50 protein-coding genes (2 of these 50 cut by a window edge) are annotated in these 56,425 nt (G+C 68.0%); 21 read left to right on the top strand and 29 right to left on the bottom strand.

The window, feature by feature from the left end; genetic code table 11:
- From secB to LMF57_RS00690, 4 genes are all read right to left on the bottom strand, one after another.
- Positions 1-94 carry the 5' portion of a protein-export chaperone SecB gene (secB, locus tag LMF57_RS00705; protein ID WP_025875931.1) on the bottom strand. Its footprint begins 425 nt before the window's first position, so 94 of the gene's 519 nt are visible here — the first part of the coding sequence; it begins with the start codon at positions 92-94; the stop codon falls past the left edge of the window.
- A 99-nt stretch (positions 95-193) separates the two neighbouring features.
- On the bottom strand, positions 194-631 hold the full coding sequence (locus tag LMF57_RS00700) for a rhodanese-like domain-containing protein (protein ID WP_025875933.1): 438 nt from the start codon (positions 629-631) through the stop codon (positions 194-196).
- A 57-nt stretch (positions 632-688) separates the two neighbouring features.
- Positions 689-1,120 (bottom strand): hypothetical protein, encoded by a 432-nt coding sequence (locus LMF57_RS00695; protein WP_117309200.1) that lies wholly within the window; start codon positions 1,118-1,120, stop codon positions 689-691.
- A gap of 32 nt (positions 1,121-1,152) precedes the next feature.
- A complete protein-coding gene (locus tag LMF57_RS00690; RefSeq protein WP_032951885.1) occupies positions 1,153-1,620 on the bottom strand; it encodes a YiiD C-terminal domain-containing protein in 468 nt (155 codons plus the stop codon).
- Between the two features lie 33 nt (positions 1,621-1,653).
- Here LMF57_RS00690 and LMF57_RS00685 point away from each other — a divergent pair, with 33 nt between their 5' ends.
- The 3 genes from LMF57_RS00685 to LMF57_RS00675 all read left to right on the top strand — a co-directional run bounded on the left by LMF57_RS00685 (position 1,654) and on the right by LMF57_RS00675 (position 4,841).
- Positions 1,654-2,442 carry a uroporphyrinogen-III synthase gene (locus tag LMF57_RS00685; protein WP_208081943.1) on the top strand — a complete coding sequence of 263 codons (789 nt, stop codon included), beginning with the start codon at positions 1,654-1,656 and terminating at the stop codon, positions 2,440-2,442.
- A 104-nt stretch (positions 2,443-2,546) separates the two neighbouring features.
- Positions 2,547-3,527, top strand: a complete 981-nt coding sequence (locus LMF57_RS00680; RefSeq protein ID WP_229290516.1) for a uroporphyrinogen-III C-methyltransferase — start codon at positions 2,547-2,549, stop codon at positions 3,525-3,527.
- 6 nt (positions 3,528-3,533) lie between these two features.
- On the top strand, positions 3,534-4,841 hold the full coding sequence (locus tag LMF57_RS00675; RefSeq protein WP_032978029.1) for a heme biosynthesis HemY N-terminal domain-containing protein: 1,308 nt from the start codon (positions 3,534-3,536) through the stop codon (positions 4,839-4,841).
- 123 nt (positions 4,842-4,964) lie between these two features.
- On the opposite strand, the gene LMF57_RS00670 is transcribed toward LMF57_RS00675, so the two are convergent.
- On the bottom strand, positions 4,965-6,260 hold the full coding sequence (locus LMF57_RS00670; RefSeq protein ID WP_088100805.1) for an acetyl-CoA C-acetyltransferase: 1,296 nt from the start codon (positions 6,258-6,260) through the stop codon (positions 4,965-4,967).
- Between the two features lie 93 nt (positions 6,261-6,353).
- Between LMF57_RS00670 and LMF57_RS00665 the strand changes: the two genes are divergently transcribed.
- Entirely contained in the window at positions 6,354-7,241 is an 888-nt protein-coding gene (locus LMF57_RS00665) for a hypothetical protein (RefSeq protein ID WP_229290515.1), read from the top strand.
- 115 nt (positions 7,242-7,356) lie between these two features.
- Here the strand turns inward: LMF57_RS00665 and LMF57_RS00660 are convergent, their stop codons facing one another.
- The 4 genes from LMF57_RS00660 to LMF57_RS00645 all read right to left on the bottom strand — a co-directional run bounded on the left by LMF57_RS00660 (position 7,357) and on the right by LMF57_RS00645 (position 11,197).
- Positions 7,357-7,998: a superoxide dismutase family protein gene (locus LMF57_RS00660; protein ID WP_229290514.1), complete on the bottom strand. Its 642-nt coding sequence runs from the start codon at positions 7,996-7,998 to the stop codon at positions 7,357-7,359.
- A gap of 33 nt (positions 7,999-8,031) precedes the next feature.
- Positions 8,032-8,601 carry a superoxide dismutase family protein gene (locus LMF57_RS00655; protein ID WP_117309196.1) on the bottom strand — a complete coding sequence of 190 codons (570 nt, stop codon included), beginning with the start codon at positions 8,599-8,601 and terminating at the stop codon, positions 8,032-8,034.
- 93 nt (positions 8,602-8,694) lie between these two features.
- A complete protein-coding gene (gene ntrC, locus LMF57_RS00650) occupies positions 8,695-10,143 on the bottom strand; it encodes a nitrogen regulation protein NR(I) (protein WP_117309195.1) in 1,449 nt (482 codons plus the stop codon).
- Positions 10,136-11,197, bottom strand: coding sequence for an ATP-binding protein (locus LMF57_RS00645; RefSeq protein WP_117309194.1), 1,062 nt, complete (start codon positions 11,195-11,197; stop codon positions 10,136-10,138). The genes ntrC and LMF57_RS00645 overlap by 8 nt, the downstream gene beginning before the upstream one ends.
- Positions 11,198-11,337: 140 nt before the next feature.
- Between LMF57_RS00645 and LMF57_RS00640 the strand changes: the two genes are divergently transcribed.
- Both LMF57_RS00640 and LMF57_RS00635 read left to right on the top strand, forming a co-directional pair.
- Entirely contained in the window at positions 11,338-11,619 is a 282-nt protein-coding gene (locus LMF57_RS00640) for a type II toxin-antitoxin system RelE/ParE family toxin (RefSeq protein ID WP_208081704.1), read from the top strand.
- Positions 11,620-11,632: 13 nt separating this feature from the next.
- Complete coding sequence (locus LMF57_RS00635) at positions 11,633-11,929, top strand: HigA family addiction module antitoxin (RefSeq protein WP_117309192.1); 297 nt, start codon at positions 11,633-11,635, stop codon at positions 11,927-11,929.
- A 42-nt stretch (positions 11,930-11,971) separates the two neighbouring features.
- Here LMF57_RS00635 and LMF57_RS00630 read toward each other — a convergent pair whose 3' ends face one another.
- From LMF57_RS00630 to glnA, 7 genes are all read right to left on the bottom strand, one after another.
- Positions 11,972-14,017, bottom strand: coding sequence for a TonB-dependent receptor (locus tag LMF57_RS00630; RefSeq protein ID WP_208081705.1), 2,046 nt, complete (start codon positions 14,015-14,017; stop codon positions 11,972-11,974).
- An 83-nt stretch (positions 14,018-14,100) separates the two neighbouring features.
- The gene (locus LMF57_RS00625; RefSeq protein WP_117309190.1) at positions 14,101-14,403 is read right to left on the bottom strand and encodes a hypothetical protein; all 303 of its coding nucleotides are present in this window, start codon (positions 14,401-14,403) and stop codon (positions 14,101-14,103) included.
- A gap of 109 nt (positions 14,404-14,512) precedes the next feature.
- Positions 14,513-15,664, bottom strand: a complete 1,152-nt coding sequence (locus LMF57_RS00620; RefSeq protein ID WP_229290513.1) for an MltA domain-containing protein — start codon at positions 15,662-15,664, stop codon at positions 14,513-14,515.
- A gap of 116 nt (positions 15,665-15,780) precedes the next feature.
- Positions 15,781-16,527 (bottom strand): N-acetylmuramoyl-L-alanine amidase, encoded by a 747-nt coding sequence (locus LMF57_RS00615; protein WP_208081706.1) that lies wholly within the window; start codon positions 16,525-16,527, stop codon positions 15,781-15,783.
- 136 nt (positions 16,528-16,663) lie between these two features.
- Positions 16,664-18,094, bottom strand: coding sequence for an ammonium transporter (gene amt, locus LMF57_RS00610; protein WP_117309187.1), 1,431 nt, complete (start codon positions 18,092-18,094; stop codon positions 16,664-16,666).
- Between the two features lie 22 nt (positions 18,095-18,116).
- A complete protein-coding gene (locus LMF57_RS00605) occupies positions 18,117-18,455 on the bottom strand; it encodes a P-II family nitrogen regulator (protein ID WP_004134334.1) in 339 nt (112 codons plus the stop codon).
- Between the two features lie 346 nt (positions 18,456-18,801).
- On the bottom strand, positions 18,802-20,211 hold the full coding sequence (gene glnA / locus LMF57_RS00600) for a type I glutamate--ammonia ligase (RefSeq protein WP_010487206.1): 1,410 nt from the start codon (positions 20,209-20,211) through the stop codon (positions 18,802-18,804).
- 219 nt (positions 20,212-20,430) lie between these two features.
- Here glnA and LMF57_RS00595 point away from each other — a divergent pair, with 219 nt between their 5' ends.
- Positions 20,431-21,225 carry an undecaprenyl-diphosphate phosphatase gene (locus LMF57_RS00595; RefSeq protein WP_032978010.1) on the top strand — a complete coding sequence of 265 codons (795 nt, stop codon included), beginning with the start codon at positions 20,431-20,433 and terminating at the stop codon, positions 21,223-21,225.
- A 73-nt stretch (positions 21,226-21,298) separates the two neighbouring features.
- Positions 21,299-22,126, top strand: a complete 828-nt coding sequence (locus tag LMF57_RS00590) for an META and DUF4377 domain-containing protein (RefSeq protein WP_208083184.1) — start codon at positions 21,299-21,301, stop codon at positions 22,124-22,126.
- 117 nt (positions 22,127-22,243) lie between these two features.
- Here the strand turns inward: LMF57_RS00590 and LMF57_RS00585 are convergent, their stop codons facing one another.
- From LMF57_RS00585 to LMF57_RS00545, 9 genes are all read right to left on the bottom strand, one after another.
- Positions 22,244-22,855 (bottom strand): YbhB/YbcL family Raf kinase inhibitor-like protein, encoded by a 612-nt coding sequence (locus tag LMF57_RS00585; protein ID WP_117309186.1) that lies wholly within the window; start codon positions 22,853-22,855, stop codon positions 22,244-22,246.
- A 10-nt stretch (positions 22,856-22,865) separates the two neighbouring features.
- Entirely contained in the window at positions 22,866-24,944 is a 2,079-nt protein-coding gene (locus tag LMF57_RS00580) for a tetratricopeptide repeat protein (RefSeq protein ID WP_208083185.1), read from the bottom strand.
- 56 nt (positions 24,945-25,000) lie between these two features.
- Complete coding sequence (locus tag LMF57_RS00575) at positions 25,001-26,035, bottom strand: alpha/beta fold hydrolase (protein WP_208083190.1); 1,035 nt, start codon at positions 26,033-26,035, stop codon at positions 25,001-25,003.
- Between the two features lie 7 nt (positions 26,036-26,042).
- Complete coding sequence (locus tag LMF57_RS00570) at positions 26,043-26,834, bottom strand: lysophospholipid acyltransferase family protein (RefSeq protein WP_208083186.1); 792 nt, start codon at positions 26,832-26,834, stop codon at positions 26,043-26,045.
- 119 nt (positions 26,835-26,953) lie between these two features.
- Complete coding sequence (locus LMF57_RS00565; RefSeq protein ID WP_117309184.1) at positions 26,954-27,388, bottom strand: hotdog fold thioesterase; 435 nt, start codon at positions 27,386-27,388, stop codon at positions 26,954-26,956.
- A 10-nt stretch (positions 27,389-27,398) separates the two neighbouring features.
- Positions 27,399-29,456, bottom strand: a complete 2,058-nt coding sequence (locus LMF57_RS00560) for a phospholipase D family protein (RefSeq protein WP_208083187.1) — start codon at positions 29,454-29,456, stop codon at positions 27,399-27,401.
- Positions 29,453-30,070 carry a YceI family protein gene (locus LMF57_RS00555; RefSeq protein WP_117309182.1) on the bottom strand — a complete coding sequence of 206 codons (618 nt, stop codon included), beginning with the start codon at positions 30,068-30,070 and terminating at the stop codon, positions 29,453-29,455. Before LMF57_RS00555 ends, LMF57_RS00560 begins: the two co-directional genes overlap by 4 nt.
- 4 nt (positions 30,071-30,074) lie before the next feature.
- Positions 30,075-30,551, bottom strand: a complete 477-nt coding sequence (locus tag LMF57_RS00550) for a histidine phosphatase family protein (protein ID WP_032977995.1) — start codon at positions 30,549-30,551, stop codon at positions 30,075-30,077.
- Positions 30,552-30,588: 37 nt separating this feature from the next.
- On the bottom strand, positions 30,589-31,218 hold the full coding sequence (locus tag LMF57_RS00545) for a ParA family protein (RefSeq protein ID WP_208083188.1): 630 nt from the start codon (positions 31,216-31,218) through the stop codon (positions 30,589-30,591).
- Between the two features lie 122 nt (positions 31,219-31,340).
- On the opposite strand from LMF57_RS00545, the gene LMF57_RS00540 reads away from it, so the two are divergent.
- The gene (locus tag LMF57_RS00540) at positions 31,341-32,825 is read left to right on the top strand and encodes an AAA family ATPase (protein WP_208083189.1); all 1,485 of its coding nucleotides are present in this window, start codon (positions 31,341-31,343) and stop codon (positions 32,823-32,825) included.
- A gap of 585 nt (positions 32,826-33,410) precedes the next feature.
- Here LMF57_RS00540 and LMF57_RS00535 read toward each other — a convergent pair.
- Entirely contained in the window at positions 33,411-34,046 is a 636-nt protein-coding gene (locus LMF57_RS00535) for a tetratricopeptide repeat protein (protein ID WP_208081917.1), read from the bottom strand.
- Positions 34,047-34,217: 171 nt separating this feature from the next.
- Here LMF57_RS00535 and LMF57_RS00530 point away from each other — a divergent pair, with 171 nt between their 5' ends.
- A complete protein-coding gene (locus LMF57_RS00530; protein ID WP_117309179.1) occupies positions 34,218-37,904 on the top strand; it encodes an indolepyruvate ferredoxin oxidoreductase family protein in 3,687 nt (1,228 codons plus the stop codon).
- A 79-nt stretch (positions 37,905-37,983) separates the two neighbouring features.
- On the opposite strand, the gene LMF57_RS00525 is transcribed toward LMF57_RS00530, so the two are convergent.
- Positions 37,984-38,598, bottom strand: a complete 615-nt coding sequence (locus LMF57_RS00525) for a DUF938 domain-containing protein (protein ID WP_117309178.1) — start codon at positions 38,596-38,598, stop codon at positions 37,984-37,986.
- A 684-nt stretch (positions 38,599-39,282) separates the two neighbouring features.
- Between LMF57_RS00525 and LMF57_RS00520 the strand changes: the two genes are divergently transcribed.
- The 9 genes from LMF57_RS00520 to LMF57_RS00480 are packed head-to-tail and all read left to right on the top strand — an operon-like array spanning position 39,283 to position 51,622.
- Complete coding sequence (locus LMF57_RS00520; protein ID WP_162887583.1) at positions 39,283-40,914, top strand: TldD/PmbA family protein; 1,632 nt, start codon at positions 39,283-39,285, stop codon at positions 40,912-40,914.
- Between the two features lie 27 nt (positions 40,915-40,941).
- On the top strand, positions 40,942-42,576 hold the full coding sequence (locus LMF57_RS00515; protein WP_025876010.1) for a TldD/PmbA family protein: 1,635 nt from the start codon (positions 40,942-40,944) through the stop codon (positions 42,574-42,576).
- A 21-nt stretch (positions 42,577-42,597) separates the two neighbouring features.
- Complete coding sequence (locus LMF57_RS00510; RefSeq protein WP_033832693.1) at positions 42,598-43,932, top strand: TldD/PmbA family protein; 1,335 nt, start codon at positions 42,598-42,600, stop codon at positions 43,930-43,932.
- Positions 43,932-44,639 (top strand): DUF4159 domain-containing protein, encoded by a 708-nt coding sequence (locus LMF57_RS00505; protein WP_025876014.1) that lies wholly within the window; start codon positions 43,932-43,934, stop codon positions 44,637-44,639. Before LMF57_RS00510 ends, LMF57_RS00505 begins: the two co-directional genes overlap by 1 nt.
- Positions 44,640-44,652: 13 nt before the next feature.
- Entirely contained in the window at positions 44,653-45,636 is a 984-nt protein-coding gene (locus LMF57_RS00500) for a MoxR family ATPase (RefSeq protein ID WP_025876016.1), read from the top strand.
- A 7-nt stretch (positions 45,637-45,643) separates the two neighbouring features.
- Entirely contained in the window at positions 45,644-46,540 is an 897-nt protein-coding gene (locus tag LMF57_RS00495) for a DUF58 domain-containing protein (RefSeq protein ID WP_117309177.1), read from the top strand.
- Positions 46,537-47,658 carry a BatA domain-containing protein gene (locus LMF57_RS00490; protein ID WP_117309176.1) on the top strand — a complete coding sequence of 374 codons (1,122 nt, stop codon included), beginning with the start codon at positions 46,537-46,539 and terminating at the stop codon, positions 47,656-47,658. The genes LMF57_RS00495 and LMF57_RS00490 overlap by 4 nt, the downstream gene beginning before the upstream one ends.
- The gene (locus tag LMF57_RS00485; RefSeq protein WP_229290512.1) at positions 47,655-49,820 is read left to right on the top strand and encodes a hypothetical protein; all 2,166 of its coding nucleotides are present in this window, start codon (positions 47,655-47,657) and stop codon (positions 49,818-49,820) included. Before LMF57_RS00490 ends, LMF57_RS00485 begins: the two co-directional genes overlap by 4 nt.
- Positions 49,817-51,622, top strand: coding sequence for a hypothetical protein (locus tag LMF57_RS00480; RefSeq protein ID WP_229290511.1), 1,806 nt, complete (start codon positions 49,817-49,819; stop codon positions 51,620-51,622). The genes LMF57_RS00485 and LMF57_RS00480 overlap by 4 nt, the downstream gene beginning before the upstream one ends.
- Before the next feature lie 163 nt (positions 51,623-51,785).
- Here the strand turns inward: LMF57_RS00480 and LMF57_RS00475 are convergent, their stop codons facing one another.
- Positions 51,786-52,451: a hypothetical protein gene (locus LMF57_RS00475; RefSeq protein WP_208083073.1), complete on the bottom strand. Its 666-nt coding sequence runs from the start codon at positions 52,449-52,451 to the stop codon at positions 51,786-51,788.
- 37 nt (positions 52,452-52,488) lie between these two features.
- Entirely contained in the window at positions 52,489-53,013 is a 525-nt protein-coding gene (locus LMF57_RS00470) for a hypothetical protein (protein WP_117309172.1), read from the bottom strand.
- Positions 53,014-53,079: 66 nt separating this feature from the next.
- On the opposite strand from LMF57_RS00470, the gene LMF57_RS00465 reads away from it, so the two are divergent.
- Positions 53,080-54,396, top strand: coding sequence for an intracellular growth attenuator family protein (locus LMF57_RS00465; RefSeq protein ID WP_229290510.1), 1,317 nt, complete (start codon positions 53,080-53,082; stop codon positions 54,394-54,396).
- Between the two features lie 79 nt (positions 54,397-54,475).
- Positions 54,476-56,425, top strand: partial view of a DEAD/DEAH box helicase gene (locus LMF57_RS00460; protein ID WP_229290509.1) — the 5' portion only. It continues 540 nt past the right edge of the window; the window shows 1,950 of its 2,490 coding nt (coding positions 1-1,950); the start codon lies at positions 54,476-54,478; the stop codon falls past the right edge of the window.

The raw sequence follows: 56,425 nt of genomic DNA, 5'->3' as shown, positions 1-56,425 counted from the left end.
AAACGTCCTTGACGTAGATCTTCTCGACGGTGAACGCGGGGCCGGTGGCGGCATCGACCGGCGCGACAGCGCCGTTGGTGGTCTCTTCGGACATTTCCAGTAACTCCAGTGAATGCAATGAAAACGATGGTCGAATTACTGCGATGGGGGCGGCGGAGGGCGCAAACAAGGCCACATCCGTCACCGCCTGCTATCAGTTGCGGCCCTTGACCAGCGGCAGTTCTGCCTGCTGCCACGCGGGGATGCCGCCGTCGAGCACGAAGACCTTCTCGAAGCCGGCCTTCTTCAGCGCCTTGGCGGCGGTCTCGGACGCGTTGCCGCTGCGGCACACCAGCACCACCGGGGCCTGCTTGGCGTTGGCCACCAGCTTGTGCTCGGGGCCGAACGCGCTGGCCTGGGCACTGCGGCTGCCGGCGATGTGGCCCTTTTCGAAATCAGCGCTGGGCGACAGATCAACCACCACCGTGCCGCCCGCGTTGATCAGCTGGGTCAGTTCGGCGGGCTTGATGCCCTTGAAGCCCCGGAACAGGCGGCGGATTTCGGTGACGATGAGGGCCACGGTCAGGCCGACCAGGGCCGCGGACAGCATCGGGTTTCGGCCTGCGAAGGCCAGCAACTCTTCGTAATTCACTCAGGTCACGGGTCGATTAAGCGGGCGCCGATTGTCGCACAAGCCGGACGCGACCCGTCACTGCCCCTGCCAGAGGTCCGGCAGGCCCGCGCTTTGCCACCAGCGCTTGGCTTCCGGATCCCAGCGCCAGCGCTCGGTCACCACCACGGTGCGCTCGGCCTGGGTGTTCTGGTTGATCACCCCGATTTCGACCCGGCGCTCGACCAGGCCGCCTTCGAGCGATGCGCTGCTGCGCTCGCGGTAGGACGACACGCGCAGCTGCGCATAGCGGTTGAGCTCGAACTCGGTCGGCGGCTTGGTCTTGCGCAGCTGCGGGTCCAGATAGCCGATGGCGTCGTCCATGCTGCCCCAGCGGATGGTGGCGCCGTAGGCGATCTGGGTCTCTTCCAGCAGCTTGCGCTGCTTGCGGCTGAGGTCGTCGGCGGCAGCGCCTGCGGCGGCGCTGAGCAGCAGCAGGGAACACAGGAGGATCTGGATGAGGCGGCGCATCGGTGGGTTCCGCAGGGCGTCAGCCTGCCATCCTACCCTTTGGCGAAGGCAACGAAGCGACCGCTGAATTCGGCCGCGGCCTTGCCGTCGGCACCGGGCTGGGTGGCGACAATGCTGATGCGGGCCTTGCCGCGCTGGCGGAAGGTGGCCAGGAAGGTCTCCCAGGCACCGCTTCCGGCCGCTTCGGCATGGGCATGCAGGTCTTCATAGACCGGTGCCAGGTAGCGCAGGTTGCTGTCGGCCACGTAGACCTCGGCGTCGTGGCCAGCCAGACGCAGGCGCAGGCTGACCAGCGCCCAGCCGGACAGGGTCAGCACCGAGGCCAGGCTGCCGCCGAACGCATTGCCCTTGTCATTGACGTTGGCCACCAGCGGCGCGGTGATGCGCAGCACGCCGTCGGCATAGCCATCCAGGCGGATCTGCATCGCGCGGACCGCCGGCATGCAGTCCAGCACGTCCTGCAGGGCAGCCAGCGAAGAGGTCAGGGCATCAACAGCCATCAGCAGCAACCACGACAACGAAGGGCCCGCATAATGACGGTAATGGCCAACCATACGATACCCACTGGCTGGACCCTGATCTCGCTGCGCCCGCAGGGCCAGCAGGCGGCGCTGCGCCACGCCGCAGCAGGGCTGGGAGGCCGTACCGTCGCGCTTTCGCCCTGGCGGCTGCAGCGTCTGCAGGGCAGCGCCGCGCGCCAGCAACTGCAACGGGCGCTGACCAGCGATCGGGTGGTGTTCACCAGCCCGGCGGCCGTGGCCGCAGCGGCCAGCCTGCTACCGCTGGCGGCGGCGCAGCGCAGCCCGTGGCTGACGGTGGGCGAAGGCACGGCGCGTGCCCTGCTGGCCCATGGTGTCGCTGACGTCCATGCGCCCCAGCGGATGGACAGTGAGGGCCTGCTGGCGATGCCGGTGCTGGGCGATGTGCGGGGCATGCAGATCGGGCTGGTGACCGCACCGGGAGGCCGGGGCCTGATTGCCGCTGAGTTGCAGGCCGCAGGCGCGCAGATCACCCGCGCCGATGTCTACCGACGGCTGCCGCTGCGCTTGTCACGGCGCATGCTGGCGCGTTTGGCCCGTTCTCCGGCGCCTTGGCTGCTGGCCATCAGCAGTGGCGAGGCATTGCAGCGTTTCTGGCAGCAGCTGCCTGCGCGCTGGCAGCAGCGGCTGCGGGCGAACGCGATCGCGCTGGTCGCCAGCGACCGGCTGGGCGCGCAGGCGCAGGCCCTGGGGCTGACCCGGGTGGTGCGCAGCGAGGGCCCTACCAGCGCTCAGTTGATGGCCGCTGCACACACTGCGCTCACCGGCCCGGCAGCGACCTGAACAGGCACCCGGCAGCGGCTTGCCGGTGTCGTCGGCAACAGTGATGCTGTGCACAACGCTGCCTGCCGGAATCGGTTCCGGCTTGCCGCCGACAAGGAAGCCCGATGAACGACACTCTGCCGCCCGCTCCATCGCCCCATCGCCCCCTGCGCTGGCTGTTGCCGCTTGCCGTGCTGGCGGTGCTGGGCGCGGGCGGCTATGCCGGCTACCACTATTGGCAGAAGCAGCAGCGCGACCAGCTGGCGCAGGCGCAGACCACCGCCGTGCAGCTGAAGGGGCTGGAGGCTACGGTCGAGGCCCTGCGCCGCGACCAGCGCGCTGCCAGCCAGCGCCTGCAGGATGCGGCCACCACCAACCGGGTGCTGCGCGACGAAGTGCTGGGCCTGTCGCAACGCAGTGCTCTGCTGGAAGAAAACCTGGCCAAGCTGGCCGACAGCGCCAACCAGGGCCGCCAGGCCGTGCAGCGCGATGAGGCCGAACTGCTGCTGACCCAGGCCGCACAGCGGCTGGCCTTCGCCGATGACGTGGAAGGCTCACGCCGGCTGTATGCACTGGCCGCCACTGCATTGGCCGATCTGCCCGACAGCGACGGCCTGAACCTGCGCCAGGCACTGGTGCAGGAACGCAACGCGCTGGATGCGTTGGGCGCTGGCCCGCGCGTGCTGTCACTGCAACGCCTGGACGCGTTGGGCAAGGCCCTGCAGGGCCTGCCTTCGCAGATCGCGCAGACGCCGGCCAACAACACCGCAAAACCGTGGTGGCAGGCCGCGCTGGCACCCTTCGTGGATATCACCCCGAGCCGCCTGAACGGCCCGCTGACGTCGGCCGAGCGCGCCACCATCGATACGGCGCTGCAGCTGGAACTGACCCTGGCCCGCGCAGCGATCGAGCGCGGCGACGGCAAAGGCCGCGATGCCGCGCTGAACAGAATCGATCTCTGGGCGCAGCGGCGCTGGCCGGATTCACCGGACCTGCGCGCGCAACGTGCTGAACTCCATGCCCTGCGCTCGCTGCCATTGCAGGCCGATGACACCGTGCTTGGCAGCACCCTGCAACAACTGCGTACCCAGACCGACCGGAGGTAAGCCCGTATGAAACCCCTGCAATCACTGGTCGTGCTGTTGCTGGCAGTGGCCATTGGCGTCGTTGCCGCGCAATGGCTCGGCACCGATGACCTGAACCGCTACGGCGAAGTGACCCTGCGCTATGGCGGCTACGACTACCACAGCAACCTGCCGAAGGTAGCGCTGCTGTCGGTGATCGGCGTGCTGGTGCTGTGGCTGCTGTGGAGCCTGATCGCCGCACCGTTCCGTGCCTGGGGCCGCTACCGCCGCAAGCAGGGCCGGGTGCGCCTGATCGATGGTCTGCTGGCCTATGAGCATGGCCAGTGGCAGCGCGCCGAGAAGCTGCTGGATGGCGCCGCCAAGGATCCGGAAGTGAGCGGGGTTGCCCTGGCCAATGCCGTGCGCAGCGCGCAGGTGCGGGCCGATGCACCCGCTGCCGAGGCGCTGCTGCAGCGCCTGGGCGAAAGCGATGCGACCTTGCAGGCACTGCTGCGTGCCGAGCAGCTGTTGGCCAACGATCTGCCGGTGGATGCGATCAACGCATTGGATGTGGCGGCGATCCAGCCGCTGCCGCCGCGTGGCCTGTGGCTGCGTACCGAAGCGCTGGCACGTGCTGGCCGCGCGCACGAGGCTTACGGCCAGCTGGGCGCGCTGCGCCAGACCAAGGTGCTTCCGGCCGAGGCCAGCAGCGAGCTGGAAGCACGCTTGGCCGCGCAGGCACTGCTGGAAGCGGGCGACGTCAACGCCCTGGCTGCGCAGTGGGAAGCCACGCCGAAGGCGCTGCGACCGACCCCGGACGTGGTTGCCGCCTACGCCACCCGTGCAGTTGCACTGGACTGGGACGAACCGGCACTGCTGGCGCTTGAGCAGGCGCTGGACCACCGCTGGGATGACGAACTGGTGGCCGTGTATGGCCGTCTGCCGGCCGAACGTCTGGCCACGCGCCAGGCCAACCTGCAGCGCTGGCGCAACGTGCACGACGACTCGGCCGCCCTGCGCCTGGCCCAGGGCCGCATCGCGCTGGCGCAGCAACAGTGGGACGCGGCCGATGCGTTCCTGCACGAAGCCATCGCCGCAGGTGCCGGCGCCCCTGCGTGGGAAGCGCTGGGCGAAGCCTTTGCGCAACGTGGCGAACACGTGCTGGCCGCGCAGTGCCTGGCCAACGCGCTGCGCCTGCAGCGTGGCGAAGACAGCGTGGCGCTGGTGCGTGCACCGGCAGCGGTGGTTGACCCGCCGCTGCATGCGACCGTCGAGGAGCAGTCGATTGCACCGCTGCCGCCGGTGTACGACGCCAATGAGGAGCGCGACGCGTTCGGCAACCCGCGGATGCCCTAACCCGCTTCGGTAGTCGCCAACCTTGGTTGGCGTGTGAGCCCGCCGGGATAACAAAAACGCCGCCCATCGGGCGGCGTTTTCAATTCCAACGCTGCCGGCCAGCGGCCGGCACTACCGTGGCGTTCAACGTTCGACGATCGCCACCACGCCCATGCCGCCGGCGGTGCAGATCGACACCAGCGCACGGCCACCGCCGCGCTCGGCCAGCTGCTTGGCCGCCGTGGCGATCACGCGTGCACCGGTGGCGGCGAACGGGTGACCGGTGGCCAGCGACGAACCCAGCAGGTTGATCTTGTCCGGGTCGATGCGGCCCATCGGCGCATCCAGGCCGAGGCGGTTGCGGCAGTAATCCTCGCTCTCCCACGCACGCAGGGTGCACAGCACCTGTGCGGCGAAGGCTTCGTGGATCTCGTAGATGTCGAAGTCCTGCAGGGTCAGGCCGTTGCGCTTGAGCATCTCCGGCACGGCCACGGTCGGCGCCATCAACAGGCCTTCGCCGTGCACGAAATCGACGGCCGACACGTGTGCGTCGCGCAGGTAGGCCTGCGGCTCGTGGCCATGTGCGCGTGCCCACTCTTCGCTGGCCAGCAGCACGGCGGCGGCGCCATCGGTCAGCGGGGTGGAATTGGCAGCGGTCAGGGTGCCACGGCCGGATACCTTGTCGAAGGCCGGCTTCAGCGTGGCCAGCTTCTCCAGCGAGGTGTCGGCACGCAGGATGTTGTCGCGCTCGACGCCGCGGAACGGTGCGATCAGGTCATTGAAGAAGCCGCGCTCATAGGCTGCGGCCAGCTTCTTGTGCGAGGACACCGCCCACTCGTCCTGCGAGTCGCGCGAGATGTTCCACTCCTTGGCCATGTCCTCGCAGTGGTCGCCCATGCTCTTGCCGGTACGCGGCTCGGCCACGCCCGGAAACTCCGGCTTGAGCTCGGCGAACTTGAAGCCGGAGGTGAGCGCACGGATCTTGTCACCGGTGCTCTTGGCACGGTTGGCCGCCAGCAGGCGCGCGCGCAGCTTCTTGCCGTACACGATCGGCACGTCGGAGGTGGTGTCCGAACCACCGCCGATGCCGGACTCGATCTGGCCCAGGGCGATCTTGTTGGCAACGGTGATGATGCTGTCCAGCGAGGTGCCGCAGGCGCGCTGCAGGGTGATGCCGGGGGTCAAAGGCGACAGGCCCGAGGACAGCGTGGCTTCGCGGCCCAGGTTCCAGTCGCTGGAGTGCTTGATGACCGCCCCCATCGCCACTTCGCCCAGCTGCTGGCCGTGCAGGCCGAAGCGCTCGACCAGCGCTCCCAGCGTACGCACCGACATGCCGAGGTTGCCGACATCCGAATACGCGGTGTTCTGCCGGCAGAACGGAATGCGGACGCCACCGAGGATGGCGACGGGACGAGCGTTGGGCATGGAGATACCTGGCATGGATGAGGGTGTCTGCAACATGGCCTGCACGACAGAGCAGGCATAATGGGGCCAAGTGTAGCTGCCGCCCTGTGATGGGCCAACCGTGGAACCATGAGCAAACCCGACCCTGCGATGAATGCCCTTGGCGTGCTGGCCCTGGAACTGGCCGGCGGCGAAATCCCCCGCCAGGCGGTGCTCAGCGCTGAACAGGCCGGTGAACTGGCCGAACGCGTCGGCCGCGACCTGTCCAAGCTGGTGCCACAGGTGGCCGAGCTGGACCTGGTGTTCGCCGCCGCCCATTTCGATCCGGCCGAAGTGCTTCGCCCCGGCTGGCCGATCCATCGCCGCATGGAAGAACTGCAGATGCGCGCGCCCGGTAGCAACCAGGGCCCGCGCGTGCTGGCCTTCGGCGCCGATGCCAGCGGTGATGTGCCGCTGCCGTTCCAGGCCGACGCAAGCCTGGTTGGCGGTGGCCTGCGGGTGGTGCCGTTCCTGCTGACCGGTACCGACGTGGCCACCACGACAGCCGTGGCCGATGCCCTGGAAGAGGTGCTGCTGGCCAATGGCATGGCCCATGCCGATACCGCGCTGATGGCGCAGAACACGTTCGGTGCGCGCGTGGAGCACGCACGCTATTTCACCGTGAACGACTTGGCCGCGATGATGTCGATGCAGTACGACAACCAGGGCCTGGCCGCGCTGTGGCCGCTGATTGAAACCGCGATCATGGCCCCGGGTCAGGACGAGTGGCTGAGTGACGCGCCCGAGCCGTTGCTGCGCTACACGCAGGGCGAAGCGCGCATGGCGCTGTTCGACCCGGCCGGCTGGTGCGCGCATTACAACCACGGCAAGGGCGACTGCGAGCGCCTGCAGGGCATCTACGAGCAGTTCCTGATGCGCCAGCGGCAGATGGCCGCAGTGCTGGAAGCGCACGGTGTGCCGGTGTTGTTCGTGCATTGCGAAGCCGGCCAGGACGCGCGCGAGCTGCTGGCGCGCTGACGTCCAGGCAATGCCGCCGGGCATGGCCCGGCGCTACCCACGGAATACGGTAGCGCCGGGCCATGCCCGGCGGATCAACTGAAAAACGCCGGCTTGCGCCGGCGTTTTCGTTTTCTTACGGTGCCTTCTTGATCACCGCGCACGCCAGTCGCGCACCGGCGTTGCCGGTCGGCTGGGTCTTGTAGTCGTCCGCGTCGGCGTGGACGATCAGGCCGCGGCCGATGATGTCGAAATCATCACCCTTGCCGATGTTGACGTTGCTCGACACCGGACCATCAATGGTGGCTACGCCCTTGTCGTCGGCCTTGATGTTGGGCATGTCGCCACCGTGGTGCGGATCAGTGGCCACGTTGCCGTGGTCCTGCTTGCCCGGATTGAAGTGGCCGCCGGCGCTCATGCCGTCCGGCGCGCTGCAGTCACCCTTCTCGTGGATATGGAAGCCGTGCTCGCTGCCCGGCTTCAGGCCACTGATCTGGCCGGACGCGTGCACCTTGCCGTCGACCAGCTTGAAGGTGATCGAGCCCTTGGTTTCATTGCCCTGGGTCGGTGCCAGTTCGGCAGTGGCCGAGGCATCGGCTGCCGGGGCCGCTGCGGTAGCCGGTGCGGTGGCCGGATCGGCCGGTGCTGCCGAACCTTCGGCCGGGGTGGTGGCCGGGGCTTCGGCTGCCGGTGCTGCCGGTGCTGCCGGCTGCTGGTTGCAGGCGGCAAGGCCCAGTGCAGCGATGGCCGCGAACAGCGAGGTGTGGATCAGACGCATGGAAACTCTCCTTGGGAAATGCCGGTGGTGTGATCAGCGGGTTACCCGGATCACGCCGCAGGCGATGCGGACGCCGGCATTGCCGGCGGGCTGGCTGCGATAGTCGTCGGCCCTGGCATGCACGACCAGTGCACGCCCGGCGATATCCGTGGCGGCGCCTCCGCCCAGGGTAACGCCCTTCAGATGCACATCGATGTTGGCGCGGCCCTGCGCGTCGGCCTGCAGGTTGTCGATGTCACCGAGGTGGTGCTTGCCGCTGCCTGCACGACCGTGGGCGACACCGGCGGGATTGAAGTGGTTGCCGGCGCTGCTGGCGTCCACCGCGCTGCAGTCACCGCGCTCATGGATGTGGAAACCGGCCTGCTGCATCGGCTGCAGGCCGCCGACCAGGCCAGTCAAGTGCACGCCACCGCTTTCGGTCTTCAGCACCAAGCGGCCGCTGACGATGCTGGCCGAGGCTGGCGCCAGGTTGGCTTCGGCGAGCTGGGCCACGGGCGTGGTGACCACCGGAGGCAGCGTGGGTTGCGGCTTCTTCGGTGCGCTGCCACAGGCAGACAGGAGCACGGCAGCGGACAGCGGCAGAAGGGCGAAGGACAAACGCATCGAGGACTCCTTGCGGGTAACACTACAGACGGCATCGTCCATGGAGGATCAACAGTTCGGCAAGCGGGTGCGAGGATCGCGTGCAGGCACCGTTCAATGGCCGCCGCGGCGGCGACCGGCGCCCAGCTTGCGGGTAAGCGTATTGCGGCCGAGGCCCAGGCGCGCGGCGGCTTCGGCGCGACGACCGTGGGTGATCTGCAGGGCGGCCTCCAACAGGGCGTGGTCGACCCGTTCGCGCACCTGCGCGTGCAGGCCCTCGGTGCCTTCGGCCAGCTGCCGGCGCGCCCATTCGGACAGCAGCGCTTCCCATTGGCCCGGGTCACCGGCAGCCGTGCTGCTGCGCCGGCTGCGGGCGCGGTTGAGCGCGGTATCGACATCGGCCACGCCAATGGTATCTGCGGCGGCCAGTGCGGCCATGCGCCAGCACACGTTTTCCAGTTCGCGGACGTTGCCCGGCCAGTCGTGCTCGCGCAGCGCCTGCAGGGCGGCGGCGGTCAGCCGCTTGGGCGGAGTATCGAGCCTGCGCGCGGCAGCGGCCAGGAACGTGGTGGCCAGTTGCGCGATGTCCTCGCGGCGCTCGCGCAGAGGCGGCAGCTGCAGGCGCACCACGTCCAGGCGGTGCAGCAGGTCGGCCCGGAATTTTCCCTGCGCGACCAGTCCTTCCAGATCCTGGTGGGTGGCGGCGACCACGCGCACATCGACACGGATCAGTTCGCGTCCGCCCACGCGGAAGAATTCGCCCTGGGCGAGCACGCGCAGCAGGCGCGTCTGCAACGGCAACGGCATGTCGCCGATTTCGTCGAGGAACAGGGTGCCGCCGTTGGCCTGCTCGAAGCGGCCGATGTGGCGCCGCTGCGCGCCGGTGAACGCACCGGCCTCGTGGCCGAACAGCTCGCTTTCCAGCAGCTCGGCGGGAATGGCGGCGGTGTTCAGCGCGACGAACGGATGCTGCGCACGCGGTGATTCGCGGTGCAGCGCGTTGGCCACCAGCTCCTTGCCGGTACCGGTTTCGCCGATGATCAGCACCGCCAATGGCGCCTGCGCGAGGCGGCCGATGGCGCGGAACAGCGCGCGCATCGGTGGCGTATCGCCCACCAGTTGCGGCGGCTGATCGCTGGCGGCTTCTGCAGCAGGCGTGGGCGCGGCCATGGCCGGCGCCACCGCAGGCAGCACGCGCTGGGCCAGTGCCACTGCGTCGTCCAGATCGAACGGCTTGGACAGGAACTCGTGCGCACCGCCGCGGAACGCACCGGCGGTACTGGCGACGTCGGTGTAGGCCGACATCACCACCACCGGCAGCTGCGGCAGCGCGGCCTTCAGCTTGTCCAGCAGCACCAGGCCATCGTCGCCGGGCATGCGCACGTCGGTGAACAGCAGCGCAGGCGGCGGGCTATCGGCCAGCGCCTGCAGTGCGGGGGCGGCGCTGTCGAAGTCGACCACCTGGTAGCCGGCCTCGCGCAGCGCGGTGCACAGCACGAAGCGCACGGCGCGGTCATCGTCGACCACCCAGATGCACGGCGGGGACGCGGAAGACTCAGACATCGCGCGGGGCCTCCTCGGTGGCGGCGGTGCCGTTGCCGATCGGCAGCAGCAGGGTGAATACGGTATGGCCCGGGCGCGACCGGTAGGTCAGCGTGCCGCGATGCTCGCGCGCGACCTGCTGGGCCAACGCCAGGCCCAGGCCGGTGCCTTCGGCACGACCACTGACCAGGGGCAGGAACAGGTGTTCGGCCAGTTCTTCGGGTACGCCACGGCCGTCGTCGGCAATCTCCAACCGCAAGGCCAGGGTGTGCAGCTGCTCGGCGATGCGCACACCGTGTTCAACGCGGGTGCGCAGGGTGATGTTGCCGGCACCGGCCTGGATGGCATTGCGCACCAGGTTCCATACCGCCTGGGTGAGGCGGTCGGCGTCGCCATCGAATTCGGGGATGCTGGGGTCGTAGTCGCGCTGCAGGCGCACCGCCCAGCCGGCCTCGTTCTCGGCCAGGCGCAGCACCCGCTCCAACGCGGCGTGGATGTTCAGCGCCGCATGCGGCGCAGCAGGTGCCGGTGACAGCAGCTGCTCCAGCAGGCCATTGAGCCGCTCGATCTCCGAGCCGATCAGATCGATCAGTTCGCGTTCGCTGGCATCGCGCTGCGCCGCGCGGCGGGCCAGCAGCTGTGCGGCGCCCTTCAACCCGGCCAGCGGATTGCGCAGTTCGTGCGCCAGGCCCTTCAGCGCTGCGCTGAGCGCGCTGGGCAGGGCCTGGGTCGGGTCGAGCCCGGGGAACTCATCGACCGGATGCGCCTCCAGCAACCAGCCGCCATCGTCACGGCGGCTCATCCAGCCTTCGGCAAAACGCGCGGCTTCGCCCGGCAGCGCCAACGCCAGCCGGTTCAGGCGCAGGCTGTCGCGCTCGTCGCGGGCCAGGAAATGGGCCAGCGCCTCACCCTGCACTTCCAGCGCGGCCAACGGCTGGCCGAGCAGGCGCCGGCCGCTGACGCCCAGCCAGCGCGCGAAGGCCGGGTTGCAGCCGGCGATGCGGCCATCGGGCCCGGCCCAGGCCAGCGGTGTGCCGAGGGCATCGAGGGACGGCGGGGGTGCGGGGTCGGACATTGCACCAATGTAGTGCAAAAACAGTGTCCGGCATCGGATCACAGCGAATGCGTCGCCAGCCGTCGCACCCGGGACTTCACCAAGGGGGGTTGCACCCCAGATACTAACGCCATACGATACTATCGACTCTCGTTATTACCATGCCGATCCAGTCTTTTGCCTGCAGGCGTACGCAGGCGCTGTTCGAGGGCCAGCGCGTGCTGAGATGGCATCACATTGAAGCCACCGCGCTGCGCAAACTGGCCATGCTCAACGTGGCAGTCGATCTGCGTGACCTGCGGATACCACCGGCCAACAGGCTGGAATCGCTGCTTGGTAATCGGCGCGGCCAGTACAGCATCCGCATCAACGATCAGTTCCGGATGTGCTTTGTGTGGACCAGGGAGGGGCCCGCCGAAGTTGAAATCGTCGATTACCACTGAAGGAGCCGCACTCATGCGAACCGTTCCCTACCCCACTCCCGGCGAGATTCTGCTGCACGAATTCCTGGAGCCGCTGGGCATCACCCAGTACCGCTTGGCCAAGGCGATCGGCGTGTCGCAGCGTCGGATCGGCGAGATCGTCACTGGCCATCGCGCCGTGACGGCGGACACCGGGCTGCGCCTGTCCCGCTACTTCGGCGTGTCCGACAAGTTCTGGATCGGACTGCAGGCCGATTTCGATGCGGCGATGACCAAGGAGAGACTGGCCGATGTGCTGGCCCGCATCGAACCGTACAACGCGGTGGCGTGAGTCCACGCAGGTCGAGCAAGCTCGACCACACCGGCTTTGCGGTTACAGCTTCATGTTGAGGCCAACGAAGACCGCGCGGCCCGGGGCGGGCGAGAACATCGGGCGGGCGCTGTCCCAGAAGAAGCTGTCGTACCACGCGTAGGCATACTCGCGGCCGGTCACGTTCTTCAACTGCAGGTCCACGCTCCAGGCCGGGGTGATCTGATACTTCGCGCTGAGGTCGAGCACGGCGAAGCCGCCGAACTTGCCAGTGGCGTTGCGCTCTTCCAGGTAGTAATCGCCCTGCGCGCGTGCCTGCAGGCCCAGCTGCAGGGCATCGCTGGCCTGGTAGTCCAGGCCCAGGTTGCTGATGTGGCGCGGGGTGGCGGCCACTTCGCGTCCCTGCAGGGTCACGCCGGCGGCGCGGTCGTCGCGGGTGATCTTCGCCTCCTGGTAGGCATGCGAGGCCCACAGCGTCCACGCGTCACCCAGCTGCGCGCTGATCTGCGCATCCACGCCGCGGCGGCGGGTCTTGCCCAGCGTGACCGTGGTGCCGGTGGCCGGCATGTTGGACACTTCGTTTTCCGCGTCCTGCTGCCATACCGCCAGCCGGGCCTGGCTGCCGGCGAAGGGCTGGAATTTCAGGCCCAGCTCCATGCCGGTGTTGGTGGAGGGCTGCATCGGTGCCTGCCCCGGGGTGAGGTAGGCCGGCGCGGTGGAACCGGTCAGCACCTGGAAGGTACGGCCCCAGTTGGCGTAGACGTGGGTGTGCTCACCCAGGCTGTGGATGACACTCAGCTTGGGCTGGCCGATGCTGCCGTAGTCCTGCAGGCGGCCGGTGGCGCCGCTCATCAGCCGGGTGCGGCCGCTGAAACGGTCCACACGGTAGGCCGGCACGATCTTCCATGCGTCGGCCGGCTGGTAGATGGCCTGCACGTAAGCGCCCCAGTTGTCGAAGCTGTGGCGGTCGTCGTTCTGCACGCGTGCCGGCGCCTGGCTGTAATCAGTGGGTTCGGCGTAGGCGTAGCGCTCGCGGATGTAGCCGTTGTCCTGCTGCTCGTAGTTCAGGCCGCCTTCGACGGTAAGCGCGGGGTTGGCCTGCCAGGTGAGCGTGCCGAGCAGGCCCGTCTGGCGCTCGTCCCACACACGACGCTGGCGCGGCAGGTTGCCGCTGGGCAGATCGCTGAAGGTCACCCGGCGGTCGTCTTCATAGCGGTTGTAGTACAGCCGTGTGCCGAAGGTCACCGCGTCGGACAGCTTCATGTCCAGGTGCGCGGCGAACTGGCGCATGTCCCGGTCATCGCCGTCATTGGCGTTGCGCAGGTCGCTGCGGCGGCGGCCCGCATGCAGCTCTTCCGCGGTCATGAAACCGGGTTCGTCGGCCTCGTGGTGGTAGGCGCGTGCGGTGAGGCCCACGCGCAGGCCGTCGTCCAGCGAGCCGTAGAACCATTTGCCACCCAGCGAGTACTTCTTCGAGCTGTCGTGGTCGCGGTAGCCATCACTGGCCTGGGCGCCGACGAAGTAGTTCTGCGCGAAGCCATCCGCTTCCCGCCCCACCGCCAGCTGCGCATCACGGGTGTTGTAGCTGCCATAGGCCAGCCGCGCGTCGGTGTAGGTGCCGCCCTGGCGCGTGCCGAAGTTCACGTTGCCGCCGATGTTGTGCAGGCCGTAGCGCGGATCGTTGGTACCGCGCACTACTTCGATGTAGCTGATTTCCAGCGGGAACAGCATGTCGATGAAGCGCTGGTTGCCGCTGTTGACGTTGCTGGGGATGCCATCTATCAGCGTCTTGATGGCATTGAGGTAGCCCTCGCCGTTGAAGGCGCGGAAGCTGACCTTGCCCGACTCGGCGCCCTGCCGGGTTTCGGTCAGCTGGATGCCGGGCATCTGCCCGAGCAGTTCCCAGCTGTGCGACACGTTGCGGTTTTCGATCTGGTCCGCGCCCAGCACATCCACCGAGGTCAGCACCTGGTGTGCGCTCAGCTGCCCCTCGCTGTGCTGGTGCACATCGACCTTGCCCAGGGTGAGCGCGGCGTCGGCGGACTGGGCGAATGCTTCAGGGGCGAACGGGGCGGCCGCGAGCGCGGCCACCAGCGTGGGAGTCTTCATCAGGGGGCAGGCGGGATGCGGGAAATGCAACTTTATAACATTTCGATACCGCCAGCCATCCAGTGATTGCGGGCTCCTTGCTCTTAAACGGGGTAGCCGGTGGCTTCCCGGGCCTTCTTCCAGGCAATTTCAAACTCGCGCGCGCTGATCTCGTCGTCTTCGTCGAAATCCATGAACGACACCGGCTGGTCGGCCAGCACGAAGCGGTCATCGCTCTGCCCGGTTTCATCGGCCCACACGACCTTGGCCCCGTAGATCTCCACCTGGCGCACGATCTTCTCGCCACGGGCTTCCATCAGCACGTTGCCCTTGCCCAGGCCCGATTCGGCCCAGTGCTTGTAGTACTTCTTGGTGTTGGATCTTGCGTTGTTCTTTGCGTATTTCATTGCATGGGTCCTGGCCGCAGGTGCGGCCGGAGGGATCGGAAGGGCGCCATTATCAGGCATATGGGGGTCAGATCCCTTTCCTGCGGAGGGGGATCTGACCCCTGCTGACCTACTGCGGCAACGCCCCACCCTTTGGCCACAGCAGCCACAGGTTGCCCTGCTGCTTCATGTCGCCGGCCAGCTTGCCGGCGGCATCGCCGCTGCCCCAGTACAGATCGGCACGTACCTCGCCGGCAATGGCGCCACCGGTGTCCTGCGCGGCCACCGGGCGTACCACCGGCGTGCCGTCCGGGCGCGTGGTGGACAGCCACAGCAGGCTGCCCAGCGGCACCACGGTGCGATCCACCGCCACGCTGTAGCCGGCGGTCAGCGGCACATTCAACGAACCGCGCGGACCTTCCGGGCTGTCTGGGCTGCGCACGAAGAACACGTAGCTGGGATTGCTGCGCAGCAGTTCCGGTACCCGCGTCGGATGTGCCTTCGCCCACGCGCGGATCGCGTCCATGGTGACGTCTTCCTTCTTCAGCTCGCCCTGCTCCACCAGCCAGCGGCCGATCGCGCGATAGGGATGGCCGTTCTGTTCGGCATAGGCCAACCGCACCTGCTTGCCATCGGCCAGGCGCACACGGCCCGAGCCCTGGATCTGCAGCAGCTGCAGGTCCATCGGATCGGTCAGCCAGGCCAGCACCGGTGCCTTGGCGCCCTTGCTGGCAATGCTGCCGGCATCGTCGTAGGGCTTGAGCACCTTGCCCTCCACGCGACCGCGCAGGCGCTTGCCCTTCAGTTCGGGATAGACACTGTCCAGCTGCACCACCACCAGATCATCGGGTGTGCCGTACACCGGCACGGTGGCGGTGTCGGTACGGGTGAGGCTGCCCGGATAGATGGGTTCGTAGTAGCCGGTGATCAGGCCGTCGGCGCGATGGCCGCCGGCGCGCAGGGAATAGACATCGAGATCGCGCTGCAGGAATGCGCGGATCGCAGCAGCGTCCTTGTCGGACACGGTGCTGGCGGTCGCGCAGGGCTTGGCCCAGGTCGCATCGTTCTTCAGGCGGGTGCAGCTGCTGCGCCAGGCGGCGAAGCCGGCCTGCAGGTCGGTATCGGATACGGCCGGCAACGTGTTCCAGTCGACCTTGGCGTAGGTGGCGGCAGGCGTTGCTGCGGCAGGCGCTTGCGGACGGGTGCCGGTGGTGGCGCAGCCGGCAAGCAGGGCAACGGCCAGGAAGGTGAGGAGCGCGCGCGGCGACGTAACAGTGATCATCGTCGCAATGTAGTGGGGCCGATGGTGGCGCGGCAACCTTGGGTAGCGCCGGGCCATGCCCGGCGAGAAGCGGATCCCGCGCGGTGCGCTCGCCGGGCATGGCCCGGCGCTACCGGCTACGGGGTCTGCAGCAACAGCGAATGCAGGATGCGCGCGTCTTCGGCGTCGAGGGCTTTCGGCAGGGTGTCGCTGCCACGGAAACGGCGGTGGAACGCGGCGACGGCGGCCTCGCGGTTGTCCAACGGATAGCCAAAGCGCGCCAGCGCGGCCCATGCATCGAAGCCTTCCGGCGCAGCCCCATCGGCAGCGCGCGGCCACACGCCGAAGCCTGCTTCAGCCAGTTGCTGCCACGGGAAGAAGCGGCTGGGATCTTCCTTGCGCGTCGGCGCCAGGTCGGCGTGGCCGATCACCTGCCGTGGCGGGATGTTCAACCGTTCGGTGAGATCGCGCAGCAGCACGATCAGCGATTCGATCTGCGCGGGGCTGAAAGGCGTATGCCCATCATTGTCCAGCTCGATGCCGATGGACGCGGAGTTCAGGTCGGTGATGGTGCCCCAGCGGCCGGAGCCGGCATGCCACGCGCGGCGCTCATCGGCTACCAGCTGGTAGCGGTGACCATCGGCGCCGATCAGATAGTGCGCACTGACCCGCCCACCGCTGTTGGCGGTACGCAGCGTGTGCAGGCTCTGCTGCACCGACTTCTGCTCGGTGTGGTGGATGACGATGATGACCGGCGTGCGCGCGTTCTGGTTCGGCGATGGCACCCAGGTGGCAAGCGGGTTGCGGGTTTCCTGCGGCGTGGAGGCACAGGCGGCCAGCAGCAGGCAGGCCGAGAGCATCAGGGAAGCGCGGATCGGGTGCATGGCCCGATTGTGCGTGATAAGCCCGGACGATGCAGTAGAGCCACGCCATGCGTGGCTGGGCCACCGACCGTGCCGACCAACGGTCGGCACGCACCATGTTGATGACAGGCGGCCCCTGGGGGCCGCCTGTCATGCATCAGGCCTCGTAGGCCGATTCACCATGCGAGGTGACATCCAGGCCGGTACGCTCGGCCTCCTCGGTCACCCGCAGGCCGACCACCACCTTGACCAGCAGCAGGATGGCTGCGGTCACCACGGCCGACCACAGCACGGTGAGGCCGACGCTGACCACCTGCACCCATACCTGGTGGCCGATATCCAGATCGGCCTTGGTGCCGCCCAGCGACTGCGCGCTGAACACACCGGTGAGGATCGCGCCGACGATGCCACCCACGCCATGCACACCGAACACGTCGGCGGTGTCGTCCACCTTCAGCAGACGCTTGAGGCCGGTCACGCCCCACACGCAGACCACGCCGGCCACCAGGCCGATGACGATCGCGCCGAGCGGGCCGACGGTACCGCACGCCGGGGTGATGCCGACCAGGCCTGCCACCGCGCCCGAGGCCGCGCCCAGTGCGGATGGCTTGCCCTTGCTGATCGCTTCCACCAGCGTCCAGCCCAGCACCGCTGCAGCGGTGGCCAGCACGGTGTTGAGGAAGGCCAGCGAGGCGACGGTGTCGGCGGCAGCGGCGGAACCCGCATTGAAGCCGAACCAGCCGACCCACAGCAGCATCGCGCCGATATAGGTGAACGGCACGTTGTGCGGCTTCAACGCGGTCTGCCCGTAGCCCAGGCGCTTGCCGACGAACCATGCAGCCACCAGACCGGCCACGCCGGCGTTGATGTGCACCACGGTGCCACCAGCGAAATCGATCGCGCCCAGTTCGCCCAGGTAGCCGCCGCCCCAGACGATGTGCGCCATCGGGATGTAGCTGAGCGTGAACCACAGCGCCGAGAACAGCAGCACCGCACGGAACTTGATGCGCTCGGCGAAGGCACCGACGATCAGCGCGGTGGTGATGCCGGCGAAGGTCGACTGGAAGGCGACGAACAGGTAGTCCGGCAGGCCCTTGATCGGCGTGTTGCCCACCGACTCCGGGGTGAAACCCTTGAGGAAGGCGAATTCGGTGAACGAGCCGAAGAACGGATTGCCGGCGCTGAACACTGCGCTGTAGCCATAGGCCACCCACAACAGCAGCACCAGCGAGAACACCACCAGGATCTGGCTGAGCACCGACAGAACGTTCTTCGAACGCACCAGGCCGCCGTAGAACAGGGCCAGGCCCGGTACCACCATCAGCAGCACCAGCAGGGTGGAGGTGAGCATCCAGGCGACGTCGCCATGGTCATAGGCGGGCGCGGCCACCGCTTCGGCAGCCGCAGGCGCAGCGGCGGTCGGGTCCTGCAAGGGCTCGACCGCCACGGCCTCGCTCTGCAGCGGCGTGACCTGGGCCTGGGCATGTGCATTGCCGGGCCAGGCACCGGCGGCCAGCGCACTGAACAGCATCAGCAGGCACACCAGATGGAACCGGGCTTGCCACCCGGTGAGAAGGCGCATCTTCATGGGGGAGTCTCCGGAAGGGGGCTTACAGCGCGTCGGCGCCGATTTCGCCGGTGCGGATGCGGATGACCTGCTCGACAGCGGTCACGAAGATCTTGCCGTCGCCGATCTTGCCGGTGCCTGCAGACGACTGGATCGCTTCGATCACTGCGTCGGCACGTTCGTCGGTGACCACGGTTTCGATCTTGATCTTGGGCAGGAAGTCGACAACGTACTCGGCACCGCGATACAGCTCGGTGTGGCCCTTCTGGCGGCCGAAGCCTTTCACTTCGGTCACGGTGATGCCCGACACGCCGGCATCGGACAGGGCCTCGCGGACCTCGTCGAGCTTGAACGGTCGGATGATGGCGGAGATCAGTTTCATGCGCATGTCCCGAGGGTGGATGGGGCCAGCGCGCGAACGCGCGATGGCATCAGGCAACCACGGGCCATCGTGGTGATGGCCGTGGCTGTTGCACCGGACACGAAACGGGCCGGGACAGCCGTGCCTCTCTCCTTGCACGGCCGACGCGGGAGGGAGGGCGGCCCATGTCGCGTGTCCGGTCTCTCTTGCCCCTGGATCTGCGGGCCAAGGGCCCGCGTTTCCAATGCAGCGGACCAATGGTCCGCTCTACCACGGCGGGCCGGAGCCCGCCCTGCGGCTCCCCAGCCGCAAAGACGGAGGCGATGGCGGCGGGTGGGAGGGGGTACCCACCGCCATCGCCTACCGGTCAACTGGCGTAGTACAGCTGGTATTCCAGCGGGTGGGTCGCCGCGCGGAACTTGGTCACTTCCTGCATCTTCAGCGCGATGTAGCCGTCGATGAAGTCATCGCTCATCACGCCACCGGCCTTGAGGAACTCGCGGTCCTTGTCCAGTGCTTCCAGCGCCTGGTCCAGCGAGGAGCAGACCTGCGGGATCAGCTTCTCTTCTTCCGGCGGCAGGTCGTACAGATCCTTGTCGCTCGGTGCGCCCGGGTCGATCTGGTTCTTGATGCCGTCCAGGCCGGCCATCATCAGCGCGGTGAAGGTCAGGTAGCCCGACTGGATCGGATCGGGGAAGCGCATTTCAATGCGGCGCGCCTTCGGGTTGGACACCCACGGAATGCGGCACGAGGCCGAACGGTTGCGCGCCGAGTAGGCCAGCATCACCGGGGCTTCGAAGCCCGGCACCAGGCGCTTGTAGCTGTTGGTGCCCGAGTTGGCGAAGGCGTTGATCGCCTTGGCGTGCTTGAAGATGCCGCCGATGTACCACAGCGCCAGCTGGCTCAGGCCGCCGTAGCCGTCGCCGGAGAACAGGTTGGTACCGCCCTTGGACAGCGACTGGTGCACGTGCATGCCGCTGCCGTTGTCGCCGACGATCGGCTTGGGCATGAAGGTGACGGTCTTGCCGTTGCGGTGGGCGACGTTCTTGATGACGTACTTCATCCGCAGCAGTTCGTCGGCCTTCTGCACCAGGGTGCTGAACTTGGTGCCGATCTCGCACTGGCCGGCGGTGGCCACTTCGTGGTGCTGCACTTCCACTTCGATGCCGACCTGTTCCAGGGTCTTGCACATCTCCGCACGCAGGTCGTGCAGGGTGTCGGTCGGCGGAACGGGGAAGTAACCGCCCTTCACGCCCGGACGGTAGCCGCTGTTGGCGCCGTCGTACTTGGCGCCGCTGTTCCAGGCGGCTTCTTCCGAGTCGACCTTGAAGAAGGTGTTGCCCATTTCATTGGCGAAACGGACCGAATCGAAGATGAAGAATTCCGGCTCCGGGCCGAAGAACGCGGTTTCGGCGATGCCCGAGGACTTCAGGTAGGCCTCGGCGCGCTTGGCGATGCCGCGCGGGCAGCGGCCGTACGGCTGCATGGTGGCCGGGTCGAGGATGTCGCAGCTGATCACGATGGTCGGATCGGCATAGAACGGGTCGACGTAGGCGCTGGCGGTATCGGGCAGCAGCACCATGTCCGATTCGTTGATGCCCTTCCAGCCGGCGATCGAGCTGCCATCGAACATCTTGCCTTCTTCGAACAGCGACGGCTCGATGATGCTGACCGGGAAGGTGACGTGCTGCTCGACGCCACGCATGTCGACGAAACGCAGATCGACGAACTCGATCTGGTTGTCCTTGATCAGCTTCTCAACGTTTTCCACGGACATCGGTACGACCTCGGATGGGAATGAATGCCTGCTGAGGTACAGCAACGACCGTGCCAACTTTTTGGCCTTCACAAGTTGTTGATTTCAAAGCACCTGCCCCAGCGCGGTGCAGCAGCACATGCACCAAACGGGTGCGTGGATTACCGCACGCACCCGTTTGGTGCGGCATGGATCGTCTATTCTTTCTGGCTTCTTCCGCCGCCCGCGCCCACACCGTCCATGTCCGACCTGCTCTCCGCCCTGCTGCTGGGCATCCTCGAAGGCTTGACCGAATTCCTGCCGATCTCCAGCACCGGCCACCTGCTGATCGCCCAGCACTGGCTGGGCGCGCGATCGGACTTCTTCAACATCATCATCCAGGCCGGTGCGATCCTCGCCGTGGTGCTGGTGTTCCGCCAGCGCCTGCTGCAGCTGGCCACCGGCTTCGGCCAGCGCGAGAACCGCGAGTACGTGTTCAAGCTCGGCGCGGCGTTCCTGGTGACCGCCGTGGTCGGCCTGGTGGTACGCAAGGCCGGCTGGTCGCTGCCGGAAACCGTCAGCCCGGTGGCCTGGGCGCTGATCATCGGCGGCATCTGGATGCTGCTGGTGGAGGCCTATACCGCGCGCCTGCCCGATCGCGACCAGGTGACCTGGACGGTGGCCATCGGTGTTGGCCTGGCGCAGGTGGTGGCCGGTGTGTTCCCCGGTACCTCGCGCTCGGCCTCGGCAATCTTCCTTGCCATGCTGCTGGGCCTGAGCCGCCGCGCGGCCGCTGCCGAGTTCGTGTTCCTGGTCGGCATTCCCACCATGTTCGCCGCCAGCGCCTACACCTTCCTGGAACTGGCCAAGGAAGGAAACCTGGGCAGCGAGAACTGGACCGACGTTGGCGTGGCCTTCCTTGCCGCAGCCATCACCGGCTTCGTCGTAGTGAAGTGGTTGATGGGCTACATCAAGTCGCATCGCTTCACGGCGTTCGCGATTTACCGCATCGCCCTGGGCGCTGCATTGCTGCTGTGGTTGCCGTCCGGCAGCTGAACAGCGCCGGGGCACGGCAACCCCCTTGCCGGCCCCGGTCCGTTTCCCCCTCGGTTCCTCAAGGAGAATCACCATGAACCGCAAGCTCACCCTGCTCCTCCCGCTGGCCCTGCTGGCCGCCTGCAGCCAGACCCCTGCCCCGGCCGGTACCGGCGGTGACGATCTGGCTCCGGCTGCGGCCAAGGCCGGCGACCAGAAGGCGCTGGCACACCTGGATGCGCAGCGCCTGCAGAGCCAGCACTGGCTGCTGCAGCAGGCCACCGCGGCCGATGGCAAGCGCATCGATGCGCTGTTCGCCCGCGAAGACAAGCCGGTCACCCTGGACTTCGTTGATGGCCGCCTGTCGGTCAGCAACACCTGCAACCGCATGGGCGGCGGTTACACCCTGGCCGATGGCAAGCTGAGCGTGAGCGCGATGGCCTCGACCATGATGGCCTGCACCGACAAGGCGCTGATGACGCTGGACGAAGCTGTCTCCACCCGTCTGCAGGGCGAGCTGAAGGCCGAACAGGACGCCAACGGCGTGCTGACCCTGACCACCGCCAAGGGCGACGTGCTGGTGTTCAACCCGGAACCGACCGCTGAAACCCGCTACGGCGGCGCCGGTGAGACCGTGTTCCTGGAAGTGGCTGCGAAGACCGAGAAGTGCTCGCACCCGCTGATCCCGGATTACCAGTGCCTGCAGGTGCGCGAAGTGAAGTTCGACGACAAGGGCCTGAAGCAGGGCGAGCCGGGCAAGTTCGAGAACTTCTACGGCAACATCGAGGGTTACACCCACGAAGACGGCGTGCGCAACGTGGTGCGTGTGAAGCGCTACGAAGTGAAGAACCCGCCGGCCGATGCGCCGTCGCAGGCGTACGTGCTGGACATGGTGGTCGAGTCGGCCATCGAGAAGAAGTAAGAAGACAGAAGGGCGGCCGCGAGGTCGCCCTTCTTCGTTGTGGGCAGGGCCGGCTGCGGGCCGGCTGCCACGCACAGCGGATGCCGGCCAGCGGCCGGCACTACCCGAAGGCTGTTATCAGGCCAACGCCGGGTTCAACGTGTAGGTGCCGTGCAGCGCCGCTTCGGCCAGTACGTGGCCGTGCATGGCCCGGTACGCATCGGCGGCGGTGAAGCGCTCGGGCAGCTGCAGCGAGGTCACGTCCAGCGCGAACACACGGAAGAAGTAGCGGTGCACGCGCTCGTCGTTGAACGGAGGGTACGGACCATCGTAGCCGAGGTAATCACCGGCCATGTCCGGATTGCCGGCGAACCAGCCGGTGAAATCGTTCAATCCCTGGCGGCTGCCGGCCGGGCCGGCCGGCGCGGGCTTGCCCTTCACCACGAAGCCATCGCTGCAGCTGCCAGCGGCGATCTCCTGCACCGAGGCCGGAATGTCGGCCATCACCCAGTGCACGAAATCGCCGCGCGGCTGATCGCGCGGCACGCTCATGTCATCGCGGCCGACCGTCTCCGGCACCGTTGGCACGTCCGGGTCCACGCACACCAGCAGGAACGAACGGGTGCCATCGGGCACGCCGCTCCAGGCCAGGTGCGGGTTGCGGTCGGGGGCGAAGCCGGCAGCATCTCCGGCGGCGAACTCTCGGTCGATCGGCGCACCGTTGACCAGGCTGTGACTGCTCAGTTGCATCAGATGCTCCTCATTCTTCCGGGTAACCCAACCGCACCGCGACCGGGGTGAGCTGGGCGAAAGCGGCGCCCATAACGTCGCGATACCTGCGCCAGTGGCCGGCAGGCAGGCGCGGTGCGCCCAGCTGTGCGGCCGGCGGCATCGGACGCCCGAACACGCGGCCCAGCAGGTCGGCCATCGCATGCGCATCGTTGCCGATGTCGTCGATGCGCAGCAGCACGTGCGGATACAGGTCTTCCTCGTGCAGCGCGGCGATCTGGGTCAGCGAACGCACCAGCCACTGGCTGGCTTCGGCCATCGAGGTCATCGCCAGCGGTGCGGCGGCGCCATAGGCGATCCAGTCCAGCAGCATGTCGCGCGGGTCGCGCAGCACCAGCAGCAGGCGGCCCTGCGGCAGCTGCGGGCGCAAGGCCCACAACAGCGCGTTGTCCCACCACAGCAGCCAGTCGATGACGGTGTCACTTTCCAGGCCGCGGGCCGGCAGGTGCTCGCGCCAACGCTCGACCAGGCGTTCCGGGCTCAGCACGCCCGACGCCAGGTCCTGCAGCGTGTTGTAGTTCTGGAAGGCATCGTCCGGTGGCGTGGCGGTGTAACGATCACTGCGCAGTACCGGGCTGGCAGCCGCCAGGCCGGTGGCCACCCGCTCCACGCCCGATCCCGGGGCACCCCACAGGAAGATCGGGGCCGAGCCGCTGTCGCGCGTCGCTTGGTCGATACTGCCCATCTCCGGCCAGCTTGGCGGTGCCTTGGCCTGCGGCGGCAGCGGCAACCGCTGCGAGGCGCGGTCGGTCTGCAGCGCCATCCACGTCCGCAGCGCGTCTTCCGGTTGACCGGCGCGATCCTGGATCTCGCCCAGCCAGGTCCGCAGATCGGCGCGATGTCCCTCCGGTGCCTCTGCGATCAAAGCCTGTACGCGTTCCACGGCGGCGGCCGGATCACGCCGCAGCAGACCCTCGACGCGACGGGTTTCACCGCTGACGCGGCCCGGTTCCAGGATGGTGATGCGCTCGGCGATCGCTTCGCCCTGCTCGTGCTCGCCGGCCATGTCGTGCAGACGCATGCGCGCTTCCAGCGCCGGCAGGTGGCCGGGCATCGCTTCCATCCAGCGCTCCACGACGGCTACGGCGCCGGCACTGCCGACGTCTTCCACGGCCAGCCGTGCCAGCCACAGGTCATGCAGCTGGTCGTTGCTTTCCAGTGCGCCATCCAGACGCGCACGGGCTTCGTCTTCGCGGCCCAGGCGCTGCCAGGACATCAGCAGCAGCTGCAGCACCTGGCGATCACCCTGCAGCGATTCCAGCAGCGGCAGCAGGTGCTCCAGCGCCTGCAGCGGCTGGCCACTGCGCAGGGCCAGTTCGCCGGCCAGGCGGCGCATCGGCGGCACGTCCAGCTCCGGCTGCTGCAGCGCCTGCTGCATTGCCTGGGCAGCAGCATCCACGTTGCCCTGGCGCAAGGCCAGCTGCACCACCATGCCGTGCAGCGAGGACATCTTCGGGTTCAACGCCAGCACGCGGCGGAATGCCTGCTCGGCGAACGCCAGCATGTCCTTGCCCAGATAGGCAAAGCCCAGCGCGTACAGCACGCGGGTATCGTCCGGCAACGCCTGGCTGGCTGCCGACAGCAGGGCCAGCGCACGGTCGGCGTCGCCGCGGCGCAGCGCGACCACGCCATCGATGGTAAGCAGTTCCGGATGGTCCGGCTCCAGCCGTGAGGCCAGGGTCGACAGTCGCTGCGCCTCGTCGAAATCGTTGCGGCCCACCGCCAGATGCGCCTGCATCAGGTAGGCCGGGAAGGCGTTGGGGTCCAGCCCGGTGGTGCGCAGCAGGGCTTCATCGGCCCCGTCGAACTGGCGCAGCGCCAGCAGCAGGCCGGCCTGCTGCAGGTGCAGCTGCGCATCATCGGGCGCCAGTTGCAGCGCCTGCTGCAGCGCCTCCATCGCGGCCTCGGCCTGGCCCTGCTGCTGCAGCGCAAGCGCCAGCCAGCGGTGGGCCTCGGCCTTGCCGGGTTCGTCACGGGTCCACGCCTGGGCCAGCTGCACGGCCTGGCCGGCATCGTTCTGGCGCAACGCTTGGAGGATCTGGTCTTGCATGGCCATCCGGTTCAAGGTCAAACCCGCATTGTAGCGGGCCGCGCGCCGGTGCCGGTTCAGCCCGGCAGGACCCGCCGCAGGCGCTGCGCGACCCAGCGCTCGGAGAAGCCATCGCCGCGCCAGTTTTCCAGGAAGCCACAGTGGCCGCCCCAGCAGGCGGTTTCCAGCCGCGCCTGCTGCGGCAGCTGCCAGTCGCGGAAGGTCGCGTAGGGGATCACCGGATCGTCCTGCGCCATCAGGATGTCAGCAGGTACCTGCAGCGTGGACAGGCGGTCGCCGGCGATGGAGTAGCCATCGAAATAGGCCTGCAACGAACCGAACGTGGTGTGCCGCTCGACCAGCCAGGCGGTCAGCGAACGGATGTCCATGTTCAGCACGCGGTCGTCGCAGTCGCTCAGTTCGGGGAACAGATCGCGCTTGCGCCGCAGCGAGCCGGCCCACTTGCGGCGGAAGTACCAGTCGTACATCGCCGGGCCGTTCTCGATGTTCTCCATGGTCAGCCCCGGGTCCAGCACCGGGCAGACGGCCGCCACGTGCTGCAGCGGCACACCGGCGGCCGGCGCACGCTGGGCCAGCCGCAGCACGAAGTTGCCACCCAGCGAATAGCCGGCTGCAACCAGCGGAAGATCGGGCCAGCGCTGGGCGACATCGCCCGCGGCATGCACCACTTCGTCGATGAGGTTGGAGTGGAAGATGCCGGGATTGAGGTGATGGGTGTTGCCGTGGTCGCGGAAGTTCAGCCGCACCACGTCGAACCCCTGCTCCAGCATGCGGGCGGCGGCCATGCGCATGTAGCTGGATTCGGCGCTGCCTTCCCAGCCATGCAGCAGCAGGGCGATGCCGCGCGGTTCGCGCCCTTCGACATGGCTGTGCCAGCCCTGCAGGCGTACCCCCTCGCCTCCATCGAGGATCAACTCCTCGCTGACCGCGCCGGTGGCGGCCAGCAGCAGCAGGCCGCGCTGCAGGCGCATGCGGCTGGAGCTGAGCATCGACTGCAGGTGCGGATTGCGCAGCCAGCGCGGCGGCTGATAGTCGGACGCGGTGAGCATCGGCGCATCAGCGTCGAGGGTCGGTGGCGGAGACACGGCCACCATCGCCTCAATCCCCGCTCATGGCCGCCACGATGCGCGCGCGCGAGGTTTCCGCGATGCGCCGACGGCCTTCCAGGTCCTGGGTGCCGATCGGCTCCAGGAAATGCACTTCGGTATGCCGCGCCGGCTCACCGAGCAGGCGCAGGAAATTGGCGAAGAAGCTTTCGCCCGGGCCGAAGGCCACGATGGTCTGCGCATCGCCGCGCACGCCGTAGATCAGCGCCACCGGCTGCACCGGCACGCCGGTCTCGACGGCAGCCTGGAAGATGCGCGCATGGAACGGGCCAACGTCGTGGCCGCCGCGGGTACGCCCTTCCGGGAACACGCCTACCGCCTTGCCGGCGCGCAGGCGGTCGGCCATCACCTGCATCACCCCACCAAGCGATTCGGTGTTGCCACGCTGGTGGAAAATGGTCTGGCCGCGCGCGGCAAGCCAACCGACCACCGGCCAGCTGGCGATCTCGCGCTTGGCGACAAAGCCCATCATGCGCTGGCTGTGCAGGATGGAGATATCGACCCAGCTGACATGGTTGGCCACGAACAGCACTGCGCCCGGCAGCGGCTGGCCGACGCGCGACAGGCGGAAGCCGAAGATCCACATCAGGCCGCCCTGCCACCAGTTCACTACCTTGGCGCCGAAGGTAGCATCGCCCACGCGCAGCTCGCCCCATGGCGGAAGCATGCCGATCAGGATCAGCGGCAGGAACACGGTGATGTGGACCAACAGCAGCGGTACGCGGTACAGGTAACGGCACACACGCGCCCCGCCGCCGCGGGGGGCCGGAGTGGGGGAAGTCATCCACGCACGATACCGGAGGGCTGCCATCGCTGCCAGCCGAATTCGGCCATAAGTCTCATTGACGGCGGCCATCGGCGGGGAACGCTGGGTTCCGCCGCCGTCATCGATGCCGCGACGGCTCAACCGTGCCCGGCCGCCACCACGGCCAGGGTCAGCCGCGAGATGCAGACCAGACGGCCCTGCTCGTCCTCGATGCGGATTTCCCACAGCTGGGTGCTGCGGCCCACGTGCACCGCGCGCGCGGTGCCGGTGACCGTACCCGAACGCACGGCGCGTACGTGGTTGGCGTTGATCTCCAGGCCCACGCAGACCTGCTTGGCGGTATCCACGCAGAGGTTGCCGGCGCTGCTGCCCAGGGTTTCGGCCAGCACCACCGAGGCGCCACCGTGCAGGATGCCGTACGGCTGGCGGGTGCGCTCATCCACCGGCATGGTCGCCTGCAGCCAGTCCTCGCCAGCGGCGCTGAAGACGATGCCTAGCGTCTCGATGGCGGTATTGCGGCTGAGAGCGTTGAGCTGCTCGATGGACACGGCTTCGCGGAATACCTGGGTCATGCGGCTACCTTCAGAGGATGGGAACGAGGCCAGCGCCGAATGCGGTCAGCATGCGTACCAGCAGCCACTTCGGCCCGACATTGACCTCGGGGAAGTCGCCTACCGCGACATAGCAGCGGTGGAAATCGGCGCTCTGCCGCGGCAGTGGCTGCGGGCAGTCCGGGCCGGGCTTGAACTCGTAGTCGGTGGCGTAGCGCCACGGCCAGAAGTCGAGGATCGGCAGCGCCTCGGAGGCCTTGCCGACGCTGTAGTTCAGGCCGGACAGGACCGGCGGCTTGGCACGCGGCGCCACCGTCCAGGAGTTCTGCGGGTGGGTATCGCGCAGGATGCTCTGGGCCAGCTGCTCGGCGAAGGCCGGATCGTCGATGATCACCGCGCCTTCGGTGTTGTAGTTCTCGCTGCGCGGATCGAAGTTGTGGGTGCCGACCACGCCGATGCGGCGGTCGACCACCAGCGACTTGGCATGCAGGCCCATGCGCGCGCCCTTGCGGGTGACCGGCAGCGGCTTGTTGACCGCCTTGCTGCCCAGGAACGAGGGGCGCGTTTCGGTACGCAGCAGGCGGGTCTCGACTTCGCTGCCGGCAGCACGCCGGCGCGCACGGGCATTCTCATAGGCACTGCCGGTACGCGGATGGATCACCCGCGCCGGCCGGTCGTCCGCTTTCCCGATAGCCGCGCCATCACCACCGCCACCGGCGTTGCTGCCCGCAGCGCTGCCACCGAGCAGCGGGTTGCGGCCAGTCGGTTCATCGGCACCGGGCGCAGCGATCGGGTCGGGCAGCAGGTTGCGGTAATCGACCGGGGCATCCAGCGGGAACGGCTTGAATTCGAAGATGTTGAAGCCCAGCTCGCGCATGTTGCGCCGCTTGTACTTGTACGACAGCGCGTACACGATCGGATTGTCGGTGGCGGCCAGGCTGTTGCTGGATACCACCACGCGCGGCGGTTGCGGGCGCTTGCGCAGCTCGCGGAACAGTGTCTGCGCCGGCTTGGACAGCACCAGGTAGGGGGTCTGCAGGATCACTTCATGCTGCGCACTGGAGATCAATGCATCCAGCTGCGGCTCGGTGACGTGCTGCCCGGCCAGCGGTGCGTCAGCGCGCTCACGCCGGTGCTTGCGCGGCAGATCGGCCACATAGCGCACCGAGGCGACCGGCAGTGCGGTGTCCACGAACGAACGGGTGACGAAGGCGACGTCGTTGGCTTCCTCGCTGACCCGCTCCACCCGCTCGGGCCTGCGGAACTGTGCCGGTGGCAGCACCGGCACGCCGTGCTTGAGCAGGGTACGGCCGACATCGTTCAGGCGCTCGGCCGGCACGCTGCGCTGCGCGCGCCAGAACGCATCGAAGTTGGCCGCCATCGTCCGCGCTTCCGGGCCGGCGATCAGCACATCGCGGTCGCGGAAGTTGTACTCGCGGTCCCAGTCGTAATAGTCGTCCTGGTAATTGCGTCCGCCGACCACGCCGATCGCGTCGTCGATCACCAGCAGCTTGTTGTGCATGCGCTGGTTGAAGCGGCGGAAGCAGCACAGCACGCTGCCGGCATAGTCGAAGTAGTTCAGCCGGGCCTTGCCGAACGTCGGGTTGTAGATCCGCAGCTGGAAGTTCTCATGGGCACCGGCCAGTGCACCGAGAATCTGCAGATCGGAGATCGCCGAAAGCTGGTCGATCAGCAGCCGCACCTTCACTCCGCGACGCGACGCCGCCAGCAGCTCGTCGATGACCAGCCGGGCGCTGTCGTCCTTGTCGAAGATGTAGGTCTGCAGGTCGATGCTGCGGGTGGCGCTGCGCAGCAGGTTCAGTCGCGCGACCAGCGCACCTTCGCCCTCGTCCAGCAGGGTGGCGTAGTGCCGCGGCTGGTCCGGGGTCGATTCGCTGAACGCCCGGCCGGCCAGTGCCCGCAGGGGTGAGTCCAGTGCGCAGCGGTCGGCCTGCCGGCAATCGACCTGGGTCGAGCGCGCCTGCACGGCGATCGCCTCGGCGCGATCACGCTGGGCGTGCGACAGCGACGCGCAGCCGCTGCCCAGCAACACGGTTGCCAGCGCCAATACACGCAGCAGGGGATTCACGGTTTCGACGCCTCGCTGAGGCGCGCACGCAATACGAAAGTCACTCGGTCACTCAAGGCAAGCTGCCAGCTGTCCATGCCATACCGACCTCGTTGCACGGTACCGCGGCTGACGACGTCGCAATCATAGCCGGGTCGGGCACATTCCGCCTTCTCGACCTTGAGCGTCTCCGCATGGCTGACGCCACGCAGGGTCAGCCGACCGTCGATGCCGCCCCCCTCGGCGACCGTCTCCGGCCAGTACGGCAGCGAGTCGAACTCCACGAACGGGTAACGGCCGGCGTCGAAGAACTCCGGGCCACGCATCCAGCCGGTATAGCGGTCCTTGCCGGGGATCTCCACGGTACGGGTGAACATCTTCAGGTGGACCTGGTGACGGCCATCGGACAGCACCTCGATACGCCCCTCGAAGCGGGGGAACACGCCCTCGATGCGCTGGCCGAAGCGGGTGCGGACTTCGAAACCGATCTGCGAGCGCACCACATCCAGCTGCAGCGTACGGGGTGGCTCGGCCACGACCGCCGGCAGCGCAGTCGGTGGCGGTGCAGCGGCCCAGGCCGGGCTGATGGCCAGGATGACTGGCAGCAGGCAGCGGCCCGGCAACGCCAACCTCATCGGCTTACGGCCACCAGAAGGCGTTCAGGCTGGCCACGCCCGGCTCGATCGTCGCCTCTCGGGCGAAACCGAGCACGGCCACGCCGCCCGGCGGCATGCCACGGTAATCACTGCTGGTGCCATCGGTCATCAGCGCCACCAGCTGCTCCAGCCCGGGGTTGTGGCCGACGATCAGCACCCGGTCCAGGTCACGACGCTCGTCCACCAGCGCCGCCAGGGTGCCGGGGGTCGCCTCGTAGATACGGTCTTCCAGGCGCTTTTCGACATAGCCGATGGCCGCCATCACCGCTTCCAGGGTTTCGCGGGTCCGCCGCGACGGGGAACACAGCACGCAGTCCGGCAGCAGGTTGTTTTCCTTCAGCCACTTGCCGGCGGCTTCGGCTTCAGCGAGCCCCACCGGCGACAACGGCCGGTCGAGGTCGGCCTGGCCGGTGGTGGCCGGTTCGGCGTGGGCGTGGCGGAGCAGGATCAGTTCGCGCATTGCGGGATTCCAATGAAGGGATGGAGACCTACGGCTGTTACAGCTTCAGCCAGGACAACAGGGGTTCCCAGTCGGCCTGGTGCTCGCGCACCTGGGCGGAGCGGTAATCGAAAAGACTGCGGCCCAGGCCGGTCATGACCACATAGCTCTGGCTGTCGCGCAGCTGGGCGACCACCGGATAAGGCCAGTCAGCCAGCATCTGCAGGGCCTGCTGCGAGGTCTGGGTCCAGGGCTTGGTGCGGTTCAGCACCAGCCCGACCGGCAGCTTGCGGCTGTGCACGCGCGGTACCTGGGCCAGGCTGTTGAGGAAGCCGACGATGGCTTCGATGTCCAGCGCCGAGGGCAGCACCGGCACTACCACGGCATCGGCAGCGTCGAGGAAATGCGGGATATCGTCGGCCAGCGCGCCGGCCGGTGCATCGATCACCACGGTATCGGTACCGTCGGGCAGCTTCTGCGCCCATTGCTTCCTGCGGTACACGTCGATCGGCAGCACCGCGCTTTCCAGCCCGGCCCGGCGCTGTGCCCAGCGGGTGCTGGAGCCCTGCGGGTCGGCATCGGCGATCACCGTGGCCCTGCCTTGCAATGCCGCGTACGCGGCCAGGTGGGTGGCGATGGTGGTCTTGCCCACCCCGCCCTTGGAACCGGCCACCAGGATCGTCTTCATGCCAGCCTCGCTTCCGGGTACGTGCCCCGAGCGTACACCGCCGATGGTGACGGAAGGTAGAGCCGTGCTGAACCAGTGCCCCGGGCTTTGCTATCGTGGCGCCCCCGAAGGATCGAACCGCCATGAGCGAACTGCAGGACCTGAGCGCACTGATCCGCGCCAACACGCCGTTGATCGTGGTCGAGACCCAGGATGAGGGTCGCATCGTCGAGCTGTTCCGGCAGACGCTGATGCATGTCTGGCGGGCCCTGCACCGCTGGTCGATCACCGAGGGCCTGCGTCGCATCGACCTGGAGCGCGAGGACGAGCCGGTCGGTCCGCCCGATGCCAGCGCCGCATTGCAGATGATCCGCCAGGCCGACCAGCGCGGCGTGTACCTGCTGCTCGATTTCCACCCCTACCTGGGCTACGCCAGCCACCAGCGTGCCCTGCGCGACCTGATCCAGCGCCGCCACAGCGAACCGCACGTGCTGGTGCTGATCGGCGCCAAGGTGGAACTGCCCGCCGAACTGGAAGCCCTGGCGGTGCGCTTCAACCCGCGCCTGCCCGACGCCAATGCGCTGTTGAAGATGCTGCGCGAGGAAGCCGATGCCTATGCACGCGAACACGGCGGGCGCCGGGTGGAAGTGGACAACGAGGCGGTCAAGAAGATCCTGAAGAACCTGCAGGGCCTGAGCCTGGTCGATGCGCGGCGCATCGCGCGGCAGCTGATCTATGCCGATGGCGCGCTGCGCGACGATGACCTGCCACAGTTGGCGCGGCTGAAGTTCGAGCTGCTCAACCGCAGCGGCCACCTGTTCTTCGAACATGACAGCGCGCGCTTCGGCGATGTGGCCGGCGCCAACCGGCTCAAGCGCTGGATCAACCAGCGTCGCGTCGCCTTCATCGCCGGCTCGGCACCGGCCGGGCTGGACCCGCCGCGCGGCATGCTGCTGCTGGGCGTGCAGGGCTGTGGCAAGTCGATGCTGGCCAAGGCCACCGCCGCCGGCTTCGGCGTGCCGCTGCTGCGCCTGGACGTGGGCGCGCTGTATAACAAGTACCACGGCGAGACCGAGGCCAACCTGCGCCAGGCACTGGCCTCGGCCGAGCAGCTGGCGCCGTGCGTGCTGTGGATGGATGAGATCGAAAAGGGCCTGGCCACCGGCACCGAGGATGGCGGCGTGTCGCGCCGCGTGCTCGGCTACCTGCTGACCTGGATGGCCGAGCGCAAGGCGCCGGTGTTCATCGTGGCCACCGCCAACCAGGTGCACGAGCTGCCGGCCGAGCTGCTGCGCAAGGGCCGCTTCGACGAGATCTTCTTCGTCGACCTGCCCTCGGCCGATGTGCGCGTGGAACTGCTGCGGCTGCACCTGGGACGGCGCCAGCTCAATGCCGACGACTTCGCGCTGCCGGCACTGGCCGCAGCGGCCAACGGTTTTTCCGGTGCGGAGATCGAGCAGGCGATCGTGGCCGGGCTGTATTCGGCGCATGCCGAAGGGCGGCCACTGGACACCGAGCTGCTGATGGGCGAGATCCGCACGACACGGCCGTTGTCGGTGCTGATGGCCGAGCAGGTGGTGGCGTTGCGGGAGTGGGCGTCGGGGCGCACGGTGTCTGCGGACGACTGAGGGTTTCCTGCGAACGGCGCAGCCCCTCGTGGCTGCTGGTTGGCCGCAAGAATCAAAAGCCGCGCTTGGTCGGGCGGGGTGGATTCGCGGGGGACGCCGTGAATCCGTCCCTGGAGGCTTGGCCGCGGCATCCATGCCGCGGACACCCCCGCGAACCCACCCCGCCCGACCTCTGACAGTTTCCGGGGGCGATCAGCCACGGAAAAGAAAAAAGAAGAGCAAAAACAAAAGCGGTTGGCTGGCCGCTTTTTGTAGCGCCGAGCCCACGCTCGGCTGCATTTCGATCAGATATCGATAATTCGACTCCGATGCAGATTCATCCACGCATGGCGTGGATCTACGTGTCGACCAAGGTCGACACCTACCAACAGCAGCGGGAATCTGTCGAAGGCGGGGCACTGTGGGTTTGCGGGGTGTGAGCGGCATGGATGCCGCGACCAAGCCCCCATGGATGGGTTTACGGCGGCCCCGCAAACCCACAGTGCCCCGCCATCCCGCAGGAAGCCCGTTGTTGCTTCGGCTGTTGCTGTTGCTTCGGCCGTTGCCTCTGCGGGTGCCGGGTGCAACCCGGCCGAACCCCCACCCTCAGGGCCAGGCTGGAGGCGCGGCCACCCAGGCCTGCTGTACTTCGGCCAATGTCGCGCGTTCGTCATCGCGCCAGCCCGGCAACAGCTGCGCGTAACGACTGCTGTCGCGCCATTGCCCCGGCTCGGTCCGTACGGCGGCGGCATACCACTTCACCGCCTCCTGCTGCTGGCCGGCACGCCACAGTGCCAGCGCATAGCTCGGCGGTACCCAGCCCGGATTGCTGCGCAGGGTACTGACAGCGGCCTGCCACTGTTCCAGCGCTGCCAGCGCCTGGCCCTGCCGCAACAGGTCCCAGCCATAGTTCCAGCGTACGCTGCGGCCCAGCGCGCTCTGCACCGGCGCTTCGGCCAGTGCCTCGCGATAGAGCTTGTCGCCCAGTTCCGCGCGCCCCTGCGCAATGGCCACCGACGCCAGCTGCGCCGTGGCCTCCAGGCCCTTGCGGCCACGCTCGCGATGCTTCAGCAACTGTGCCACCAGATCTTCGCCTTCACCCTGCACCACCGTGATCGGCGCGGCAGCGGCGTCGCTGTCGAAATAGAACTCCTGCGGTGCCGGCAATGCCGGCGCGGCCCACACAGTGGCCGCTCCCGAAACCAGCAACACGCCGGCCAGGAACTGTCCTGCAACTGACATCCCAATTCCCCCAAGGTTGAAACACCAACCCTCCCTCTCTCTCCCCGATCCTAACCCCAGCACGGCCCCGGCGCGAGTGCCGGGGGCCCTGGCCCCCCACTGTTACAATTCGCGCCTTTCCCGCCGCGTGCACCTGCGCGGCCGGTGCCAGCCGATCCTGACAGGCCAGCCATGACCAGTACCGCGCAACTCACCTCGCCCGCTTCCGCCGACCTGCTCGACCGTGATTACACGCTCGACCACAAGTACACCCGCAACGCAGGGCGGATCTACCTGAGTGGTGTGCAGGCGCTGGTGCGGCTGCCGCTGATGCAGCGCCTGCGCGACGAAGCTGCGGGCATCGACAGCGCCGGTTTCATCAGTGGCTATCGCGGCAGCCCGCTGGGCGGCTTCGACCTGGAACTGTGGCGCGCGCGCAAGCACCTGGAAACGGCCAAGGTGAAGTTCACCCCGGGCCTCAACGAGGACCTGGGCGCCACCATGGTGTGGGGTACCCAGCAGACCAACCTGTTCCCCGGTGCCAACGTGCAGGGCGTGTTCGGCATGTGGTACGGCAAGGGCCCGGGCGTGGACCGCTGCGGCGACGTGTTCAAGCACGCCAACGCCGCCGGCACGTCGCGCCATGGTGGTGTGCTGGCACTGGCCGCCGATGACCATGCCTGCCGCAGCTCGACCCTGCCGCATGGCAGCGAGGACGAATTCGTCAGCGCGATGATGCCGGTGCTGAACCCGGCCGGCGTGCAGGACATCCTCGACATGGGCCTGCTCGGCTGGGCGATGAGCCGTTACACCGGGCGTTGGGTCGGCTTCAAGACGATCGCCGAGACGGTGGAATCGTCGGCCTCGGTCGAGGTTGATCCGCTGGCCCGGCGCATCGTGCTGCCGGAGGACTTCGACATGCCCGCCGGCGGCCTCAACATCCGCTGGCCCGATCCGCCGCTGGACCAGGAGATGCGCCTGCACCGCTATGCGGTGAAAGCCGCGCAGGCCTTCGCCCGTGCCAACGGCATCGACAAGGTGGTGATGGACGCGCCGCGTGCGCGGCTGGGCATCGTCACCACCGGCAAGAGCTACCTGGACGTGCTGCAGGCCCTGGAATACCTGGGCCTGGACGAGCAGGCCTGCGCCGACATCGGCATCCGCGTGTACAAGGTCGGCATGACCTGGCCGCTGGAACCGGAAGGCATCGCGCGCTTTGCGCAGGGCCTGGAAGACATCATCGTGGTGGAGGAGAAGCGTGCCTTCATCGAGCGCCAGATGAAGGAGCAGTTCTTCAACTGGCCGGCCAGCTGGGGCCAGCGCCCGTCCATCGTCGGCAAGTACGACGAGGCCGGCGAGTGGATCCTGCCGTCCACCGGCGAACTGACCCCGGCCACCATCGCCGGCGTGATCGGTCGCCGCATCCAGAAGTTCTTCAACAACGACTCCATCGAGCAGCGCCTGCAGTGGATGCAGGAGAAGGAAGCCGAGCTTGCGTTGCCGCGTGCCAGCTTCCCGCGCGTGCCGCACTACTGCTCCGGCTGCCCGCACAACACCTCCACCACCGTGCCGGACGGCTCGCGTGCGCTGGCCGGCATCGGTTGCCATTACATGGTGACCTGGATGGACCGCAGCACCGACACCTTCACTCACATGGGTGGCGAAGGCGTGACGTGGGCCGGGCAGGCCGCGTTCACCGACACCCAGCACGTGTTCCAGAACCTGGGCGACGGCACCTATTTCCATAGCGGTTCGCTGGCGATCCGCCAGGCGATCGCCGCCGGCGTCAACATCACCTACAAGATCCTCTACAACGATGCGGTGGCGATGACCGGCGGGCAGCCGGTGGACGGCCCGTTGAGCGTGCCGGACATCGCAAAGCAGATGCGGGCCGAGGGCATCCACACCATCATGGTGTTGTCGGACAACATCGCCAAGTGGACGCGCCAGCGCGAGCATTTCCCCAGCGACGTGGAGTTCCACGACCGCAGCGAGCTGGATGCGGTGCAGAAGCGCCTGCGCGAAGTGAAGGGTGTTTCGATCCTGATCTACGAACAGACCTGCGCCACCGAGAAGCGCCGCCGCCGCAAGCGCGGCAAGCTGGAAGACCCGGCCAAGCGGGTGATGATCAATTCGCTGGTCTGCGAAGGCTGCGGCGACTGCGGCAAGAAGAGTTTCTGCGTGTCGGTGCTGCCGAAGGAAACCGAGTTCGGTCGCAAGCGCGACATCGACCAGTCCAACTGCAACAAGGACTATTCCTGCGTCAACGGCTTCTGCCCGAGCTTCGTCACCGTGCACGGTGGGCAACCGCGCAAGGGCAGCAAGCGCGATGCCTCCACGCTGCTGGACAACCTGCCGGCACCGGTGGTACGCGGCACCCTGGAGCAACCCTGGAACATCCTGATCACCGGCGTTGGCGGTACCGGCGTGGTGACCATCGGCGCCCTGCTGGGCATGGCCGGTCACCTTGAAGGCAAGGGCGCCTCGGTGCTCGACCAGACCGGCCTGGCGCAGAAGGGTGGCGCGGTGACCACGCACATCCGCATCGCCCGCTGCCCGGACGACATCCATGCGGTGCGCATCGCCGCCGGTGAAGCCGATCTGGTGCTGGGCTGCGACATGGTGGTGGTCAACGACTACTGGGCGCTGTCGAAGGTACGCGCCGGCCGTTCGCAGGTGGTGCTCAATACCTACGAAGCGATGCCGGGCACCTTCACCACCCGCCCGGACATGCAGTTCCCCGCCGCCGACATCATCGCCGGCGTGCGCGTGGCCCTGGGTGGCGAGGAGCCGCTGCTGCTGGACGCAACCCAGCTGGCCACCGCGCTGCTCGGCGATGCGATCGCCGCCAACCTGTTCATCCTCGGCTACGCCTGGCAGCAGGGCCTGGTGCCGCTGTCGTTCGAGTCGCTGATGCGCGCCATCGAACTCAACGGCGCGGCCGTGGCGATGAACCAGCAGGCCTTCGCCTGGGGCCGCCTGGCCGCAGTCGATCCGCAGGCCGTGCAGCAGGCCGCCGGCCTGGTGCGCAACCGCCACACCGACACCGAGAACACGCCGGGCCCGCTGCATGCGCTGCCGCCGGGCGAATGGGAAGGCAACGAGTGGGGCGCTACCACCGCACCGCGCAACACCGGTGACGAGCGCGAGCTGCGCGGGCTGCCGACGCACGGTGGCGATGTCGCCTTCCTGCCGCTGGACGATGCGCGCCTGTCGCGCTCGCTGGACGAGATGATCGAGCGCCGCTCGGCCTTCCTGACCGACTACCAGGATGCCGCCTACGCCAACCGCTACCGCACGCTGGTCGAGCGCGTACGCGCGGCCGAAGCCGAGCGCATCGGCGGCTCCACCGCGTTGACCGAAACCGTGGCCCGCTACCTGTTCAAGCTGATGGCGTACAAGGACGAGTACGAAGTGGCGCGCCTGTACACCAGCGGCGACTTCCAGCGGCGCCTGCAGCAGCAGTTCGAAGGCGATTACCAGCTGCGCTTCCATCTGGCACCGCCACTGTTCGCGAAGAAGGACGAGCAGGGCCGGCTGCAGAAGAAGGAATACGGCCCGTGGATGTTCAAGGCGTTCGGCCTGCTGGCGAAGCTGAAGTTCCTGCGCGGTGGTCGCCTGGATGTGTTCGGCCGCACCGAAGAGCGTCGCATGGAGCGCCAGCTGATCACCGATTATGAGGCGACCGTGCAGCAGCTGATCGACGGACTGGATGACGACCGCCTGGCGCTGGCGGTGGAGATCGCCAGCATTCCCGAGCACATCCGCGGCTTCGGCCACGTCAAGGAAGCACACTTCGAGAAGGCCAAGGCCCGCGAAGCGGTGCTGCTGGCGCAGTGGCGGAATCCGAAGGCGCTGCATATCGTGCAGGTGGCGTAATCGATAGTGCCGGCCGCTGGCCGGCATCTGCCCTTCCCGGACAATGTGTTGCCGGCCAGCGGCCGGCACTACCGGTGCTTCAGCCCAGCCGCCACAGCAGCAAGCGGTTGTTGGCCGGCATTGCCACATCCCCCAGGCGGGTAAAGCCGTGGTCGGCGGCCAGCGCCTGCACCGCTTCGCTATCGCGGATGCCGCTGCGCGGATCGCGCGCCTTCAGCCACGCATCGAACTGCGCATTGCTGTCGCTGGTGTAGCGACCTCCGTAATTGAACGGTCCATACACCGCCAGCAGCGCGCCATGACGCAGCACCGGTGGCAGCGCGGTGAACAGCGCCTGCACGTACTCCCAGCCCATGATGTGCAGCGTGTTGGCACTGAATGCGGCGTCGAACAGGCTGCCCTGCGGCAGGCTCAGGCCGGGCGCTGGCGGCAGTTCCACCTGCAGCGCCACCGGCGGCAGCAGGTTCAGCAGTGCCGCCTCCGCGCGCCAGGCCTCGATGCCGGGCAGATGATCCGGATGGTCGCTGGGCTGCCAGCGCAGCCATGGCCAGCGCTCGGCGAAGAAAGCAGCATGCTGGCCGGTGCCGCTACCGATCTCCAGCACCCGGTGGCGATCACCCATCCACGGGTCGAGCGCAGCGGCGATCGGTTCGCGGTTGCGTTCGCAGGCTTCTGAATACGGCTTGCTCGACATCGAGACGGCGTCCAGGCGGGGTCGGCTTCATTGTGCACGAGGGGGGTATTGCTCGGCAGGGCTGCGCCCTGCACCTGCAGAAGCCGGAGCCAGAGCAACGTCAAAAGGCGGCATCCCGTGGGTTGGCGGGTTGGATCCGGTTGCGGGGGACGCCGTGAATCCGTCCATGGAGGCTCGGTCGCGCCATCCATGGCGCTCACGCCCCCGCAACCGGATCCACCCCGCCTTCGACAGTTTTCCGCGATCTGCTGGAACGGCTCTTGGGGTCAGATCCGTTTTCCTGCGGAAAACGGATCTGACCCGAGATTTATTTCGATATCTGACAGATGTGTCGACCAAGGTCGACACCTACCAACAGCCGCGGAAATCTGTCAGAGGTGGGGCGGTGTGGGGTGGCAGGACCGTTGGCGCCATGGATGGCGCCATCGAGCCCCCATGGACGGGTTTACGGCGTGTCCTGCCACCCCACACCGCCCCGCCATCCCACGGAGAGCCCGCTTTTGACGTTGCGGTTGCCGGCCAGCGGCCGGCACTACCGCAGGTGCAGGGCTGCAAGCCCTGCCGAAACCCTCCCCGACCATGACTGCAGTCACTTGCCCGAATGCCCGCCGCTGGCGAAAGTCGAGGAGTTGACGTGATCGGATCGGTCCTTTGCCGGCCGCACGGAAGTGAGAGAGAGACGCTGTGCAACGACGTGAGTTCCTGGCATTTTCCGCTCTGGGCCTGGCGGGCCTGGCCCTGCCGCATTCGCGGCTGATCGCCGCCGAGCAGTTGCTGGCCCCGGTCGACCCGGCCAAGCGCCGGCGCCTGGCCGAGGTCGCCCTCGCTGCCGCGCGTTCGGCCAAGGCCAGCTACTGCGACGTGCGCATCGGGCGCTACCTCAACCAGTCGGTGATCACCCGCGAGCACCAGGTCGGCAACGTGACCAACCGCGAATCGTCCGGTGTGGGCGTGCGGGTGATCGTCAACGGTGCCTGGGGTTTCGCCGCCACCCACCAGCAGACCGAAGCGGCGGTGCGCACCGCCGTCGAACAGGCCACCGCCATCGCCCGCGCCAATGCCAGCATCCAGTCCCGCCCGGTGCAGCTGGCGCCCACCCCGGCGGTCGGCGAGGTGCGTTGGCAGACACCCATCCGCCGCAATGCGATGGAAGTGCCGATCCAGGACAAGGTCGAGCTGCTGCTGGCGCTCAATGCGGCCGCACTGGATGCGGGTGCCGACTACATCAATTCCACCCTGTTCCTGGTCAATGAGCAGAAGTACTTCGCTTCCAGCGACGGCTCGTTCATCGACCAGGACATCCACCGTATCTGGCTGCCGTTCACCGCCACCGCCATCGACAAGGCCAGCGGCAAGTTCCGCACCCGTGCCGGCCTGTCCTCGCCGATGGGCATGGGCTACGAGTTCCTCGATGGCGATGCACGCGGCAAGGTGCAGCTGCCCGGTGGCATCACTGCGTACCGTGATTCCTATGACCCGGTCGAGGACGCCATCGCCGCCGCCCGCCAGGCGCGCGAGAAGCTGAAGGCGCCCTCGGTGAAGCCCGGCAAGTACGACCTGGTGCTGGACCCGTCCAACCTGTTCCTCACCATCCACGAGAACGTCGGCCACCCGCTGGAACTGGACCGCGTGCTCGGCTACGAGGCCAACTACGCCGGCACCAGCTTCGCCACGCTGGACAAGCGCGATGCCGGTTTCCGCTGGGGCAGCGACATCGTCACCTTCTTCGCCGACAAGACCCAGCCGGGCAGCCTCGGCGCGGTCGGCTACGACGACGAAGGGGTGAAGACCCAGCGCTGGGACCTGGTGCGCGACGGCATCCTGGTCGACTACCAGGCGACGCGCGATGAGGCGCACATCCTCGGCCGCGACGCCTCGCATGGCTGCAGCTATGCCGACTCGTGGTCCAGCGTGCAGTTCCAGCGCATGGCCAACGTCTCGCTGGCGCCGGGCAGGACGCCGCTCAGCGTGGAGGACATGATCAAGGACGTGGAGAACGGCATCTACATCCACGGCCGTGGCTCCTATTCCATCGACCAGCAGCGCTACAACGCGCAGTTCGGCGGCCAGCTGTACTACCAGATCCGGAACGGAAAGATCACCGGCATGGTCGAGGATGCGGCCTACCAGATCCGCACGCCGGAGTTCTGGAACGCCTGCACCGCCATCTGCGATGAACGCGACTTCCGCCTCGGCGGCTCGTTCTTCGACGGCAAGGGCCAGCCCGGCCAGGTGTCGGCGGTCTCGCACGGTTCGTCCACCACCCGTTTCAACGGCATCAACATCATCAACACCGCGCGCAGTCTCGGCGCTTGAGCCACCCGTCCTTCATGGAGAGCAGCCTTGCACAGACGTGACTTCCTGGCCCTGACCGGGCTTACCGCTGGCGGCCTGATCGTGCCGTCGTTCTTCGGCAAGGCGATCGCCGCCGAGCAACTGCAGTCCAGCCTCGACCCTGCGCTGAAGAAGCGCCTGGCCGACGCCGCCCTGCAGGCCGCGCGCAGCGCCGGCGCCACCTACTGCGACGTGCGCATCGGCCGCTACCTGCGGCAGTTCGTGATCACCCGCGAGGACAAGGTGCAGAACGTGGTCAACACCGAGTCCACCGGTGTGGGCATCCGCGTGATCGTCAACGGCGCCTGGGGCTTTGCCGCCACCAATGCGCTCAGCACCGCCGACGTGGCCCGTGCCGCGCAGCAGGCCGCGGCGATCGCCAAGGCCAACGCGGGCGTGCAGACCGCGCCGGTGCAGCTGGCCAAGGCGCCGGGCGTGGGCGAGGTCAGCTGGAAAACGCCGATCCGCAAGAACGCGATGGAGGTGCCGATCAAGGAGAAGGTCGACCTGCTGCTGGACGTCAACGCTGCGGCGATGGGCGCCGGTGCCAGCTTCGTCAACTCGATGCTGTTCCTGGTGAACGAGCAGAAGTACTTCGCCTCCACCGACGGTTCCTACATCGACCAGGACGTGCACCGCATCTGGGCACCGATGACGATCACCGCCATCGACAAGGCCAGCGGCAAGTTCCGCACCCGCGAAGGCCTGTCCGCACCGATGGGCCTGGGCTACGAGTACCTCGATGGCGCGGCTGCCGGCAAGGTGCTCACGCCCAATGGCGTGGTCAACTACGGCTCGTCCTACGACATGAAGGAAGATGCCATCGCAGCGGCCAAGCAGGCGCAGGAGAAGCTGAAGGCGCCGTCGGTGAAGCCCGGCAAGTACGACCTGATCCTCGATCCGTCGCACACCTGGCTGACCATCCACGAGTCGATCGGCCATCCGCTGGAACTGGACCGCGTGCTCGGCTACGAAGCCAACTATGCCGGTACCAGCTTCGCCACCCTGGACAAGCGCGAGCAGCATTTCCAGTACGGCAGCGAACACGTGAACATCTTCGCCGACAAGACCCAGCCGGGCAGCCTCGGCGCGGTCGCGTATGACGACGAGGGTGTGAAGTGCAAGCGCTGGGACCTGATCAGCAACGGCAAGCTGGTCGACTACCAGACCATCCGCGACCAGGCCCACATCCTCGGCAAGACCGAATCCGATGGCTGCTGCTATGCCGACTCGTGGTCCAGCGTGCAGTTCCAGCGCATGGCCAACGTGTCGATGGCGCCGGGCAAGTCACCGCTGAGCGTGTCGGACATGATCAAGGACGTGGAGAACGGCATCTACATCATCGGGGATGGTTCGTTCTCGATCGACCAGCAGCGCTACAACGCGCAGTTCGGCGGCCAGCTGTTCTACGAGATCAAGAACGGAAAGATCACCCGCATGCTCGAAGACGTGGCCTACCAGATCCGCACGCCGGAATTCTGGAATGCCTGCAGCGCCGTGGCCGATGAACGCGACTACCGCCTGGGCGGTTCGTTCTTCGACGGCAAGGGCCAGCCCGGCCAGGTCTCGGCGGTCTCGCACGGTTCGTCCACCGCGCGCTTCAACGGCATCAACGTCATCAACACCGCACGCAGCCTCGGCTGACCGGTCAGGAGCCCTTACACCATGAGTATCTTCACCGAAGCCCAGGCCAAGGCCATCCTCGACAAGGTCATCGCCCTGTCCAAGGCCGATGAGTGCACGGCCGTACTGGCCGGTTCCATCAACGGCAACATCCGTTTCGCCCTGAACAACGTGTCCACCAGCGGCATCGTCGACAACACCGAACTGGCCGTCACCGTGGCCTTCGGCAAGCGCGTGGGGACCGCCTCGATCAACGAGTTCGACGACGCGGCGCTGCAGCGCGTGGTGCGTCGCGCCGAAGACCTGGCCCGCCTGGCCCCGGAAAACCCGGAGTTCATGCCGGCCATCGGCAAGCAGACCTACCGCCCCAGCCCGACCTTCAGCGAATCCACCGCCGCCATCGATCCGGCCTTCCGCGCCAAGGTCGCCGCCGATTCGATCGCGCCGTGCCGTGGCAACGGGCTGATCGCTGCAGGCTTCCTCGAAGACGGCCAGGGTTTCTACGCCACCGCCAACAGCAACGGCAACTTCGGCTACCAGCGCACCACCAACTTCGACTACACCTGCACCGTGCGCACCGAAGACGGCCGTGGTTCGGGCTGGGTGGGTCGCAACCTGAAGGACGCTGCCGACTTCAAGGCCGACCAGGACATCCGCATCGCCATGCGCAAGGCGACCGAGTCGCAGGAAGCCAAGGCACTGGAACCCGGCAAGTACACGGTGATCCTGGAGCCAGCAGCAGCCGCCGGCCTGATCAGCTTCATGATGAACTTCTTCAGCGCACGCTCGGCCGATGAGGGCCGCAGCTTCCTGTCCAAGAAGGGCGGTGGCAACAAGCTGGGCGAGCAGGTATACGATCCGCGCGTGAACATGCACGCCGACCCGTGGCACCCGGACGCACCGGTGCTGCCGTGGGACAACGAGGGCATGCCGCGCGAGCGCATCGCCATCATCGAGAACGGCAAGGTCGCCAACCTCGACTACTCGCGCTTCTGGGCACAGAAGCAGGGCAAGACCGCCAAGGCCACGCCCGGCAACCTGCTGATGAGCGGTGGCGAGAAGAGCACCGCCGAGCTGGTGCGCGGCACCCAGAAGGGCATCCTGGTCACCCGTACCTGGTACATCCGCATGGTCGATCCGCAGACCGTGCTGCTGACCGGCCTGACCCGCGATGGCACCTTCTACATCGAGAACGGGCAGATCAAGTACCCGGTGAAGAACTTCCGCTTCAACGAATCGCCGGTGATCATGCTCAACAACATCGAAGAGCTGGGCAAGCCGGTGCGCGTGGCCGGTGACGAGTCCAGCTTCGTGATGATGATTCCGCCGATGAAGCTGCGCGATTTCACCTTTACCTCGTTGTCCGACGCGGTCTGATGGATCGGCGGGCCTGCCTGCGCTGGTTGGCTGCTGCCGCTTCGGCGGCGGCGCTGCCGGCATGGGCGCAGGCAGGCCCGCGCAGTTCGCGCTACGACTTCTGGTTCACCCGCCTGCAGTACGATTCCGGCGACTGGGACGTGGACGCGCGCATGCCGTCCAACCTGATCACCTCGCTGATCGACTACACCTCCCTGCGGGTGGACCCGCAGGAACGCGTGGTGGCGTTGGCCGACCCGCGCATGCTGGAGGCGCCGTTCTGCTACCTGGCCGGGCACACCCTGGTCGAGTTCAACGCCGCCGAACGGCAGAACTTCGTGCGCTACGTGCGCAATGGTGGCTTCGTCTTCGTCGACGACTGCAACCACGATATCGACGGCCTGTTCGCCACCTCGTTCGAAGCGCAGATGGGCCGGCTGTTCGGGCCGAAGGCGCTGCAGAAACTGCCCAACAGCCACGCGCTGTACCGCAGCTTCTTCCGCTTCCCCGACGGCCCGCCCGCGACCAGCTTCGAGCTCAACGGCTGGGGCGATGACCTGGTGCACGACTACCTGAAAGGCATCGAGGTCGATGGCCGGCTGGGTCTGCTCTACAGCAACAAGGATTACGGCTGCGAGTGGGACTACGACTGGCGCAACAAGCGTTTCCTGGCCGAAGACAACACCCGCTTCGGCGTCAACATCGTGATGTACGCATTGAACAACTGAACGGACCACGCCCATGACCTCCCCCGACCTCGATTCCCTGCTGCCGCGCCTGCATGCGCTGCGCAGCGCCCTGGCCCACGCCGTGGTCGGCCAGCACACCGTGGTCGAGCAGCTGCTGATCGGCCTGCTGGCCGGTGGCCACTGCCTGCTGGAAGGCGCGCCGGGGCTGGGCAAGACCCTGCTGGTGCGCTCGCTGGGGCAGGCACTGGAACTGCAGTTCCGGCGCGTGCAGTTCACCCCGGACCTGATGCCCAGCGACATCCTGGGCACCGAACTGCTGGAAGAAGACCACGGCACCGGTCATCGCCATTTCCGCTTCCAGCAGGGCCCGATCTTCACCAACCTGCTGCTGGCCGACGAGCTCAACCGCACCCCGCCCAAGACCCAGGCGGCGCTGCTGGAAGCGATGCAGGAGCGTACGGTCAGCTACGCCGGCACGACCTACACGTTGCCGGCGCCGTTCTTCGTGCTGGCCACGCAGAATCCGATCGAACAGGCCGGTACCTACCCCTTGCCCGAAGCACAGCTGGACCGCTTCCTGCTGCATGTGCTGGTCGATTACCCCAGCGAGGAAGAAGAGCGGCAGATCCTCGAACAGACCACCGGCGGTGCCACGGAAAGCGTGCCGAAGGTGATGGATGCCGAAGCGGTGATCGCGCTGCAGGCGGCGGTGCGCCAGGTGCATGTCAGTCCCGACGTGCTGGCCTGGATCACCCGCCTGGTCCGCGCCAGCCGCCCCGGCGATGGCGCACCGGCGGCGATCAACCAGTGGGTGAAATGGGGCGCGGGTCCGCGTGCCGGGCAGTCGCTGGTGCTGGCCGCCAAGGCGCGCGCACTGCTGCAGGGACGCTTTGCCGCCACGCGCGAGGATGTGCAGGCGCTGGCGGCACCGGTGATGCGCCATCGCCTGCTGCTGTCCTTTGCCGCCGAAGCCGAGCAGAAGCGGGCCGACGATGTGGTCGCCGCGCTGCTGCAGGCCGTTCCCTTCCCGGGTTGATCCACTGGTGACCGCAGGCACGCCGCTGCTGCTGCCACCCGACCTGCGTGCGCGCCTGCGTGCGCTGCGCCTGCGGCCACGCCTGGCCAGCGGTGCGAGCGGCATCGGCCAGCATGCCAGCCGCAGCCGCGGCGCCGGCCTGGAATTCGCCCAGTACCGCGCCTACGAGCCCGGTGACGAACTGCGCCAGATCGACTGGAAGCTGTATGCGCGCTCGGACCGCTTCTTCGTGCGCGAATCCGAGCGCGAAAGCCCGATCACCGTCTGGCTGCTGCTCGATGCCACGGCCTCGGCGGGCCAGTCCGACCGTACAACGCCCGTACGCAGCCGCCTGGATCACATGCGGCAGCTGGCTGCCTGCGTGGTCGAGCTGGCGCTGCAGCAGGGTGACCGCTTCGGCCTGCTGGCGATCAACGGCGAAGGCCTGCAGCTGGTACCAGCCGCGCATGGCGCGCGCCAGCGCGACCGCGTGCATCTGCAGCTGCATGTCCTGCAGGCGCGCGGCGCATGGCCGGCCGCAGAGCGGCTGCGACCGCTGTGGGAGCGCGTGCGCCCCGGCGATCTGCTGCTGGCCATCGGCGATGGCTTCGACGACGCGGGCATCGTGCTGCTGGAGCAGCTGGCCAGCGCCCGCCGCGAGGTGATGCTGCTGCAGGTACTGACGGCCGACGAGCGCGATTTCCCCTTCGACGCAGGCCATCGTTTCCGCGATCCGGAAACGGGCGATGAACTTCTCGGCGATGGCGCCGCGATCCGCGCCGACTACCTGCAGTACTTCGCCCAGGCGCGCGCCGCGCTGCAGTCGCGCCTGCAGGCCAGTGGCATCGCCTGCGCGACCGGTTGGCTGGATCAGCCGCTGGACCAGCCGCTGCAGGCGCTGTTCGGCCGCAGGGGCGGCGCATGAGCCTGCTGTTCCCGCTGGGCCTGGCGGCGCTGGCCGCATGGCTGCTGCCACTGCTGATCCACCTCGCCCGCCGTCATCCCTACACGCCGCTGGATTTCGCTGCGCTGCGCTGGCTGCGCGCCCAGGTACGACCGCGGCAGCGCATCCGCTTCGATGATTGGCCGCTGTTGCTGGTGCGCCTGCTGTTGCTGGCCGCACTGGCCCTGCTGCTGGCGCGCCCGGCGCTGACCGGTCCTGCGCCCGTGCCAGCAGCGTGGACGGTGGTGGCACCGGGCCTGGACGCGACCGCGCTGCGCGGCAGCACCGATGCGCGCAACTGGCATTGGCTGGCGCCGGGCTTTCCCACCATCGACCAGCCCGCGCCGGCAGACGCTGCTGCCCTGCCCAGCCTGCTGCGCGAGCTGGACGCGCAGTTGCCGGCCGGCACCGCGCTGACCGTGCACGTACCCGACCCCTTGCCCGGCCTTGATGGTGCCCGCCTGCAGCTGTCGCGCAAGGTGCAGTGGCAGCCACACGCGCTGGCCATCACCGCGCCGCCACACGCTTCCCCGGCACCACGCCTGCGTACGCGCAGCGATGCACCGGCCGCTGCGCTGCAATGGCTGGGCGCGTTGCAGCGCGCGTGGAGCACGCAACCATTGGCGGCCCCCCTGGCCGACGACGCCTTGCCTGCCCGCGGCGAGATCGGCGTCTGGACCGCCACCGATGCGCTGCCTGGCACCTGGCAGCGCTGGCTGCAGCAGGGCGGCACGGTGCTGACCGCTGCGAAACCGCCAGCGGGTGCACCCGTACTGCTGCGCGATGCAGACAATGCACCGCTGCTGTGGCAGCAGCGCATCGGCCAGGGCCGCCTGCTGCATCTGCCCGGCGAATGGAACGTGGCCCGCAACAGTGCACTGCGCGATGACGGCCTGCCGCGCGACCTGCTGCAGACCCTGCAACCGCCATCAACGCCGCAGCTGGGTGATGCGCAGGACCAGACACCACGCCAGGCGCCCCTGCCCGCCGCAACGCCGCCCCTGCGCGAACCCACCGCCTGGCTGCTGCTGGTGATCGTGCTGCTGTTCGCGCTTGAGCGCTGGATGGCGAGCAGCGCGCGACGCAGGGCTGCATCATGAAGGCGCTGCAACAGGCATGGCAGCGCGCACGTCGGCGCCGCGCGGCGATCACCCTGCTGCTGGGCCTGCCGTGGGCGCTGGCGTCAGCGGCACTCGCGCTGCGCGTGTCCGGTTTCGATATCGCCTGCGTCGTGGCGACCGTGGCCCTGCTGATCATTGCGGCCGCCGCGACGATGCGCGCCCGGCAGCTGGACCGACGCTGGTTGCAACGCAGGCTCGATGCCAGTGGCGCCAGCGAAGACAGCGCCGATCTGCTGTTTGCCGATGGCGCTGCGCTCAACCCATTGCAGCAGCGCCAGCGCACGCACGTGCTGGCTGCGCTTGAACGCAACCTCCCCGAGCTGCGACCACGCTGGCCACGCAGGGCAGTGGCGCTGTGCTGGATTGGCGGTATCGCCGTCGCTGTGCTGGCACTGGGCTGGCCGCACAGCGGCGCACCGCGCCCCACGGCGCCTGCCTCGCCGCAAAGCAGCGCCAAGGCCGATCCATTGCGCCTGCAGTCCACTCGACTGCGCATCGACGCACCGGCCTACACCGGCCAACCCACGCGTACGCAGAACGCACTCGACGCCAAGGTCGCCGCCGACAGTCGCCTGTCCTGGTCACTGCGCTTCGACCGTGCACCCAGCAACGCCTGGCTGCAGTTCCACGACGGTCGACGCCTGCCGTTGCGCGAGCGCAATGGTGAATGGCAGGCGCAGGACGTAGCGCATACCCCGGTGCTGTATCGCGTGATCAGCCAACCGGCGCTGGCCGAAACCCGCCTGCATCGGCTCGACGTGGTCGCCGACCGTGCGCCGACGGTGCGCGTGATCGAGCCTGCCACCAGCCTGGTGCTGGGCACCCCCGGGCAACGGCAGTGGACGCTGCGCTTCGAGGCCAGCGACGATCATGGCGTCTGCGCGCGGGCGACGCTGTCGATCACCATCACCCAGGGCAGCGGCGAGAACATCACCTTCGTACGCCGCAGCGTGCCGCTCAGCGGCAGCGGCGAGGCGAAAGCACGGCGCTTTGCCCACACCCTTGATCTGGCCGCGCTGGGCGCACAGCCCGGCAACGATGTGATCGCCCAACTGGAAGTGCGCGACAACCACGCGCCGGCAGCACAAATCGGCCGCAGCAGCAGCGTGATCCTGCGCCTGCCCAGCGCCGAGGCCGTGCTCGGTGCCGAACTGGAAGGCCGCATCAAGAAGACCCTGCCCGCGTACTTCCGCAGCCAGCGGCAGATCATCATCGACGCCGAGGCGTTGATCCGCGAACGCCGGAGCGTAGCCGCCGATACCTTCGTCAAGCGCAGCGACGCGATCGGCGTCGACCAGCGCATCCTGCGCCTGCGCTACGGCCAGTTCCTGGGCGAAGAAAGCGAGGGCGCGCCGAAGCCACCGCCGACCAGCGACCTGCCCACCAGCGATACGCCGGCGGCAGACGCACACGATGACGATCATGAGCACGGTCACGGCGCCGAGGCCGGCGCACACGACGAGCACGGCCACGACCACGCTGGCGCAGCCAGCGGCAATGACACGCCCCCGGTGTTCGGCAGCGCCACCGACGTGCTGTCCGAGTACGGACATACCCACGACCACGCCGAGGCGGCGACACTGCTTGACCCGCAGACACGCGCCACCTTGAAGGCCGCGCTGGACCAGATGTGGTCGGCCGAAGGCGAGCTGCGCCAGGGCCGCCCCGAGCAGGCCCTGCCGTTTGCCTACAAGGCGCTGGCGTTCATCAAGCAGGTGCAGCAGGCCGAGCGCATCTACCTGGCGCGCGTCGGCCCGGAGCTGCCGCCGATCGACGAGAGCCGGCGCCTGAGCGGCGACCGTGCCGGGCTGGCCAGCCGCGACCTGCCGCTGGCCGCGCGCACGCCGCCCGATCCGGCCGTCGTCGAGGCCTGGCAGCGATTGGGCGACGAGGACGGCATACTCGATCTGGACAGGCTGGCCACCTGGCAGCAGCGCAACAACGCCTTCCTGCCCGATGCACTGGACCTGGCTGCCGCCATCGAGCAACTACGCATCGACCCCGGCTGCACCGAGTGCCGGCAGCGCCTGCGCGCGCAGCTGTGGCGCGCACTGCAGCGGCCACTGCCACAGGTGATGCGACGCCGTGCGGCCGATGCCATGGGGCAGCGCTATCGCGACGCGCTGGAGGCACAGCCATGAGCACATCGGCATTGCACGTGTGGGTCGCAGTGGCGCTGGCGCTGATCGTGCTCGTCGCCAGTGCACGCCAGCTGCGTTCGCCCACGCGGGGGCGCGGCCATCTGATCGCCGTGCTCACGCTGCAGGCGGCCGCCGCTGCGCTGCTGTACGTCTGCCTGCTGCCGCCCTCACAGCGCGCTTCCCTGGCCGGCCTGGTGGTGATCGGCGCCGGGGCCGACAGGACCGGTGCACTGCCCACCGGCGGCACCCGGGTGCTGCTGCCGGAAGCAACCGATATGGCCGGTGCAGCGCGCGTGCCGGACCTGGCCACCGCACTGCGCCGCTATCGGTCCTCCACGGTGACACTGGTCGGTGCCGGCCTGGCCGCGCGTGACCGCGATGCCGTGCTGCCCGCCGACACGCGCTGGCAGGCGGCCCCTGCAGCCAACGGATGGATCGCCCTGCAGCCGCCCGTGGACACCGCTCCCGGTGCGCGCTTCGACGTGCACGCACAGGCACGCGGCGTAGACCGCGCGCAGGCCGAACTGCTGGACCCGGCCGGTGCCGTGGTTGATCGTGCACCGCTGGCGGCGGACGGCCGTGTACAGCTCAGCGGCATCGCCCGCGCCGAAGGCCGCAGCGTGTTCCAGCTGCGCCTGCTGGATGCGCAGGGCCATGTCGCCGACAGTGTGCCGGTGCCGCAGCAGACACTGGCCGCCGCTCCGCTGCGCCTGCTGGTGCGCTCGGCTGCCCCCGGCGCCGAACTGAAGTACCTGCGCCGCTGGGCCACCGATGCCGGCATCCGCGTGCAGGTGCAGGCCGAGACCGGCGCAGGCCTCAGCCTGGGCGACGGCAACGTGGCGTTGGACGCGTCCACGCTGGCGCGCAGCGATCTGCTGCTGCTCGACGAACGCAGCCTGGCCGCGCTCGGTGCCGCTCAGCTGGCGGCCGTGCGCCAGGCCCTGCGCGATGGCCTGGGCCTGCTGGTGCGCAGTACCGGCGCGCCATCAGCCAGCGCACGGCAACGCCTGCGCGATCTCGGCCTGCCCGTGCAGGGCGATGCCAGCAGCCAGGTTGCGGCGATGCCCGGCGAGGGTGACGCAACGATGCTGCAGGCACGTCGCGGGCCGCTTGCCGCCGGCACCCTGCCCACCGCCGATGGCGAAGACGCCGACCGCGCGTCGCACGCCGCGCCGCTGCCGGCGCTGGAATATCTGGCGCTGCAGGCAGCCGACAGCCGCCCCCTGCTGCAGGATCGCGACGGCAAGCCCATCGGTGGGTGGCGCGCCGTCGGCAAGGGGCGCATCGGGCTGCTGCCGATCACTGACAGCTGGCGCTGGGTACTGGCCGGTCGCGAGGATCGCCACGGCGAGTTGTGGAGCACGGCGTTCGCCACCCTCGCACGCGCGCAGGTGGGGACCGAAGTTCCATGGTCGACACAGGCACTGGCCTGGGCCGGCGAACGGCAGTCGCTGTGCGGCGTGCAGGCACCTCTGCGGGCCTTCGACGCACGCGGCGATGGCGTGCCGCTGATCGTCGACAGCACCACCGGCACAGCACGATGCGCGGGCTGGTGGCCGCGCCAGGCCGGTTGGCAGCGCCTGCAGCACGGCGACCGCACCCAGTGGCGTTACGTGTTCGATCCGAAGCAGGCCCCTGCCCTGCACCGGCAGGCGATGATGGATGCCACCGCGCAGCGGCTGGCCACTGCGGCGCCGGCAACCGCGCAGGCGAGCCAGCGCGTGCCGGGACCGCGCTGGCCGTGGTGGCTGGCATTCGTGCTGTGCGCATCGCTGCTGTGGTGGCTGGAGCGCCGGCGCTGATCCGGGGTCGGATCCCTTTCGCGTGCGAAAGGGCTCTGACCCCACCGATTGAGTCGCGAACACCATCCACGCATGGCGTGGATCTACTGATGCCGTGCAGGGTAGATGCCCACCTCGGTTGGCGGCGGGCCGTCCGCGCGTTTCCTCCACGCATGGCGTGGATCTACCTGCGGCGGTACACACCATTGAAGCGCACGTTCATGCCGCCGCACTCGCTGTTGTCGGCCACGAGCAGCACATCGCCCAGCAGCTGCGCGTGCACCGTGCAGCTGTCCTCGACGAAGTCGACCTGGGCACCACGCGCTACCGCCTGCGCGCTTACCGCGCCGATGTTCGGCCCATAGGGACGAACCTCCGGCGATGGATTGGCCGAGGGCCAGTAGGCGTCGCCTTCCACCTGCAGCTGGTTGCCGTGTACGCGGATCTTCAGGCCGTTGTCTCCATCCTTCCAGTCACCCGACCACGCCTGCAGCGTCGGCGCGGGCACCGGCAACGCCTGCAGCTTGCTGCGATCCACCCAGCCTGCGCTGCCACCCACCTTGTTCGGGAAGAACGCGCAGCGGTAGCGGCCAAGATCGCGCCCGGTCACCACCGTGTCGCCACTCACCACGTAGCTGCGCTGGCGGCAGGCGGGTTCGCCCTTGGCCGGGCAGCCGTCCATGTCGCCCAGCAGGTACAGGCGCGGCGTATCCACCACCTTGGCCAGGGCAAAGCCCGATTGTTCCGAAGGGAACGCGCCATTGCGGCACGAACCGCCATCGGCCAGGTCGCTGGCGGACGCGGCAAGCGGGCTCAGCGTTGCAAGCAGGAACAGGGTACGCAGCGGCATCCAGGCAGCCTCGAAGGGAAGGCCCGCAGGATACCGCCTACTTCTCCGGCGGCGCGCCGCAACCATCCTGCTGGGCGCAGAACTGCAGCGCGCGGCGTTGCTGCTCGGCGCTCAGTTGCGGGGGCGGCCGCGCGATGGCCGACTGGATCTGGTCCGGGCCGCCGGTGATCTTGTTCAGGCCCTTGGCCGCGGCCATCACACCCTTGACCACGCCCATCATGATGTAACCGCCGCCCATGCTGACCTGTTCGGGCGACGGCGGCTCGCTCCAGTCGCGGCTGAAGCGGTTGTTCTCCGCGCGCATCGGGTTCTTGAAGCGGTACAGGTCCAGCGGCTGGTCGTCTTCGGGTTTCAGCGCACGCACTTCACCCAGCGTGGTGACATCCCCCTGCGCAGGCGCAGCGACGACAGGCATGTCATCAGCGGCGGGCGGCGTAGTGGGTGCCGGTACGGGACCAGGCGCGGGCACGGCCGCAGGTGCCGGCTGCTGCGCCTGCACGATGCCCGCCAGCAGCATGCTGGCCAGAAGTGCTCCCTGCGTTGCGCGTTTTGCCACAGCCATCCGCCCTTGCCTGTTGCGTCCAAGTGTCGAGGATACGGATGCAGGCTTCAGATTTCGTTGGCAACCATGTGGGCGTTCAGGGTGTGTCGCGCATCACCGGACCCGGCCGGTGCGCCGACGTTTGCAACAATCGTCATTCCCATCAGGACGCTGGGCCGACAAGCTGTGGTATTTCCCGCTAGCCCTGTCGACCATGGCACCGCCCTCCACCTCCATGTCGCTGCAGCGGTTCAGCCGCTGATGTCCCGCGCTGCGCTGCTGGTCGTACTCGCACTGCTGCTGGCGATGATTGTTGCCGCCGTTGCCGAATGGACGTCCCGCGTCCGCACCGGATTGGCATTGCTGCGCCGGAGCAGCGCGCTGCGAACGCTGGATGCCGATGAACACGCGGCGCTGGCAACGGTGCGCGCACTGACCGGCTGCGTCCATGGCGACCAGGTGCAGGTACTGCGCGGAACGTTCACCGGAGGCGCCGTCAGCCGCCACTACCCGGTCTGTGACGGCCTGCTGGGCAGCATTCCCGTGCTGCTGCCGCGGCAGGCATGCACACACCTTGCTGTGGACAATGACGCCGAAGTGGTGCTGAGCGAACGCTGGGCCGTTGTGGTGCGTCTCAATGGATTCCATGTGGCCGCAATGCGACCGGTTGCAGCCGCCAGCCGGATCCGGGGCGAGCGTCTCGAGACACCGGAAGAAGTCGCGATGCGACGCGGACCCGGGTTGCGCCCGTCCGCGCTGTTGATCGCGGTGCTGGCGCTATGGGCCGCTGTCGATGCGTCCGGCCTGCTCTGCCTGCCCCTGCCGCGTGATGTGAGCTACCTGTCAGGAGTGCCCCTGCTCGCCATTGCCGGCCTGGGGTTCTGGCTGGGTCGACCGCGCCGCAGTGCCCCTGCGACGGCACAGCGCGTGCTGCAGGTGCAGGGGCGCCTGCGCGCATACCAGCGGAACGGACAGACATCGCAGGCGTGGCTGCTGGGCAAGGACCTGCGCGTGCAACTTCCATGGGAGTGGGTGAACGTCGCGGGATTTTCCACGGGGCGCTCGATGCGCCTGGATGTACGCGCCTGTGATGGCAAGGTGCTGGCCGCGGGACCAGGATGGTGCCTGGCTAGCGACCGGCTGCGCTACCCGGCCAGCGGGGGGTTCTGGCACCTGGCCTGGCTCGGCCTGCTGCTGCTTTTACAAGTGCTCGGCGTCATCTGGTTGCCCCTGCCGCAGCGGCCGGACCTGGGCTGGCCGGGCGTACTCCATTGGCAGCTGTTCGCGCTGTTGGCGGCGGGCTGGCACGTGCTGATGCTCGTCGTGTGTGTTCGTCGGTCCGTCAGCCGCACTGCCGCACTTGGCGCCGCGCTCAAGGCGCGCCCTGCCCCCGGCACTGAATGATTCATGCCACCCCGTCGCGGCGTCTCACATGCTGAGATCCATCTGTGTTGCCATGTGAACCCCTGAAAATCGACTTCCCATGGCCTACGAACTCGCCAAGCGCACCGCCGATGCGGAGCAGCAGCTCGCCACCCGCGATGGCCTGCCCGCACGCGATGGCGCCCTGCTCAGCGCACGCCTGCAGCGCCGCTACCAGGATCGCATCACCGGCAGCTTCGCCATTCCCGGCCGCGAAGGCCGCTATGCGCCGATTCCCGCGTCGGTGCCACCGGCGCTGGCCGCCGCGCTGAAGGCACGCGGCATCGAGCAGCTCTACAGCCACCAGGCCGAGGCATGGGAGGCCAGCCAGCGTGGCGACCACGTCGCCATCGTTACCCCCACCGCCAGCGGCAAGTCGCTGTGCTACACCCTGCCGGTGGTCAGCGCCGCCATGCAGGACAAGGCCAAGGCGCTGTACCTGTTCCCCACCAAGGCACTGGCCCAGGACCAGGTGGCCGAACTGCTGGAGCTCAACCGCGCCGGCGACCTCGGGGTGAAGGCCTTCACCTTCGACGGCGACACCCCCGGCGACGCGCGGCAGGCGATCCGCCTGCATGGCGACATCGTGGTCTCCAACCCGGACATGCTGCACCAGGCGATACTGCCGCATCACACCAAGTGGGCGCAGTTCTTCGAAAACCTGCGCTACATCGTCATCGACGAAGTACACACCTATCGCGGCGTGTTCGGCAGCCATGTCACCAACGTGCTGCGCCGGCTCAAGCGCATCTGCGCGTTCTACGGGGTGCAACCGCAGTTCATCCTGTGCTCGGCCACCATCGGCAACCCGCAGGCGCATGCCGAGGCGCTGATCGAAGCACCGGTCACCGCCATCACCGAATCCGGTGCACCCAGCGGGCCCAAGCAGGTGCTGCTGTGGAATCCGCCGGTGATCAACCCCGACCTGGGCCTGCGTGCCTCGGCGCGCTCGCAGAGCAACCGCATCGCCCGCATCGCGATCAAATCCGGGCTGAAGACGCTGGTGTTCGCGCAGACCCGGCTGATGGTGGAGGTGCTGACCAAGTACCTGAAGGACATCTTCGACCACGATCCGCGCAAGCCACCCCGCATCCGCGCCTACCGCGGTGGCTACCTGCCCACCGAGCGCCGCGAGACCGAGCGTGCGATGCGTGCCGGCAACATCGACGGCATCGTCAGCACCTCGGCGCTGGAACTGGGCGTGGACATCGGCAGCCTGGACGTGGTGATCCTCAACGGTTACCCCGGCAGCGTGGCTGCCACCTGGCAGCGCTTCGGCCGCGCCGGACGCCGCCAGCAGCCCGCACTCGGGGTGATGGTGGCCAGTTCGCAGCCGCTGGACCAGTACGTGGTGCGCCATCCGGACTTCTTTGGCGAGGCGTCGCCGGAACACGCACGCATCGCACCCGACCAGCCGTTGATCCTGTTCGATCACATCCGCTGCGCGGCGTTCGAACTGCCGTTCCGGGTCGGCGATGGCTTCGGCCCGATCGATCCTGAGGTGTTCCTGGAAGCACTGGCCGAAACCGAGGTCATCCACCGCGAAGGCGAACGCTGGGAGTGGATCGCCGACAGCTATCCGGCCAACGCGGTCAGCCTGCGCGCGGTGGCCGACGGCAACTTCGTGGTGGTCGACCGCAGCGATGGCCGCCAGCAGATCATCGCCGAAGTGGACTACTCCGCTGCAGCGCTGACCCTGTACGAAGGCGCCATCCACATGGTGCAGTCCACGCCCTACCAGGTGGAAACGCTGGACTGGGAAGGCCGCAAGGCCTACGTCACCCGCACCCACGTGGACTACTACACCGACAGCATCGACTTCACCAGGCTCAAGGTGCTGGACCGTTTCGATGGTGGCGTGGCCGGCCGTGGTGATTCGCACCATGGCGAAGTGCACGTGGTGCGCCGCGTGGCCGGTTACAAGAAGATCCGCTACTACACCCACGAGAACATCGGCTACGGCCCGGTCAACCTGCCCGACCAGGAACTGCACACCACCGCGGTGTGGTGG

The sequence above is a fragment of the Stenotrophomonas sp. SI-NJAU-1 genome (genome assembly GCF_020883215.1).
Taxonomy (GTDB): domain Bacteria; phylum Pseudomonadota; class Gammaproteobacteria; order Xanthomonadales; family Xanthomonadaceae; genus Stenotrophomonas; species Stenotrophomonas indicatrix.
This window is presented reverse-complemented; position numbering and strand designations above follow the sequence as displayed.

Bases quoted from the DNA above. Each gene is read 5' to 3' on its own strand.
- LMF57_RS00655 (WP_117309196.1), bottom strand. From the start codon at position 8,601: ATGCGTTTGTCCTTCGCCCTTCTGCCGCTGTCCGCTGCCGTGCTCCTG.
- LMF57_RS00685 (WP_208081943.1), top strand. From the start codon at position 1,654: ATGACGGTAATGGCCAACCATACGATACCCACTGGCTGGACCCTGATC.
- LMF57_RS00500 (WP_025876016.1), top strand. From the start codon at position 44,653: ATGACCTCCCCCGACCTCGATTCCCTGCTGCCGCGCCTGCATGCGCTG.
- LMF57_RS00660 (WP_229290514.1), bottom strand. From the start codon at position 7,998: ATGCGTCTGATCCACACCTCGCTGTTCGCGGCCATCGCTGCACTGGGC.
- ntrC (WP_117309195.1), bottom strand. From the start codon at position 10,143: ATGTCTGAGTCTTCCGCGTCCCCGCCGTGCATCTGGGTGGTCGACGAT.
- LMF57_RS00630 (WP_208081705.1), bottom strand. From the start codon at position 14,017: ATGAAGACTCCCACGCTGGTGGCCGCGCTCGCGGCCGCCCCGTTCGCC.
- LMF57_RS00620 (WP_229290513.1), bottom strand. From the start codon at position 15,664: ATGATCACTGTTACGTCGCCGCGCGCGCTCCTCACCTTCCTGGCCGTT.
- LMF57_RS00680 (WP_229290516.1), top strand. From the start codon at position 2,547: ATGAACGACACTCTGCCGCCCGCTCCATCGCCCCATCGCCCCCTGCGC.
- LMF57_RS00535 (WP_208081917.1), bottom strand. From the start codon at position 34,046: ATGTCAGTTGCAGGACAGTTCCTGGCCGGCGTGTTGCTGGTTTCGGGA.
- LMF57_RS00590 (WP_208083184.1), top strand. From the start codon at position 21,299: ATGAACCGCAAGCTCACCCTGCTCCTCCCGCTGGCCCTGCTGGCCGCC.
- LMF57_RS00470 (WP_117309172.1), bottom strand. From the start codon at position 53,013: ATGGCTGTGGCAAAACGCGCAACGCAGGGAGCACTTCTGGCCAGCATG.
- LMF57_RS00695 (WP_117309200.1), bottom strand. From the start codon at position 1,120: ATGCGCCGCCTCATCCAGATCCTCCTGTGTTCCCTGCTGCTGCTCAGC.
- LMF57_RS00635 (WP_117309192.1), top strand. From the start codon at position 11,633: ATGCGAACCGTTCCCTACCCCACTCCCGGCGAGATTCTGCTGCACGAA.
- LMF57_RS00475 (WP_208083073.1), bottom strand. From the start codon at position 52,451: ATGCCGCTGCGTACCCTGTTCCTGCTTGCAACGCTGAGCCCGCTTGCC.
- LMF57_RS00595 (WP_032978010.1), top strand. From the start codon at position 20,431: ATGTCCGACCTGCTCTCCGCCCTGCTGCTGGGCATCCTCGAAGGCTTG.
- LMF57_RS00525 (WP_117309178.1), bottom strand. From the start codon at position 38,598: ATGTCGAGCAAGCCGTATTCAGAAGCCTGCGAACGCAACCGCGAACCG.
- LMF57_RS00540 (WP_208083189.1), top strand. From the start codon at position 31,341: ATGAGCGAACTGCAGGACCTGAGCGCACTGATCCGCGCCAACACGCCG.
- glnA (WP_010487206.1), bottom strand. From the start codon at position 20,211: ATGTCCGTGGAAAACGTTGAGAAGCTGATCAAGGACAACCAGATCGAG.
- LMF57_RS00670 (WP_088100805.1), bottom strand. From the start codon at position 6,260: ATGCCAGGTATCTCCATGCCCAACGCTCGTCCCGTCGCCATCCTCGGT.
- LMF57_RS00585 (WP_117309186.1), bottom strand. From the start codon at position 22,855: ATGCAACTGAGCAGTCACAGCCTGGTCAACGGTGCGCCGATCGACCGA.
- LMF57_RS00565 (WP_117309184.1), bottom strand. From the start codon at position 27,388: ATGACCCAGGTATTCCGCGAAGCCGTGTCCATCGAGCAGCTCAACGCT.
- LMF57_RS00625 (WP_117309190.1), bottom strand. From the start codon at position 14,403: ATGAAATACGCAAAGAACAACGCAAGATCCAACACCAAGAAGTACTAC.
- LMF57_RS00580 (WP_208083185.1), bottom strand. From the start codon at position 24,944: ATGCAAGACCAGATCCTCCAAGCGTTGCGCCAGAACGATGCCGGCCAG.
- LMF57_RS00510 (WP_033832693.1), top strand. From the start codon at position 42,598: ATGAGTATCTTCACCGAAGCCCAGGCCAAGGCCATCCTCGACAAGGTC.
- LMF57_RS00545 (WP_208083188.1), bottom strand. From the start codon at position 31,218: ATGAAGACGATCCTGGTGGCCGGTTCCAAGGGCGGGGTGGGCAAGACC.
- LMF57_RS00605 (WP_004134334.1), bottom strand. From the start codon at position 18,455: ATGAAACTGATCTCCGCCATCATCCGACCGTTCAAGCTCGACGAGGTC.
- LMF57_RS00505 (WP_025876014.1), top strand. From the start codon at position 43,932: ATGGATCGGCGGGCCTGCCTGCGCTGGTTGGCTGCTGCCGCTTCGGCG.
- LMF57_RS00555 (WP_117309182.1), bottom strand. From the start codon at position 30,070: ATGAGGTTGGCGTTGCCGGGCCGCTGCCTGCTGCCAGTCATCCTGGCC.
- LMF57_RS00615 (WP_208081706.1), bottom strand. From the start codon at position 16,527: ATGCACCCGATCCGCGCTTCCCTGATGCTCTCGGCCTGCCTGCTGCTG.
- LMF57_RS00640 (WP_208081704.1), top strand. From the start codon at position 11,338: ATGCCGATCCAGTCTTTTGCCTGCAGGCGTACGCAGGCGCTGTTCGAG.
- amt (WP_117309187.1), bottom strand. From the start codon at position 18,094: ATGAAGATGCGCCTTCTCACCGGGTGGCAAGCCCGGTTCCATCTGGTG.
- LMF57_RS00490 (WP_117309176.1), top strand. From the start codon at position 46,537: ATGAGCCTGCTGTTCCCGCTGGGCCTGGCGGCGCTGGCCGCATGGCTG.
- LMF57_RS00485 (WP_229290512.1), top strand. From the start codon at position 47,655: ATGAAGGCGCTGCAACAGGCATGGCAGCGCGCACGTCGGCGCCGCGCG.
- LMF57_RS00645 (WP_117309194.1), bottom strand. From the start codon at position 11,197: ATGTCCGACCCCGCACCCCCGCCGTCCCTCGATGCCCTCGGCACACCG.
- LMF57_RS00665 (WP_229290515.1), top strand. From the start codon at position 6,354: ATGAGCAAACCCGACCCTGCGATGAATGCCCTTGGCGTGCTGGCCCTG.
- LMF57_RS00465 (WP_229290510.1), top strand. From the start codon at position 53,080: ATGTGGGCGTTCAGGGTGTGTCGCGCATCACCGGACCCGGCCGGTGCG.
- LMF57_RS00480 (WP_229290511.1), top strand. From the start codon at position 49,817: ATGAGCACATCGGCATTGCACGTGTGGGTCGCAGTGGCGCTGGCGCTG.
- LMF57_RS00550 (WP_032977995.1), bottom strand. From the start codon at position 30,551: ATGCGCGAACTGATCCTGCTCCGCCACGCCCACGCCGAACCGGCCACC.
- LMF57_RS00690 (WP_032951885.1), bottom strand. From the start codon at position 1,620: ATGGCTGTTGATGCCCTGACCTCTTCGCTGGCTGCCCTGCAGGACGTG.
- LMF57_RS00530 (WP_117309179.1), top strand. From the start codon at position 34,218: ATGACCAGTACCGCGCAACTCACCTCGCCCGCTTCCGCCGACCTGCTC.
- LMF57_RS00570 (WP_208083186.1), bottom strand. From the start codon at position 26,834: ATGACTTCCCCCACTCCGGCCCCCCGCGGCGGCGGGGCGCGTGTGTGC.
- LMF57_RS00675 (WP_032978029.1), top strand. From the start codon at position 3,534: ATGAAACCCCTGCAATCACTGGTCGTGCTGTTGCTGGCAGTGGCCATT.